Source organism: Agromyces sp. Y575 (genome assembly GCF_059445445.1).
In genome coordinates this window covers 94,838-149,024 of sequence record NZ_JCAIUI010000006.1, presented here as the reverse complement: position 1 = coordinate 149,024, position 54,187 = coordinate 94,838, and the positions used below count along the sequence as shown (strand labels likewise).

Sequence of the window (54,187 nt, the reverse complement as noted above, 5' to 3'; positions counted from 1 at the left end):
CCCGCCCACATGGCTCGACCCCAACGGCCGATGGCGCCACACCACGAAATCCCCAACCAGACTCGCCGACCAACTCGAACGAAGACCACCCGCAATCGCATGACCACACCCTGCGTACGGTGCGCCACACCGGCACCGGCACGCGCCTTCGCGCCGGTCGACGTGATCAACGATCACGCTCGTCATGCCGCACCGATCAGTGCCGCTCGATGAGATCCGTGATCACTCTCGTCATGCCACGAACCGCTCAGCGCGCGAGCGTGACGCCGAGCGTTGCCAGCATGCCGAACACCACGCCCCAGAGCACGATCGAGATGACCTGCCAGAAGATCACCGTGTTGCGGTTCGCGCCGAACGACACCATCGCGGCGGACGTGATCTGGCTCGGCAGCATCGTCTGGCCGACGATGCTCACGCCCGCGACGCCGTACTTGTCGAACGCACGGCGCAGCTTCTCACGGCGCGGGGACTCGACGGGCTCCATGCCGGCGCCGACCCCGCCGGCGCCGGCTTTGCCCGCGACGACCTTCGAGCGCACGCCGTGCGCGGTCAGCACGAAGATCAGCATCGAGATGATATTGCCGATGACTGCGACGCCGATCGCCAGCGCGGTCGGCAACCCGATCAACACCCCGATGACCGAGCCGAAGTACGACTCGACGAACGGGATCGCGGCCACCACCATCACACCGAACCATTGGAGGAAGGTGGGGAGAGAAGCGGCGAAGTCCTGGAGGGTATCGATCATGACGAGTCCTTTCGTAGGGGCGGGAGATTCGGTCGTCGGGGCGGAGGTTCGGTTCAATCCTTCGCGGGCAACCGCGATGGCGGCAGTGTCGAGGTGTCAGGGGATCACGTGGGTTTCCACACCGAAGGCCGTGACAAATGTCACTGGCCTAGGCTCGAATCCATGGCTGCCGAACTGGCCCGCAGTGTGCAGACCACATGGCTGTACACGCTCGGGTCGATCGTGTTCTTCTTCGGATTCCTCGACCTCATCGTCGCGCTGACGATGTTCGAGATGTACGTGCAGTCGAGCGACCCCACGACCGCCGTGCTCATCGTGCTGATGCTCGTCGCGTCGGCGACGCAACTGCGATTCTGCTGGTTCCTCCGCGTCGGGCGCGGCGGTGGCCTGCCGCACCCCGGCTGGACGGCCGCCCTCCTGGCACCCGCTGCCATCGTCTGGGTGCTCGGACTCTTCTCACCGGGCAGCGAACTCGCGGCTGCAGTGCCGCTGTGGGCCGCTGCGTCCCTCATCGCCTGCCTGCTGCCGAGGGCGCAACGCTGGCTCCTGCTGCTCGCCGCGCTCGTCGTGCTGATCGCGCACCCGATGCTCGCGACGATGATCACGGGCGAACCGTTCGCGTTCGTGCGCTCGTCGAGCGTGTGGATGATCGGCATCTTCGCGGTGATGCTGCCCTTCATGCTGCTCACGAGTGTGTGGTGGTGGGAGGTCGTGGCGCAGCTCGACCGGCACCGGCGCACCGCCGCCGAGCTCGCGGTGACGCAGGAGCGGCTGCGGTTCGCGTCCGACCTGCACGACATCCAGGGCCACCATCTGCAGGTCATCTCCCTGAAGTCCGAGCTCGCCGAACGCCTGCTCGAGATCGACCCGGCGGCGGCTCGCGGGCACCTGCACGAGACACGCCTGATCGCGAAGCAGGCCCTCGAAGAGACCCGCTCGCTCGTCGCCGGCTACCGGAAGGTCGCGTTCGACGACGAGCTCGAGAACGCCCGTGAGGTGCTCACGGCCTCGGGCGCCGAGTGCCGGTTGCGCCTCGGCCCGCTCCCGGCCGATGCGGCGGCGCGGAGCGCGCTCGCATCGGTGGTGCGCGAGGCGACGACGAACATCCTGAGACACAGCGAGGCGGCCATGGTGACGATAGAACTGACGACGACGGGCGAGCGCATCGAGCTCGCGATCGAGAACGACGGCGTCACGGTGGCGGATGCCTCCCGGTCGGATGCCTTGGGGGCGGATGCCGCGGGGCCGGATGCCTCGACGCCGGCCGGTGCCCGCCCCGGCGCCGCCCCGCGCGCCCAGGGCTCGGGGCTCGCGGGTCTGCGAGAGCGGCTCACCGCCGTCGGCGGCACGCTCGAGACGGCGACGGATGCCTCGGGCGGCCACTTCGAGCTCCGCGCCGCGGTGCCCGTGGGCGAGCGGGTGGCGGCGTGAGCGGCGTAAACGTGAGCGGCGCAGACGGGCTGGACATGGCAGGCGCAGGCGTGGGTGGCACTGCCGGGCAGGGCAAGGCGGGCGCAGGCGGGCTGAGCGGTGCCGGCGGTGCCGGTGGTGTCGGCGGTGGCGGTGCGGGTGATGCACCGCGCAGTATCCGTCTGCTCATCGCCGACGACGAGCACCTCATTCGCGGCGCACTCGAGGCCCTACTGAATCTCGAGCCTGACATCGAAGTCGTCGCGAGCGCCGACAACGGCGTGACGGCCGTCGAGCAGGCGATCGCGACCGTGCCCGACGTGTGCCTGCTCGACCTCGAGATGCCCCGCGCTGACGGGCTGGAGGCGGCGGCACGCATCCTCGCCGAGGTGCCGACGCACGTCGTGATCGTGACCCGGCACGCCCGTCCCGGCGTGCTGCGGCGCGCCCTCGCGTCGAAGGTCTCGGGATTCGTGCCGAAGTCGACGCCCGCCGAAGACCTCGCGCACGTCATCCGCGACGTCGCCGCCGGTCGACGCTACATCGACCCCGAGATCGCCGCGACCGCGCTCACCGCCGAGCGCTGCCCGCTCACCGATCGCGAGCTCGACGCGCTGCGCTACAGCCGTTCGACGACGAGCGTGCAGCAGATTGCCGAGCGACTGCACCTCGCGCAGGGCACCGTGCGCAACTACCTCTCGTCGGCGATGACCAAGCTCGACGCAGCATCGCGGCACGAGGCCGCCGAGAAGGCGTGGCTGCAAGGCTGGATCTGACACGGCACCGGGCAGCCGAGCTCGTCACCGAGGAGGGGCCGCGCCGAGGCATCCGGAGTACCCTGTGACCCAATACCTGTAAAGCCCGATACCTGCAAAGGGGGAACGAGATGCCGTACTTCATCATCGAGCGCAACTACGCCGAAGACGTTCCGGTGCCGCTCGAGGCCGCTCCCGACATCAACCTCATCAACGATGAGGAAGACGTGCGATGGCTCTACTCCTTCCTCGCCGTCGATCGTCGCAGGAGCTACTGCCTGTACGAAGCGCCGTCGATGGAGGCGATCCGAGCCGCTGCTGTGCGCGCCGGGATGCCCGCCGACGTCATCACCGAGGTCGATGGCCGCATTATGCCGAGCGGCAACCTCGCGGGCGTCGCCGAGTTGGTCTAAGCCCTCAACCGAGTTGGGCACGGCGTCGGCCGGATTGGTCTGAGTCTGAGCCGCAGTCTGGGCCGCACCCGCACCCGCAGCCTGAGCCTCAGCAGTGACGGGCACGCCCTCAGATCGTTTCAGGATTCATATCAGCCCCCGTTCCCGCGCATACATCGCGGCCTGGGTGCGGTTGACCGCACCGATCTTCGTGAGAATGTTCCGCACGTGATTCGCCACAGTGTGCTCGCTGATCACGAGCCGTGCGGCGATGTCGCGATTGCTCCTGCCCTCGGCGATGAGCCCGATGACCTCGCGTTCGCGCGCGGTGAGTCCGCCTGAGACCTCGAGAGCGGATGCCGCGGCACCCGCGTCGAGCGACCGCAGCACTCGCACCATGCCGGCGGGTTCGGCGATCGCCCTCGCGCGTTCGGCGAGCGCGGCTGCCTCAGGTGAACCCGGGTCGGCGCGGCGCAGGTGATCGGCCCACGCGGAGAGCGTTCGCGCGACGTGAAGCGGAGCGCCGCTGCGTTCGGCGAGTTCGAGAGAACTCTCGAACCGCTCGACTGGAGACCCTGTGCCGCAGAGGGACTCGATCTCCCCCAGATAGCAGTCGGCGGCGCCGAACGGAGCGGCGAAGAGGCCCGACATGAGGTTGAGGCCGGAGTACTCCGTGAGCCACGGGTGCAGTCGTTCCGCGGCGGCGACGTCGCCGAGCCGGACTGCCCCCTCGGCCATGAAGGCGAGACGGGCCGGCCAGTCGCTGGAGTCGCTCGCGTTCGACGCGGTGTGCTCGATGAGCCAGTCGAGCATCCGCCGTGTCGGCGCTTCGAGTCCGAGTTCGGTGTAGAGGGCGAGGAGGCCCGGTGCCCAGCGTTCGGCGGGTGATTCCCCTCCGGTGACGTAGCGGCGAACGTCTTCGATCCGTCCCAACTCCCGGCGCAGCATATAGCTCTGCACGGCGTTCGTGCTCGACATCCCGTCGTCCCGGAAGTCGATTTCGTCGTACCGCAGCTGTCGGCATGCGGCCGCAGCCTCCTCGAGGCGCCCGCCGATGAGGGCCCGCCCGAACCGGACGTGTACCACCCAGTAACCCCAATGCCCGCTCGACTGCCGGCTCATGTTCACGAGGTAGCTCTCGGCCTGGTCGAGCCCGGCGCGGTCGCCGAGGAGATAGCTGTTCGCGAACACATTCATTGTTGCGGCGCCCATCCACTCGTTGCGCATCGATCGCGTCAGTCCGAGCAGCTCGATCGCGCGTTCCTGCCGCTTCGCGACCCCCCGCGGGCGGAGCGTCATGGAGACGATCGAACGGAGTACGGATGTCAGCACAACAGGATCTCCCAGCGCCCGGGCGAGACCGACCGCGCGGTCGCCGATCCGCTCCGCTTCATCGACGGCCCCGGTGAACGCCGTCGCCCGGGCGAGCGCCCCGATCGCTTCGACGTACAGGGGGTCGCCGTCGTCCTTCCGAACTTGCGCGAGCCCCGCCGAGAGCAGCTCGAGTGCTCGATGCCCGAGCAGGCCCGGCCGCCAGGAGGCATCCTCGTATCCGATCGCCGCGCGCAGCTGCAGTCGTGGATCTCCTGCGCCCGCAACAAGCTCGTACAGGATTCGCGCCCGAGACGTGTCGATAGCGACATCCCAGCTGCCCGCCGCGCGAAGCAGCAGCTCAGCCTGCTCGTCGCTGTCGGGGGAGATCTCACCCGCTTGCTCGAACAGGCGCCCGGCGTCTTCATACGCGAAGCGGGCCTCCGCGAGCTCGGCAGCGCGGATCAGGTAGGTCACTGCCCGATCGCCGAACCCGAGCGCGCGGGCGGCCGAATAGTGGTGGGCGAGTCGCTGGATGAGCCGCGGCGCCGTGGGGAAGTTCGACTCGAGCACCTGCGCGATGCGCGCGTGGGTTCGCAGCAGGTCAGTGCTCGGGATGTCGTCGATGACCGCCTGCCGCGCGATGGCGTGCGGGAAGCGGTAGCGATCGCCCGCCAGGCGCGGCGGCTCGATGAGGCCGGCGCCTACCGCGGCATCCATCGCAGAAAGCGTGACGTCGACGGATGCCTCGCTGATGCCGATCAGCTCACTGAGATCGACCTCCTGGCCGAGCACCGCGGCGAGCTCGAGCACCGAGCGCTGGGATGGTTCGAGCGTCGCGATGCGGGACCGCACGATATCGCTGACCGAGTCGGGTAGCTCGATCACGCGCTGGTCGCCTTGGTGCTCGGCCCCGACGACCGGATGCCACATGGCTCTGAGGAGGAACGGATTGCCGCCCGTGAGCTCGCCGAGCAATTCGGCCGACGCGCGGATACCGGCACGCGAGACGCCGGCGCGGGCCGCGACGTACTCGGTGATCTCTGCGGGAGTGAAGGGAGCCAGCCCGATGCGCAATACGCCGCTCAGTCGGGCGAGTGACGCGAGCGTGTCCGCGAGTGCGCCCGACCGGTCCGGCGGTGCGTTTCGAAGGGTGCCGAGCAGCAGTACCCTCGCCTCCGCTGTGCCCTCGACCACCCGGCGAAGGAGTTGAATCGCCGCAGGCCCCGCCCAGTGCAGGTCGTCGAGGGCAAGCACCACCGGGCGTATCGAAGACGCGGCGCGCAGCACGTCGATCACCGCGGAGAACACACGCTCCTGGCCCATCGACCGATCGGCGGCATCCTGGCCCGTTCGATCGAGCACGCCCTCGAGGAGCTCGGCCGAGTCGATGTCGGAGATGTCGGTCGCAACCTCCCGGTACGCCGGAATGAGCGCCCGGAGCGGCTCGTCGAAGGGCTCGAACGGAGCGCCGAGCTCTTGGATGCACGATCCGACCAGCACCGCGGCGCCGCTCGCGCGGAGCCGTATGCAGACCTCGCTCACGAGCCGAGACTTTCCCGCGCCCGGCTCGCCGCTCACGAAGACCGCGCGCCCCGCGCCGCCGATCGCGTCGGCCCACGCCGACTCGATCGCTTCGACGTCTTCGTGTCGAGCGATGAACGGCGGCTGCCCGGACGTCGTCCAGCCGGCCGGCAGCGCCGGGGCGGACCATTCCCCCATCTGCCCACGATAGTCCGCGACCGCGCTCGCGGCGATGACCCGAATTGACTACGCCGGCGTGCGCTCGAAGATGGGTCGTCCTCGTCATGTGGCGCGGCGGCATCCTTCCTACCGTGAGGCCAGCGGCGCTCTTCCAGGAGCCTGCATCATGAAAGGACAAGATCATGAACGTTCGCGCGTTCCTCATCGTCCCGGCCGTCCTGGCCGTGGGCGTGCTCGCCGGCTGCGGACTGACCGACGGCGGCGCGGGGGCCGGTGCCGGCAGCGGATCCGTCAAGGTCGAGATGCCGTCGTCGGAGGTGTGTCACATGTCTGCATTCATCCGCGAGCGGGCTCCCGAGGGGCTCTGCACCGAGACCGACGTGGTCGATGACGACCTGTCGCCGGTGACCGGCCGGTGATCGGAGTGCGGTGACCGGCTTGCGGTGACGGGCTTGCGGTGACCGGTGTGCTGCGACCGAATTGCTGTGCCCGAATTGCTGTGCCCGGCACCGGTGACGGGCCCGACGGGAGTAACCTCCGCGTATGGGTCGACCGATGATCTCGGCGCTTCAGCAGGTCACCGTCGACCTGACGAGTGCCGGTGCAGGCAGTGAGTCGCTCGGGGCTTCCGCGGGCGGCAGTCTCGGCACGGCGCTGTTGCCGCTCATCGCGCTCGCCGCGTCGCTGACCGCCGCGATCTGCGTCGGGTCCCTCGTCGTGGCGTGGCTGCGCAAGCCCGAGGCCGGCAGCTCGCTCGCGCTCGTCGACCCCGAGTCGGCGGGACTGCTTCCGGTCGGGTTCGTGTCGGGTGCTGCCGCGGCGCGCTGGCTGCCGGCGACGGTCATGCTGCTCGCCGTCAACGGCGTGATCGCGATCCAGGATCGGCGCGACATACGTGACGCCGGTGACATCCATGACGTGCGTGACGTCCGTGGCACCCGCGGCGGGGAGGCCGGCCGCGCGCGGGACATCCGGCTCGTCTTCGACGGCGCGTACCCGCTCGCCGCCCGCACGGATGTCGATTCGGCGGGCGCCGACGGCACGGTGCTCGCGTTGCTCTCGCCGGGGCTCTCGGGCGGGTCGCGCACGGTCGAGCGTGGGGCGTGCGTCGACGCGGACCGTGTCGTGGTGAACAACGGGCTGCTGCTCGATGTCACCCGCGACGGCTTCCGCGACGCGGCGGACTGGTATCGCGAGCCGCGCCCGGTCCGCCGGTTCGGGGCGGCCACGATCGGCGGCGTGGTCGGGGTAGCCCTGGGATTCGTCACGCTCGGAGGCGCAGACGACTCTGCGAACTCGATCGCCTGGAGCGCGATCGTCATCGGTGCGCTGGCCCTCGGGCTCCGCGCGCTCGTGCCGCGCTGGATCCCACTGAACTCGGCCGGCCTGCAGCTCCGCGAGCGGGCGAACCGGTGGCGCGAGATCGTCGCGAGTACGGATGTCCCGACCCTCGTCGCGGCCGAGCAGTTGCTGCCATGGGCGGTGCTGTTCGACGAGGCATCCGTGGTTCGTCGCCTTGCCGAGGTTGCCGAGAAGGCGGGCACCGTGCCGACCTGGTATCGCTCGGCCGCCCCGTTCTCGGCGGAGCGACTGGCATCGTGCATCACCGTCGTGGCAGCCGAGCTTTCGCAGCCGATCCGCGTCGGCGGCGGGTTGCTGCAGCGGGGCGAGGACTCCCGCTTCGGCGTGCCGATGATCGGCGACACCAAGGGGTGGGGTGGCGGATACCTCGCGGGCGGCGACGGCACGTTCGGTGATGGCGGCGGGGGTGGTTTCGGGGGCGGGGGCGGGGGCGAGGGCGGCTTCGGCGGATTCGGCGACGGGGGTGGCGGCGGCTTCGGCGGCGGCGGGGGCGGTGGTGACGGCGGCGGCACGTGAGCGGCGCCGCTGAAAGCGCAGCGTCGGCGCCCGCGCGAGTTGCGCCCCGTCGTGCGGTTCAGATCAGCGCTGCCGTCACCCGTCGAGCACGTCGAGGTCGACCTCGATCTCGTCGCCCTCGCCGATGCCCTCTGCCGTGAGCACGGCCTTCTTCAACGGCAGCGCGTAGGTGCCCCCGCCGGGGAAGATCGAGGTATTCCACGTGGTGGCGCCGACGGTCGCGACGACGCGCACGGAGTCGAAGCCGCGCGGCATCCGCGGCTGGTCTGAGATGTCGGCGCTCGGCTCGGCCGGAACGTCGACGAAGAACCAGTTTCTGCGCGCCTGCCATTCGTAGATCTCGGCGGTGAAACGAATGCGCATGCCGTGATGCTACCCGGCGATGTTGCGTCACTCGAAGTCCGTCACGGCGCGGGCGCGAGCCCCGGTACGAGCAGTTCGACGCTGCGCTCGGCGAACTCCGCGGCATCCGTCACGTCGCGCTGGCCGTCGTAGGCCGCGAGGAACGCACGGTGGAACGCGACCCCGACGAGCAGTCGCGCGGCGGACTCGAGGTCGGCATCGGGGCGGATGCGTCCGGCCGCCTGCTCCTCGCCGAGCAGACGCGCCACGAGCGTCACGGTGCCCTCGGGGCCGTAGCCGCGTGCTCGCACGCCCGCGCGATGCTCGGCGAGCAGTTCGGGCGCCCCGAAGATCGACGCCGACATCGGAAAGGTGCGCACGAAGAACGAGAGCAGCGCGGTCACGATGCTCGCGAGCGTCTCGGGCAGCGCTGAGCGAGCGGATGCCTCGGGCAGTTCGATGCGCGGCATCCGCTCGACGAGCACCGCGAGGAAGAGCTCCTGCTTGTCGGCGAAGTGCTTGTAGATGAGGGCCTCTGAGCACCCGGCGGCGCGGGCCAGCTCGCGCGTCGTCGCACCGACCACGCCGCGATCGACGAGCACGGTCGCGGCGGCATCGAGGATGCGGTCGCGGGTGGTGGGGAGCTGGGACATCCGGGCCTTCCACTTGACAGGTGAGTGTTCGCTTACCGTATCATCGAGGTAGTGAGTAAATGCTTACTAACCGCTCGAGCTCCTGAAGGACGAACCATGAGAGTCGCAGTACTGGGAGCCTCGGGTCGCACCGGCGGCCTCATCGCCAACGCGGCGCGAGCGCGAGGTCACGAGGTGATCGGGGTCGTGCGGCGCGCGGCATCCGCCCCGACCGGCGCCACAGAACGCATCGCCGAAGGCCGCGACGCCGACGCGCTCGCCGCTGCCCTCGACGGGTGCGACGCCGCGGTGTTCGCGATCGGCCCGACCTCGGCGAGCACCGACCACACCGTGATGCGCGAGAGCATGCCGGCACTCGTGGCCGCAATGCGCATCGCCGCGGTGCGCCGCCTCGTCGTCGTGAGTGCGAGCGGCCCTTTCACCGACGGCGACGACCCGTTCCTGAAGTTCGTGGCGAAACCGATCGTGCAGCGGATCCTGCGCGAGCCGTTCTCCGACTTCGTCGCGACCGAGCCCGTCGTGCGATCGAGTGCCCTCGACTGGACGATCGTGCGACCGCCGCAGCTCAAAGACGGCGACGCTCGTGGCCGCTACCGTCGTGCGAACGGCGGGGGAGTGCCGTTCGGCATCTCGCTCCGCCGGGCCGACCTGGCGGCGGCGGTGCTCGACGTACTCGAAGACGACGCGACGGTCGGGGCGACGATCACGGTGGCGGCGTAACGCCCAGAGGCCGTGAGCTCGCTCCCTCGGCTCCCACAGCCAGCTCCGCCGGCTCAGCCAGCTTTGGCCGCGCCGGACGAATCCGCCCGGCGAGAGACATCGCAGCGCGGCATCCGCTCGGCCATGAAGTCCGATTCCCGCTGCTGGAAGTGGCCATCGGCGCGCGCATCGGGGTGAAGATGGAGTCATGCTCCGACGCCATGCCACGCTGACGACAGCTCTCGGGGACCTCCTGGTCGTCGCCGAGGGCGACGCGCTCTTCGGCATCTATTTTCCGGGGCACTGGCATCCGCCCGGCGGCAACGCGATCGGCGTCGAGGTCGCCGCGCACGACGATGCGCTCATCACGCGGCTCGGCATCGAGCTCGACGAATACCTCGCGGCGGAGCGAACGACGTTCGATCTGCCGATGGCGCCCGTCGGCGATGAGTTCCAGCACGCGGTGTGGGCGATGCTCCGCGACATCCCCCACGGTGCGACGACGAGCTACGGCGAGCTCGCCGTGCGCCTCGGCGATCGCAATCTGGCTCGACGAGTCGGCAACGCCGTAGGGCGCAACCCGCTCAGCATCTTGGTGCCGTGCCACCGGGTGGTCGGCGCCGACGGGTCGCTCACGGGCTACGCCGGCGGCCTCGAGCGCAAGCGATTCCTGCTCGAACTCGAGGGCGCGCCGGTCGTCGCGCAGGGGAGGCTCTTCTAGCGCCCGCGCACCATCCGTGACCTCTCTCGGTTGGCAGCGACGGAGGGGTCGCCGCTCGGAGAGAGCAGGGCCGCGACGCTGCGGGATGGTGGTGTTCAGTTGTGGCCGGGGTGGGAGGGTTCGTTGATCGAGTAGGCGCGCCAGCGCCCTATCGAGATCCGGGCGGGGTCTCCCGCCAGAGCGGGGGCTCGATCAGGCGCACGGCATCGAGCGCGAGCGTGGCAGAGCCCACCCGCAAGCGACCGACGATCGAAGACGTCGAACGCGAATTCGGCGTCTCGCGGGGCACCGTCTCGCGAGTGCTGAACGGCCGTTTGGGTGAGCCCGTGGGGCGCCTGCCGCTGCCGACTGAGTTGGTACTGCGGGAGTCGGCGTAGGGGCGCGACTCGTCCTCCACAGGCCGGTTCGATGGCGAGTTTTCCACAGGATGATCAGGTGTTTTCGCGGCATCGAATGTCAGAGGGTCGCGCAAGAATTGACACATGGACGAAACCCGCGACGCGCTCGAGCAGCTCTGCTCGGCGGTCGTCGATGCGTTCCGATCCGATGACGCAGCGCGGTGCTCCGACGACGAACTGTTGACGACGATGGGCGCCCTCGAGCGCCTCGGCCGGCTCGTCGATTCACGCCGCTCGGTGTACGCGGGCGAACTCGGTGAGCGATCGCGCCCAGAGCTCGGCAGCGAGCGGCTGTCGTGGCGCAAGGGGTGCCGCTCCGCTGCAGAGCTCGTCGAGCGGGTCACCCTGGTGTCGGGTGTCGAGGCGCGGCGGCGCATCGGCCTCGGCGCGGCCACTCGGGCCCGTGTCGGGTTCACTGGCGAGGCGCTCGAGCCGCAGTTCCCACTGGTCTCCGCTGCACTCGCGACCGGCGAGCTCGGGGTCGACGCGGCGTGCGTGATGGTGCGTGAACTCGAGCGCGCTCGCGGCGTCGCCGATCCGGTCGCATTCGAGGCTGCCGAACACGCACTCGTCGCCGAAGCGACAGGCCAGGGCGATGGGGCACCCGTGCGGTGCACGGCCGATGAGCTTCGCGTGCAGGCCCAGGCGTGGTCGACGTTCCTCGATCAAGACGGCTCCGAGCCCGACGATGAGCGGGCGATGCGACGCCGAGGGTTGCGGCTCGGGCGTGCGCGCGACGGGCTGATCCCGATCGCGGGCGAGCTCATGCCCGAGGTCGCGGCCGGGCTCACCCGCCTCTTCGACGCGCACCTGGCGCCGCGTTCGGGCGGCGGGTTCCTCACCGCCGCCGAACGCGCCGACCTCGCCGTGCAGGCCGAGACCCGCACGAGCGACCAGCAACGCCACGACGTGCTCGCCGCCGTCATCGACACGGCTGCCCGCTCAGGGGAGCATCCGAGCATCGGGGGCGCTGCGCCGACGGTGCTCGTGAGCGTGCGGGCGAGCGATCTCGAATCGGGCCGCGGAGCCGCCCACGCCGACGGCATCGAGCTGCCCGTCTCGCTGCGTGCTGCACGGCACATGATGTGTACCGGCGGCATCCAGGCCGTGCTGGTCGACGACGCAGGGCGCATCATGCAACTCGGCTCGCAAGAACGATGCTTCACGCCGCACCAACGGCGGGCGATCACGCTGCGCGACGGCGGCTGTCTCATCCCCGGATGCTCCGTGCCTTCGGCATGGTGCGAGGTCCACCACGTCGTGCCCGACGTCGACGGCGGCCCGACCCATCCAGACAACGGCGTGCTCCTCTGCTGGTTCCACCACCGCACGATCGACACCTCGGGCTGGGGCATCCGCATGGTTCGCGGTGTGCCGCACGTGAGTCCGCCCGCGTGGCTCGATCCCGGTGGCGGATGGCGGATCGCCACGAAGTCGCCGACCAGACTCGCCGATCGGCGTGCGCGAGGTGAGCCCGAAGGGCGACATGAGAACCGTGAGCCCGAAGGGCGACATGAGAGCGGTGAGCCCGGTGGGCTTGTTGAGTCGGATGGGTGAACGGCTGCGCCGTCGGTCGTCGCCGAGGGACGTCTTCAGCCGGGGCGCACCGCGTCGCCGACCGCGATCGACCCCGGCGACTGCGGCGCGAGGAGCACGCCGAACCAGGTCTTGCCCTCCCAACGCCGATGCTTCGCGAGCGTGCGGATCGGCTCCTTGCCGCGGGCGAGGGTCTCGGGGTCGATCGTCGTCATCACGCAGCGGTCGCACACCTTCGTGATGCGGAACCGCACGCTGCCGAGGTCGACGAACGGCCAGTCGTCTTCGGCGAACGGCTCGTCGCCGTCGCCGTCGATCACGACGTTCGGCCGGAACCGCAGCATGTCGAGCAACGGCGTCGACTCGTCGGTCCACGTGTTGAGCTGGGCGAGGGATGCCTCGCTCGTGAGCAGCAACGGGCCGGCGTCGGCCAGCGACATCCGATCGTCTGGCAGGCCGCCGTTCGCCGGGTTGACCGTGCGCTCGCGCGGATCGGGCTGCCACACGAGTCGCGCCTCGACGCCGAGCCGGGCGCTCAGCCAGGCGTCGGCCTCGGCGCCGGCGGGGAGCGCGGTGCCCTGCCGCGAATGACCGACTGGGATGGGCGGGGTGTCGGTCGGCGGGCGAACCAGAAGCGGGGCGTCGGCGTCGGCGCGGGCGTCGGCGCTTCGCCCGCGCTCGCCGAGGAGCAATCCGCCGTCGGCGAGCGGCTCGGCTGTGAACGCGAGCATCTCGTTGTGCTCGCGCGCGGTCACGGGCGCACCGGATGCATCGACGACACCCCAACGGCGATCGCCCGCGAGACCCCACGGCAGCACCACGGCCGAGTCGACGTCGAGTCCGGCGAAGGACTTCACCGGATGGATCCGAAGGCGTGTCACCTGCATTCGAGAACACTAACGAATGCGCGGTCGTGGTGGCCGCCACGGGTGGGCAGGCACGGTCGCGGGCGCCGCTGTCGGTGGGTGATGGGAGCGTGTCGCCATGGCAACGCATGAGCACCGCATCCCACTGAGCATCGACTACGTCGAGATCTCGATCACCGACATGGCCGCCGCGCAGGCGTTCTACGGCGCCGCGTTCGGGTGGCAGTTCACCTCGTACGGCGACGAGTACGCAGGCATCCGCACCGCCGCCGAAGCAGACGGCGACGAGGCCGGTGGGCTCGCCTTGGCCGACGAGGTCGTGCGCGGCGGGCCGCTTGTGCTGCTCTACAGCGACGACCTCGACGCCACGGTCGCTGCCGTCACGGCTGCCGGCGGCGAGGTCGTCAACGGTCCCTACGAGTTCCCCGGCGGTCGCCGCTTCCACTTCACCGACCCGAGCGGCAACGAGCTCGGCGTCTGGGCCGCGCAGTAGCCGCCCTGTAGCGGCGCGGATCAGGCAGCGGATGCACGCGCACGCGCACGGATGCCGCAAGCGGGTGGCACCCGCTTGCGGCATCCGCTCGATTGCTGCCTCCGCTACCCGTTGAAGTGCGCGAGGATGCGCCCGACCATGTCCGCCCGCTCCTCGTCGGTCGCGAGCTGCTCGAGCCCGAAGCCGAATATGAGCGTGTCGGGTGTCGCGACCGAGGCCACGAGCACTGCGAGGCCCTGCGCCCGCTCCCAATCACTGAAGTTGGCCGGGCTGCCTGCGGGAGGCCCGAGCAGCTGCCACGCACCGAGACTCTCCTCGAAGCCCTCGGCCGTGAGTTCGCTCGACGCCGTGACGATCCTGGTGTCATCGAGGATGACACCGAGGCCGCCCGAGCCGGGGTCGGTGACGTAGCTCACCACGAGTTCGATCTGCTGATTCGCGTAAGCGGACAGGTCGAACGACACGGGGATCCACCCGCCTGAAGAGCCGGTCATCGCGTTCCACGAACCTGTGCTGCCGGTCGTGGCGCACGGGTTTCCGAGCGTGAGGTAGTGCAGGAGCTGCGGATGCACCCCCGCGTAGAAGCCGCCCTCGCACTCGGTGGGCGGGTCGGTGGATGTCGCGCCTCCGACCTCGGGAAGCGTGGTCCACGTGTCGGTGCCGGTCGGGCGCACCTCGACGAGAACATTGTCGTAGCCCAGTTCGACGTCGAACGCGATCTGCGCCGTGAACGTCGGCGCGTCCGCGGCGGTCAGCCCGGTCAGGTCCACCTTCTGGCCGAGTCGCTGGTAGCCGTTGTCGATGTGGCCGGCCGCCGCCGCCCACTCGCCCTCGATCGCGCCGAACGGATCGGCGTAGTCGGCGACCCCCGTGCTCTCGAACTGCGGGAACTCGCCGACCGGGAGCACATCGCTCGTGTTCACGAACGCTCCTGCCTCGTCGACGGGGTTGTCGACCGTCGCCGGGCCGCCGAACGCCGCTTCGAAGCCGTCGAGCGGCGGAGCGGTGCCCACGGTGCCGTCGACACCCACGGCGGTGCGTGCGTACGCGCCCATCCAGTACTGCGTGAAGTCGTCGGCGAGCAGCAGGCAGTCGGAGAAGAAGTCCCCCGTCACCGCGCAGTCCTCATCCGGCGCTCCGTCGAGCCCGTAGTAGATGCCGCCGAGCGAGGAGCCGAGCTGCCCGTAGTACCCCGCGGTCTCGCCGGCGAGCGCGAGCTTGCCGCCCTCATTGAGCCAGTCGCGGATCGACATGGTGAGGTACTGCTGGCGCTCAGCGACCGAGAGGTCTTCGAGCGGACCGAACTGGAAGGTGTCGGTCAGGAAGTCCTCGGGATCCTGGGTCAGTCGGTTGTCGCCGAGATACCACAGCGCCGAGTCGTAGTGCGAGAGCACCCCGAGGTCGTGCGGAACACCCTGCGCGTCGACGTCCCAGACATCCGGAGTCACGCTGTTCGCCTCGAGGGCCGCGACGTGCTCGTCAACGTACTTCGGCGCGGTCGTGCCGGCCGGATACGTCGGGTTCACGCCCGTGTAGTCCTCATTCGCGATGACGAGCACGTCATTGCCGGTGTCCTGCGTGAGCTCATAGGTGAAGTGCTCGCTCTCGACCTTCTTGAAGTTCCGGTCCTTCAGGATGTCGCGGAGCGAAGGCAGCGCTGAGAACCAGACCTCCACGGTGTCGCCCGCAGCTGCACCGCGCACCGTGCCCCGGTACTCGGCGTAGTAGTCGTCGTTCTCGTCGCCGTAGCGCTCACCGCCCTGCCACTCCTTGACGGGTGCGATCCTCGTGCGCCCGTCGTTGATGCGGTAGCTCATGAACTTCGCGAGCAGGTCGCGCTTGGCCACAACCGCGACCGGCTGCGGGTCGCCGTACGAGACCGTGAAGCTGTCGACCTTGAAGTCGGGAGCCTCGAGGCCCACGGCCGACACGGGGTCGTTCGGGTCGAGCGCCGATTCGGCGGTCGCGAGGGCGAACGGGATGTTCTTCTCGAACTCGGCCTGAATGAGCGCCTCGTCGTCGGGGAAGTTGAATCCGCTCTGGCAGTCCTCTGCGAGCCACTCGTCGTCGTCGACCGAGTCGGATGCTGCCTCGCACGTCGACATCTCGGGCGTGAACCCGAGCGTGCCGTGCGCCTCCTGCATGTGCGAGTCGATGTCGCCGTTCGTGGTGTACAACTCGGCGGAGATGTCGGGGTCGTACCCCGGAATCGCCGGGTTGGCGTCGTCGCCGACCATCGCCTCGTAGATCACGTCGTCGGGCGACGGCGTCGCGACCTGCCAGCCGATGCCGTGCAGCAGCAGTTCGGCGGCCGAGTGGTAATTCACGAAGAACTCCGGCGTGATGCGGTCGAAGAGCTCGTCGAGCGCCTGCGTCTCGGGTTCGGATGCCGCGGAGGGACCGCGGTACGTCTCGCTCGCCGGGTTCGGCGATGAACCTTCGTTGTCGTAGCCCCAGCGCGTCGCGGAGTTGCGGTTCAGGTCGACGCCGTCGCCGGTGGTGATCACGCCGTCACCGTTGTTGTCGCGCAGGTTCTTGCGCCAGAGCCGGTTGCCCTCTTGGAACGTGAAGTCGTAGCCGTCGGGGTTCGCGACCGGCACGAACCACAGTTCGGTCGAATCCACGAGGTCGGTGATGCGCGGGTCGGTGCCATACGACGTGAGCACGTGGTCGAGCAGTCGACGCACCATCTCGGGCGTGATCCACTCGCGGGCGTGCTGCGCGCCGACGTAGACCGTGGTGGGGCGCTTGCCGTCCTTCGCCCGGTCGACGTTCTTGGTGACGCGCACGGCGGCGATGTCCTGCCCGTTGGTCGTCTGTCCGACCACCTGCACTTCGGCGATCTTCGGATGCGCCGCGGCCTGCGCCATGAGCTCCTCGAGCAGTCCGCCCTCGCCGCTGTAGGGGCGGAACACGCCCTCGGCCTGCAGTGAGCGGCGCTGTGCGCTCGGCGCCTTCTCCTGGAGATCAGCGCCGCTCGCTTCGAGCTGCGCGGCCTGCTCGCCCGAGATGATCACTTCGACGTCGACCTGGCCGGATGCTTCGGCGCTCGGTGACGCGACGATCTCGTGCCGGTCCACGCCGAGATCTACGATCGCGGCGAGCCCTTCGGCGTCGACGGTGCCCGTGTAGACGGCGAGCTGGTCACCTCCGCCGGGTGGTGGTGCGGGTATCGCGACACTCGGCGTGGCGCTGAGTGCGGTGATGACGAGTGCAGCCGCAGTAGCGGCGGCGAGCTGGCGGGCTGGGCTGGTGCGGAACATGGCGTACCCCCTCGTAACGCGATGACGTCCATACCGGGTGGTTCTCGAATGTTCGAACCCGACGATCGGTCGTGACATGAACGTTGCTCATCTTCGTCCCCTCTTCAAGGGCCGTCAACAGTTTCGGCAGATCACACGCATGTCGGATCGCACCGATGCCGCATCACACCCACGCCCGGCGCACGGCCTCGGCACCCAACTGGAGCCGGGTCGTGACGCCGGCGGTCTCCATGAGCTCGGCCACACGCCGCTGCACGGTGCGCACCGAGATGCCGAGCTGCGCGCCCGCCGCGGCATCCGTCAGGCCCAGCAGCAGGAGCTTGAGCAGATCGCGGTCGACCGCATCGTGCGCGCCCGGCAGCTCGCCGGCCGAGACGAACTCGGTCGACGTCGACCAGTACTCCTCGAAGATCGCGATGACAAGGTCGAGTAGGCCGCTCGGATGCACCAGCAGCGCGCCCGACGACCGGTCTTCGCCGTGCGATCGCATCGGGAGCAGCGCCAGGTCGTCGTCGGAGATGATGAGCCGGGTGGGCAGCGTCGGCATCACCCGGATCTCCTCGCCGAAGGGCGCCGACTCGCGTGCCGCGTCGATGAAGCCGGGCCATTCGAGCACCGCCTTCTCGACGATCACTCGGTAAGTCACACCGCGGTGGAGTGCGTCATCCTCGGCCGTGTTCTCCTCGGCGCCGAGAAAGGCCACGTCGCTCAACATGAACACACGCACCTGCTGCGTCGCCGAAGCCTGCAGCTGAGCGAAACGCTGGCGCACGGCATCCGCCCCCAGCACGACATCGACCACATCGGGCGCCGAGCGCTGCGCGGCCCCGCTGCGGTAGATCTCACTCAACTCCACGAGCGCCTCGTGCGCCTGGGTCAGCCGGCGTTCACGGTCGAGGAGCATCGGGCGCAGGGCCAGCGACGGCGGCGAGGCGACGACCCGGTCGGGAGCGGATGCCTGCCGCGCGAGCAACCCGAGACGCTCGAGTTCGGCCACGATCGCGCGCACGTCGCCGGGCGACTTCCCCGCGGATGCGGCGAGCTCGTCGACGCTCGCCGATGGCGACTGCAGGATGAGCCGATAGAGCGAGGTGTGCTCGTCGTCCAGTCCGATCGCCTCGAGCACGAGCGCCTTCCATTCCTCGCCGGCCACGGTCGCGTCGGTCGCCGTTCAGGTGGCGGATCACAGCCATGGCATCTCTCCGCCACCACCCTAGCCAACAGGCCGTGAGAGGTTGCTTGCCAAGCCAGTTCGTACGCGTGAGAGGTATCCCTATGCCACGAAGCATCAGACCATCCGCACCACGGCGCCGATCGATCGCCGCCGCCATCAGCGGCCTCGCGATCGGCGTCGCCGGAGTCGGCGCAGCCGCACTCCCCGCCGGTGCCGATCCGACCGGTGGCGGCACACCGCCACCGGCCGTCGCGGCCGCGGCACCCGCTCCCGCAGGCGGATCGCACACCGTCACCCTCATCACCGGCGACCGGGTCACCGTGACCGACCTCGCCGGCGGCACCCACGCGGTCGAGATCGACCCCGTGGACCCCGGCGAGGGGTTCCAGACCCTCGACGTCGACGGCGAACTGCACGTGCTGCCGCGCGGCGCGCTGCCGTTCATCACGGCCGGCGTCGTCGACCGCGACCTCTTCAACGTCACCCGGCTCATCGAGTACGGCTACGACGACGCCTCGGTCGACGCGACCCCCGTGATCCTCGAGCTCGACGACGACGGCGCGGCGGCGCGCAGCTTCGCCGCCCCCACACCGGGTGTCGAGATCGGCACCCCGCTCGCGAGCATCGGCGGCGCCGCGGCGACGGCCGACCACGCGAGCGCCGAATCGACCTGGGCGGCGCTGACGGATGTCGCGGCATCCGATGCCCGCAGCTTCAGCGCCGAAGGAGCCGACGGGGCCGACGGCGCCGTCAGCCTCGGCGGCGGCATCGAGGCGATCCACCTCGACGGCAAGGTGCAGGCGACGCTCGACTCGAGCGTTCCCTACATCGGAGCGCCCGAGGCGTGGGCGGCCGGCTACACCGGCGACGGTGTGACGGTCGCGGTGCTCGACACGGGCTACGACGACACCCACCCCGACCTCGCGGGCCGGGTGCTCGCCGACTCGACGAGCTTCGTGCCCGGCGAAGCGGTCTCCGACGACGTCAACGGCCACGGCACGCACGTCGCCTCGACGATCGCCGGCACCGGCGCCGCGAGCGGCGGCACCCACCGCGGCGTCGCCGACGGCGCCGACCTCCTCATCGGCAAGGTATTGAGCGGCGCCGCCGGTGAAGGCCAGGACTCGTGGATCATCTCCGCCATGGAGTGGGCCGGCGAGCGCGCCGACATCGTCTCGATGAGCCTCGGCACCCGCTACGGCGACGACGGCACCGACCTCATGTCCCAAGCGCTCAACGAGATCTCGGCCGAGACCGACGCGCTCTTCATCGTCGCCGCGGGCAACTCCACGGCGCCCGAGACGATCGGCTCGCCCGGCTCCGCCGCGAGCGCACTCACGATCGGCTCGGTCGACGACCCGACCGGCGCCCTGTCGTGGTTCTCGAGCCAGGGCCCGCTCGTGGGCTCCGGTGCGCTGAAGCCCGACCTCGCCGGCCCCGGCAACGATGTGACCGCCGCCCGCTCGGCCGACAGCCCCGGTGAAGGCTCCTACATCGGCATGAGCGGCACCTCGATGGCGACCCCGCACGTCGCGGGCGCTGCGGCGATCGTGAAGCAGCAGCATCCCGAGTACACGGCCGCGCAACTGCGGGCCGCGCTCGTCAGCACGGCGACGGATGTCGGGCTCACGCCCTACCAGGTCGGCGCCGGCGTGGTCGACGTGGCGACCGCGATCGAGGCCGACATCGTGGCATCCGGTTCCGGCGACTTCGGCATGCTGTCGTGGGGCGAAGACGCTGCCCCCGTGACTCGCACGATCGAGTACACGAACCGCGGCGACGCCGAGGCGACGATCGGACTGACCGCGACGCTCACCGACACCACACCCGGCGCGGGTGGCGGTGGCCTCGAACCGGGCCGCGCGGCCGCAGCGGCATCCGACGTGCTCACGATGGACGCCGACTCGCTCACGCTCGCCGCGGGTGAGACCAAGGCGGTCACCCTCACGGCCGACCCGGCGAAGGTGCCCGCGGGAGCGCAGCTCTCGGGCGTGCTGACGGCGGCGGTCGACGGCGACGCGGTCACCCGCACGGCGCTCGGCATCATCGCCGAAGCCGAACGCTACGACCTCACCGTCACGGCGACCGACTTCGACGGCGAACCGCTCGAGACCTACGGATGGATCTGGAACGCCGAGACCGGTTGGTACACCTCCTTCGGCGTCGCGGGCGAGACCACGCTGCGACTGCCGGCCGGGCTCTACTCGGTGATGTCGTTCATGGACGTCGCCCGTGAGGCCGACACCCAGACGATCGCGCTCGTCGGCGACCCCGACGTCGTGCTCGATGGCGCAGCGACGGTCGCGTTCGACGCCCGGGCCACGAAGCCCGTGACCGTCGACGTCGGCGAAGACGGGCTCGAGGCCACCGTGCGTCGCATGGACTACAAGGTCGACGGCTTCACCGGCAGCGTGTTGGCACCCGTGTGGGTCGACGAGCTGTACGCCCAACCACTGGAGGCGACCGAGGCGGAGAGCTTCGACTTCACGACCCGGTGGCGGCTGCAGCAGCCGACCCTCTCGCTGAAGGCCGGCAAGGAGCGGCTCGACCTCATCCCGCAGGTCGGATCGACCCTGCTCGACGGCAAGATCCGCGCCGGCGCCGTCGACGTGGGACTCGGTAGTGCCGAGGAGTTCGCCGCGGTCGACGTGGCCGGCAAGGTCGCGGTCGTGACCCGCTCCGACACCGTCTCGGCCCCGGCGCGATCGGCGAACGCGGTCGCAGCGGGCGCTGCGCTGCTGCTGACCGTCAACGACGGTGACGGCGAGCTCAGCGAATGGGTCGGCTCCGAGGACTACGTCAGCGACACCGCCATCCCCGTCGCCGCGATCAGCGGCGTGCAGGGCCGCCGGGTGCTCGAAGCGATCGCACAGAAGAAGGTCACCGTCACGGGCGAAGGCATCGTGGACGCCGACGAGGTCTGGGACATCGCCCGCTACAGCGACGGCAATGTGCCCGAAGACCTCGACTACCGCCCACGCGGGCTGACCCGTATCGACACGACGTACTACGGCGAACCTTCGCTCGTCGCCGAGTTCCGGTGGGACTTCGTGCCCGGCGTGGAGTACGGATCGGGCTACCCGATGCGCACGACGCGCGGTCTCGAGCGCACCGAATGGGTGAACACCGACCAGGTCGAGTGGTATCAGGACGCCACGGTCGTCGACGCCGGATGGCAGGTGCGGGACGTCAAGCGTGCCTACGAGCCCGGCCAGAAGCTCGAGACGAGCTACTTCGGCGCGATCGTGCGGCCCTACGTCGGCCCCGGCTACTGGGCGCCGAACCGCTCGGGCGACAACGTGCAGGTGAACCTGCCGTCGTGGGCCGATGGGGCGAGCGCCGAGCGCACCGGCACGTTCGACGTGTTCTCGGGCGCCGTCGACCGTGCGCAATTCACCGAGGTGTACGTCGACGGCGAGCTTGCGGGCTCGGGGCCGTACCAGGGGGTCAGCGTCTGGGGGCTGCCCGACGGCGAGTCCGAGTGGCGCGTGGTGAACACCGCGACGCACGACGGCACATACCTCGCCTCGTCGACGTCGACCACGACCGAGTGGACCTTCCGGTCCGCCGGAACGGCGGGCGACTACACCACCCAGCTGCTGCCGATGCTGCAGGCGTTCTACGACGTCGAACTCGACGACTCGGGCAAGGCCGGCGCCGGCCGCAAGGCGGGTGCACCGGTGAAGCTCGACCTCGAGCTCGGGCACCTCGCCGGGGCATCCGGCATCGCAGCCATCACCGACGCGACGCTCGAGGCGCGCGTCGACGGGGGCGACTGGCAGGCGGTCGAACTCGACGTCACCTCCGCCGACACCATGGTCGACGAGCCGTCAGGGGAGTTCCTCTCGCTCTTCCCCGAGGGGCGTGACGTCGTCACGGCCTACGCCGCCGAGATCGACGTGCCCGACGCGGGCGCGTGGGTCGACCTGCGAGTGACGGCGACGGATGCCGCAGGCGCGACCTTCAGCCAGGAGATCGTGCGGGCGTTCGAGGCGACGGCCGCGAAGAAGGGCGGTGGACACGGCGGCGGCGGGCACGGTGGTGGCGGCCACGGTGGTGGCGGCCACGGTGGTGGTGGCGGCCACGGCGGTGGCGGGCACGGCGGGGGCGGGTACGACTGGCCCGGCTGGCCGGTCGGTGGCCGCCCCTGATGACGGACGCCGGATGACCCGGTGATCGTGCTGAGGCCCGAGCGACTTCCCCACCTGGGGGCGCTCGGGCCTCGGCTGATCGGGCCTCAGCCGTCGCGGCGATCGCGACGGCGCGTGCGCGGCTCGTCGAGGCCGAGGTGCACGCGGGTGCGCTTGCGCTCGAAGACGATGAAGCCCGCGCCGATCGCCCACAGCGGCAGCTGAGTGAGGAAGGCGAGACGGAACGCCTCGGAGCTGTACGTGTCGGGGGTGCCTGCGCCCTGCGCGTCCATGGCGATGCCGATGAACAGGATCGCGAGAAGGGCGGCGAGGAACCCGCCGACGTTCACGATGCCGGTGGCCGTGCTGAGTCGATGGCGCGGGTTGTAGGTGCGGGCGTGATCGAAGCCGATCATCGAAGCGGGGCCGCCCGTGCTGAGCGCCAAGGCGAGCACGAAGAGCAGCCACAACGGTGCCGAGCCGGGCCAGAGGATGACGGCGAGCCACGCGACCACCTGGACGGCGATGATCGGCAGCACGAGCATCCGCGATCGCCGCATCGGATGCCGACTCGACAGCGCGCCGATCACCGGGCCGACCACCATGCCGGCGACGACGTAGACGCTGAAGATCAGCGAGGCCATCGCCGCAGAAAGGCCCTCGCCGACCGTGAGGAACGGGAAGCCCCACAGCAGGATGAACGCGGTGCCCGAGAACGGCGCCGTGAAGTGCGACCAGAACGCGAGCCGGGTCGCCGGGTGCGCCCACGATTCGCGGAAACCCTGCCGCAGGTCGGCCGACGAGGTCACCGCGTGCATGGCGCCGGTGGCGGTATCGACGCTCACGTCGGAGTCGCGGCCCGGTGGTCGGTTGCGGATGACGGCGAAGGTCAGCACGGTGAAGAGCACGCCGAGTCCGGCGAGGCTGCCGAACGCGATGGTCCAGCTCGTCGCGTGCAGCAGGGCTGCGATCGGCAGGATCGCGAGCAGCTGGCCGCTCTGGCCGACGATGCCGGTGAGCTGCACGAGGAACGGCGCCTGCCGCTCGGGGAACCACACGGCGACGACGCGCAGCACGCTCGGGAAGATCGCCGCGTCGCCGGCGCCCAGCAGCATTCGGGCGAAGATCGCCGTGCCGACGTCGGGTGCGAAGGCCATCACGAGTTGACCGGTGGCCATGACGAACATGCCGATGGTGATGATCGGTCGTGCGCCGAAGCGGTCGAGCAGCAACCCCACCGGGATCTGCATCGCGCCGTAGACGAACAGCTGCACGACGGCGAAGAGGGAGAGCACCGAGGCATCCGCGTCGAATCGGACCGCAGCGTCGACGCCGACCGCTGACAGCGAGGTGCGGTTCGTGATCGAGACCACGTAGGCGGCGACGCCGACACCCCACACGAGCCACAGTCGCCAGGGGCGCACGGGCTGGGGCAGGATCGTCACGCTCCCATCCTCTCGCGGAGCCGGCCCGCCTGCGCCCTTGAATGACGAACGAGCGGATGCCCCGAATCCGGGACATCCGCTCGTTCACCTGCGAGGCAGCGCGACTACAGTTCGAGCTCGGCCTCTGCCGCATCCTCGATGACCTCTTCGAGCGGGCGAGGTGGGGGCTGCGTCGTGTCGCCGGCCTGCAACTCGCCGAGTTCGGCGTCGAGGTCGCTCGCCGCCTGCTCGAACTGCGAGTTGTAGAGGCGGTAGTACGCACCCTTCGCCGCGATGAGCTCGTCGTGCGTGCCCTTCTCGACGATGTCACCGTGCTCCATCACGAGGATGAGGTCGGCGTCGCGGATCGTCGAGAGACGGTGCGCGATCACGAACGAGGTGCGGCCCTGGCGAAGGGCCGCCATCGCGTGCTGCACGAGCAGCTCGGTGCGGGTGTCCACCGACGAGGTTGCCTCGTCGAGGATCAGCACCGACGGCCGCGCCACGAACGCGCGCGCGATCGTGATGAGCTGCTTCTCGCCGGCTGAGACGTTCGACGCCTCCTCATCGAGCACGGTGTCGTAGCCGTCGGGCAGCGAGTGCACGAAGCGGTCGACGTACGTGGCGCGGGCCGCGTCGAGGATCTCCTCGTCGGTCGCCGTCTGGCGTCCGTACTGGATGTTCTCGCGAATGGTGCCCGCGAACAGCCACGGGTCCTGCAACACCATGCCGGTGCGTACACGCACGTCGTGCCGGGTCAGCTTGGCGATGTCTTGACCGTCGAGCAGGATGCGCCCGCTATCGAGCTCGTAGAACCGCATGATGAGGTTGACGAGCGTCGTCTTCCCTGCACCGGTCGGGCCCACGATCGCGACCGTCTGCCCGGGCTCGACCTTGAACGACAGGTCGCGGATGAGCGGCCGCTCCGGCGTGTACGAGAACGAGACGTTCTCGAACTCGATGGTGCCGTCGCCGTCGACCGGAGTCGGCGCATCGGCCGCGTCGGGCCCCTGCTCCTCAGCGTCGAGCAGTTCGAAGACCCGCTCGGCCGACGCGGTGCCGGACTGCACGACCGCCGCCATGCCGCCGAGCTGCGAGAGCGGCTGCGTGAACTGCTGCGAGTACTGGATGAACGCCTGCACATCACCGAGGCGCAGCTGCCCACTCGCGACCATGAGGCCGCCGAGCACTGCGATGCCGACATAGGTCAGGTTTCCGATGAACATCATGCCGGGCATGATGGTGCCCGAGAGGAACTGCGCCTTGAACGCGGCCTCGTAGAGCTCCTCGTTCTCGGCCCGGAACTTCTCGCTCGCGTCGCGTTCGCGGCCGAACACCTTGACGAGCGCGTGCCCCGAGAACGACTCCTCGACGCGAGCGTTCAGACGGCCGACCTTCTTCCACTGCACACCGAACGCGGCCTGCGACTTCGGTCCGATCAAGCCGAAGATGACGGCCATGAGCGGCAGCGAGATGAGCGTCACAAGGGCGAGCTGCCACGAGATCGAGAACATCATGACGAGCACGCCGATCACGGTGAGCACGCTCGTGAGCGCGCTCGAGAGCGACTGCTGCATCGTCTGCGTGATGTTGTCGATATCGTTCGTGACTCTCGAGATGAGCTCGCCGCGCTGCGTCTTGTCGAAGTAGCTTAGCGGCAGGCGGTGCACCTTGGCCTCGACGTCTTCGCGCAGGCGCCACATCGCGCGCACCATGATGATGTTGATGACGTACCCCTGCACCCACGAGAGCACGGAGGCGACGAGATACAGCGCGAGCACGAGAATCACGATCTGGCTGAGCGCGACGAAGTCGATGCCTTCGCCCGGCGTCAGGGTTGCCGCGCCGACGATGTTGGCGAGATCGGTCTGGCCCGAGGACCGAAGCTGCTCGACGACCTGCTCCTGGCTGACGCCCGCCGGCAGCTGCAGCGAGATGAAGCCATCGAAGATGATGTTCGTCGCCTCGGCGAGCAGTTTCGGTGCGATGACCGTGAGCACGACGCCGAGCGCGCCGAGCAGCGAGACGAAGGCGAACGACCACTTCCACGGGGCCAGCAGCCCCAGCAGGCGGCGGAAGCTCGCGCCGAAGTTCGCGGCCTTGCCAGGCGCGAGGCTGTCCCAGTCGCCCGAGTTCAGGCGTCCCTGCTCGGCGAGCTCGAACTCGATGCGCTCCTCTTCGGTCATCTCTTTCGGGTCGGCGGTGCGAGCGGCGCCGTGGGCGCCGCCCTTGCCGGCCCCACGCCCCGCCCCGCGTCCACGGCGGGGCTGCTGGTCATTGGTGTCGGTGCTCATGCCTGTGCCTCCACTCCGAGCTGCGATTCGACGATCTGGCGGTAGGTTCCGCACGTTTCGAGGAGTTCCTCGTGCGTGCCGATGCCGACCATGCTGCCGTCGTCGAGCACGATGATGCGGTCGGCATCGGTGATCGTCGACACGCGCTGCGCGACGACGATCTTCGTGACCTCGGGCAACTCCCGCCAGAGCGCCTGCCGCAATCTCGCATCGGTCGTGAGGTCGAGTGCCGAGAACGAGTCGTCGAAGACGAGGATGTCGGGGATGTGCACGATCGCCCGTGCGATCGCGAGGCGCTGGCGCTGGCCCCCCGAGACGTTCGTGCCGCCCTGAGCGATGCGGGCGTTGAGGCCGCCCTCCATCTCGGCGACGAAGTCGCGACCCTGCGCGATCTCGAGCGCCTTCCAGAGCTCCTCGTCTGTGGCCTCCTCGCGACCGAATCGCAGGTTGGATGCGACGGTGCCGGCGAACAGGAATGGGCGCTGCGGCACGAGACCGATCGTCGCCCACAGCCGGTCGAGGTCGGCCTCGCGCACGTCGACGCCGTTGACGAGCACTGAGCCGCCCGTCGCGTCGAAGAGCCGCGGGATGAGCGAGACGAGCGTCGTCTTGCCTGCACCGGTCGAGCCGACGATCGCCACGGTCTCACCCCGATCGGCGCGGAACGAAATGCCTTCGAGCACGGGGTGCTGAGCACCCGGGTAGGCGAACTCGACGTCGCGGTACTCCACCGAGCCCGTCTCGGGGAACTGCGTCACCGGCACGGCGGGCCGGGTGAGGGTCGATTCGCTCGCGAGCACCTCGCCGATGCGCTCGCCCGACACCGCGGCGCGCGGGATCATGATCGTCGTGAAGGCGGCCATGAGCACGCCGCCGAGGATGATGCCGACGTACTGCATGAACGCGAAGAGCGTGCCGATCTGCACGTTGCCCGCGTCGACCTCGATCGCGCCGAACCAGATCACGCCGATGACGGTGACGTTGAGCACGAGCATGAAGAACGGGAACAGCGTGATGAAGAGCGTGCCGACACGGCGGCCGACGACCATGATCTCGGTGTTCGCTCCACGGAAGCGCTCCTCCTCGATGTCCTCACGCACGAACGCCCGCACGACGCGGATGCCGGTGAGCTGCTCGCGCAGCACTCGGTTCACGGCATCGAGCTTGGTCTGGAAGCTGCGGAACAGCGGCACCATGCGGCTGATCACGAAGACGGCGACGACGAGGATCACGAGCACCGCGCTCCCGATCAGCCAACTGAGGCCGAGGTCCTGCCGCAGCGCCATGATGATGCCGCCGATCGCGAGCAGCGGCGCGCTCACGAGCATCGTCGCGCCGGTCATGGCGAGCATCTGCACCTGCTGCACATCGTTCGTGTTGCGGGTGATGAGGGAGCCGGGGCCGAACTGCGACACTTCGCGCTCCGAGAACGCACTGACCTTGTCGAACACGTCGTTGCGGATGTCGCGACCGAGGCGCATCGCAGCCTTTGCCGCGAAGTAGGTGGCGACGATCGCCGCGATGATCTGTGCGAGCGAGATCGCGAGCATGAACGTGCCGGTCGACCAGATGTACGCGGTATCGCCTGTCGAGACACCCTTATCGATGATGTCGGCGGTCAGGCTCGGCAGGTAGAGGCTCGCCAAGGCGGAGATGAACTGGAACACCAGCACACCGAGGAGCAGCCATTTGTATGGTTTGAGGTAGCGGACGAGGATTTTTCCGAGCATTGCGTCTCCATCGCGAGGAGTCAGTGAACCGAGCGGACACTGCCTGCCGTGGCGCGTTCGTGCGCGCACCGCATCAGCCGGGGCACCCATGCCCCTCGCTCGATCTGCACGATCGCACCCCCGTACGACATTGCAGCGTTTTAGCCTCACATGGCGCGTGACGAGACGCAAGCGCCACCGGCGATCTGTCGCCTGCGTTCACCGAGGGCGAAATCTGCGGCGACCAGCGCTTCGACGCACGCACGTTGGGCCGGCCGATCACGGCGCCCCGATGGAACGGCGGCGCGGCCGCCGACCGGCGAGAATGGGCGGCGGAGGCCGACGATGATCAACACGCACGAGGTCGAGAACCAGGTGCCGCCGCGCGAAGCGGTCGACGAGTACTCGTCGAACGTGCCGCTCGCCGAATCGGTGGCGCGGTGGGGGCGAGGCGGCACGCATGCCCCGGGCGCTCGCGGTTCGTCACCTGACGGGGATGCCGCGGCGTCCGCTCGCACCGCGCTCGCCGAGGCCGGGAGGCTCGTCGCCTCGCCGGCATTCCAGCGAGACGCGGAGCGCGCGAACACCCGCCCTCCGGTACTGCAGACGCACGATCGCTGGGGTCGGCGCATCGACGAGGTCGAGTACGACGACGCATATCACCGAGTGATCGCGGCGGCCGTGGGTGCGGGCGCGCACACGAGTGCCGCGGCGAATCCGGGACCGGGCGCGAACGTCGACCGGGCGGCGGCGTTCTTCCTCTTCGCGCAGGTCGAGCCCGGCCATGCCTGCCCGGTGTCGATGACGCATGCGGCGGTGCCGACCCTCGAGCTCGCGGCATCCGGCCTTCGCGATGAATGGATGCCGCGGCTGCTGAGCCGCTCGTACGACCCCGTGCTCGCGGCGGGCAAGGCTTCGGCGCTCATCGGCATGGCGATGACCGAGAAGCAGGGCGGATCCGATGTGCGCGCGAACACGACGCGCGCCGAGCGGCGCGGTGGCGCGTCGGGCTGGGGCGAGGAGTACGGCCTCACGGGCCACAAGTGGTTCTGCAGCGCACCGATGAGTGACGCGTTCCTCGTGCTCGCGCAGACTCCGCACGGGCTGAGCTGCTTCTTCGTGCCGCGAGTGCTGCCCGACGCATCGCGGAACGTGTTCCGCATCCAGCGGCTGAAGGACAAGCTCGGCAACCGTTCGAATGCGTCGGCCGAGATCGAGCTCGATGCAACGACGGGATGGCTCGTGGGGGAGGAGGGTCGCGGCGTCGCGACGATCGTGCAGATGGTGACGCGCACCCGGCTCGATTGCGTGATCGGGTCTGCGGCGGGCATGCGCCAGTCGGTTGCAGAGGCGGCTTGGCATGTGCGGCATCGCACTGCGTTCGGGTCGTTGCTCGTCGACCAGCCGGCGATGGCGGCGGTCATCGCCGATCTCGCGCTCGAGTCGGAAGCGGCCACGCTCACGTCGATGCGGCTCGCACGAGCATACGACGCCGACGACGACGCGACGGTGCCTGATTCGAGCGGCGGTGCGGAGCAGGCGTTCCGTCGCCTGGCGACCGCGGTCTCGAAGTACTGGATCTGCAAGCGCGGCCCCGGCCATGCCGCCGAAGCGCTCGAGTGCCTCGGCGGGAACGGATACACCGAGGCGTTCCCGCTTGCGCGCCGCTATCGCGAGCAACCGCTGCTCGCGATCTGGGAGGGCTCGGGCAATGTCATCGCGCTCGATGTGCTGCGCGTGCTCGCGCGTGAACCCGAGGCGTTCGAGGCATTCTTCGCCGAGGTCGGGTTGGCGGCGGGCGAGTCGCCGACGTTCGATGCGGCGCTCGCCGGGGTGCACACGCTCGTGCGTGAGCTTGCGATGACGGATGTCGCGGCCGCCGCGGCTCGTGCGCGTGAACTGACCGAGCGGCTCGCGTTGGTGCTGCAGGCGTCGCTCATGCTGCGGTACGCGCCGGGTCCGGTCTCGGACGCGTTCGTCCGCACGCGGCTCGGCGGCGAGGGCGGCGGGCAGTACGGGGTGCTGCCGCGCGGAGCGGACATTGCCGCGCTGCTCGCGCGCGCCTGAGTGCGCCGGGCGCCGGGGGGATGTGCGTGTGGGGGACCGGACGACTCAGGATCCAGCACAGGGGCCCCGCCCATGGGAACCCGCACTGACCCGCTCAGCGCCAGAGGAACGGCGGATGCCCCGCGGGCACCTCGCCTCGAGCCACGAGCCGGGCCAGCCGCACGGCGCCATCGAGCGGTCCACCGGCTGCGGGCACGAGGGAGGCGTCGGGCGCGAGGCGGGCGAATTCCGCCTCGAACGCCGAGACGAACGCCCCGCCCGCGGCGAACACGCCACCGGTACCGGCGGCGAGCCTCGGCTCGGCCAGCGCGGGGTCGAGTGCGGCGGCGAGGGTGCCGGCGACGAGCGCACCGGCATCCGACATGATGCGGGTCGACGCTGCGTCGCCGACCGAGGCGAGGCCCGCGACATCCGTTGCGAAGCCCGCGAGCACCGAGCCGCGGTCGTCGCGCGTATAGAGCTGCGCGGGCCAACCCGGCGCCGGGCCGAAGCGCGACTCGGCCGCTGAGAGGAGTGCCGCGGCATCCGTCGTCACACCGTCATGAGTCAGGATCGCCGCCTTCAGGCCCTCGATGCCGATCCACGCGCCCGAACCGCGGTCGTCGTACAGGTGGCCCCAGCCGCCGACCCGCCGCCAAATCTCGTGCAGGTCGGTGCCGATCGCGATGGCGCCGGTGCCCACGGCGACGACCGCGCCCGGGCGGCCGCCGAGCGCGCCGAGATGAGCGGTCAACGCATCGATGGCGAGCGCGATCTGGGCCCCGCCGGCGGCATCGCGCAACGCTGCGACCGATGTGGCGGGCGAAGCGACGAGGGAGGCGAGACCGGTGGCACCGATTCCGACCGCGGTGATCGAGGCATCCGGCCACCCTTCGCGAGCCCGCTCGATGAGCGAACCGGCGACCGAGAGCGCCGTGCTGCCACTCGGCGTGATCGCGACCGGCGGCCCCTCGAGCAGGCGTCGTGCGGTGCCGGCAGCACTGCCGACTGCACCGCTGGAACCGGCACCGGTGGTGGCCGCCGCCGGCTCGAGCGCAGCCCTGCTCCCGGTGCCGCCGATGTCGACGCCGAGGACCCATTCCGAACGTTCGGAAGTTTCTTGCAAACTGGCCACCATTCCCGAATACTACTTCCAGAGTGAGTTCTGTTTCAGGTTCATCGTCCGTTTCATATTCCCGGTCGGCGCGTGAGTGCCACCAACGTTTCAATGAGGAGACACCCCTATGAACAAGCGCTTCCTCCCGGTCGCGGCACTCGGCATCACCGCCATGTTCGCGCTGGCAGCCTGCTCCAGCGGCGAGACCCCTGCCGCCGACGACGGCCCGATCGACGCGAAGGGCGAGACCCTCACCGTCTGGATCATGGAGGGCACCAACCCCGACTCCGAGCCCTTCTTCGAGAAGGTCGGCGAGGCATTCACCGAAGAGACCGGTGCGACCCTCGAGGTCGAGTACGTGCAGTGGGCCGATGCCCACGACCGCTTCGTCACGTCGATCGCGGGCGGCACCACCCCCGACGTCGCCGAGACCGGCACCACGTGGACCGCCGAGTTCGCCGACGCCGGCGCGCTCGCCCCGCTCACCGAATTCGTCGCCGCCGAAGACGGCCTGCAAGGCGACCTCGTCGATGGCCTCGAGGTCGCCGGCACCTACGACGGCGACCTCTACGGCATGCCGTGGTACGCCGGCGTGCGCTCGATCGTCTATCGCGCCGACGTCTTCGACGAGCTCGGCCTCGAGGCGCCGACCAGCTGGGACGAGATCGTCTCGGCCGGCGAGGCCATCAAGGCGGCTCACCCCGAGATGCTCGCATTCGCGGTTCCCGGCAACGCCGAGTTCGGTGTGTACCCGTGGGTCTGGGGCGCCGGCGGCGAGGTCTCGGAGCTCGACGGCGACGAGTGGACCTCGGGCCTTGCGAGCAAGGAGTCCCAGGAGGGCATCCAGTTCTACACCGACCTCGCACTGAAGCACGGCTTCTCCTCGGCCGGCGCGACCACGTGGAAGGAGACCGACGCGCGCGACGCCTTCACGCAGGGCAGCGTCGCCATGATGCTCTCCGGCTCGTGGACCCCGAAGGCGCTCGTCGAGAAGGCTCCCGACCTCGAAGGCAAGATCGCGGCAGCGGTCATCCCCGGTCAGGAAGACGGCATCTCGCCGTCGGTGCTCGGCGGCTCGCACCTGTCGGTCTTCAACACCTCGAAGAACCAGGAACTCGCGTACGCCTTCGTCGAACTCATGACCACGGGCGAGTTCGCCGCCGAGTGGGCCGACTCGACCGGATACTTCCCGGGCCTCGAGTCGCTCATGGACGACGCGCTCGCCTCGACCGACCCGCTCGTGCAGCCCTTCGCCCAGCAGATGGTCGAGGGCGGCGCATCCGTGCCCGTCACCCCGACCTTCGGTGCGGTGCAGGCCAAGCAGACGACGAACACCATGATGCAGGCCATCCTCAGCGGTCAGAAGACCGTCGAGCAGGCGACCAAGGATGCCGCTGCCGAGATGGACACCATCATGAACGGCAACTGAGGCGACCGGAACAACCGAGGCATCTGATTTGTCGAACCTCGCACCAACGCTGTCGGTCACGGGTGAGGGCGCTCCGGCGTCCGCATCCGTGGCCGGCGGCGTTGGTGGCCGCGACCCCCGCGGCCGCCGTTTCCTGACCTGGGCGAAAGCCCGTCCGTGGGTGCTCCTCGCGCCCGCGCTCCTCATCCTCGGCGGCCTCATGCTGTGGCCGCTCATCCGCGTCGTGCTCTTCTCGCTGCAGGACTACGGCCTGCGCGAGATCGTCAGCGGCAAGTCCAACTTCATCGGCCTCGACAACTACGTCGAGGCGTTCACCAATCCGACCCTCTGGTCGGTCGTGCTACCGAACACGCTGGGCTTCGCCGTGGCATCCGTCGCAGGCACCGTCATCGTCGGCACGCTCGTCGCCCTGCTGCTCGCCTCGCTCGGCACCTTGTGGCGCACCGTCGTTGCGAGCGCCATCATGATCGCCTGGGCGATGCCCGCGGTCACCGGCACCTACGTGTGGGTCTGGATCTTCGACGCCGACAAGGGCATAGTCAACTCGACGCTCATGGCGATGGGCCTCATGGACGAGCCGTACAACTGGTTCACGAACCAGTGGTCGTTCTACGGCATCGTGCTCTTGAACGTCATCCACCACGGCTTCCCGTTCGTGGCGATCACGATTCTCGCGGGCCTGCTCGGCGTGCCGAAAGAGATGCTCGAGGCCGCCGAGATGGACGGCGCCGGCGCGTGGCGACGGTTCTGGAAGATCATCTTCCCGACGCTGAAGCCCGTCTTCTCGGTCGTCATCATCCTGTCGACCATCTGGGACTTCAAGGTGTTCGCGCAGGTCTACCTGATGCCGGGCGGTGCGGGCTCGAACCGATCGGTGCTGAACCTCGGCGTCTGGTCGTACGTCGAGTCGTTCGGGCAGAACCGCTACGGCTTCGGCGCGGCGCTCGCGGTGCTGCTCACGATCGTGCTGCTGGCCATCACGGTCGTCTACATCCGCACGCTCTTCAAGGAGGAACAGCTGTGAGACGGCGTTCCCCCGCACGCAACATCGGCAAGATCATCGCCGTCGTCGCGTTGCTGCTCTTCACCCTCTTCCCGGTGTACTGGATGGTCTCGAGCGCGTTCGACGCGCAGGCGTCGAGCGGCGGCCAGTCGCTCGTGCCCAAGGAGTTCACGTGGGACAACTTCACCTACGTGCTGAGCGAGGGCGGCTTCGACGTCTTCCTCCGCAACTCGGCGCTCGTGGCGGTCGTCACCGTGCTCGCGAGTGCGATCGTGGCACTGCTCGCCTCGGTCGCGGTCGCCCGGTTCAAGTTCAAGTTCCGCACGGCAATGCTGCTCATGATCCTCGTCGTGCAGATGGTGCCCCTCGAAGCACTCGTGATCCCGCTGTTCGTGCAGGTGCGCGACCTCGGCCTGCTGAACACGCTGCTCGGCCTGATGGTCGTCTACGTGGCGCTCTCGCTGCCGTTCGGCATCTGGATGCTGCGCGGCTTCGTCGCCGCCGTACCGGTCGAGCTGGAAGAGGCCGCCTACATCGACGGCGCGAGCTGGTGGCGCATGTTCCGTTCGGTCATGCTGCCGCTCGTGATGCCTGGCCTCGTCGCAACGAGCGTCTTCTCCTTCATCACGGCGTGGAATGAGTTCATCTTCGCGATGACCCTGCTCGGCGGGGCGACGGAGAACTACACGGTCGCGATCGGCCTGAAGTCGTTCTTCGGCCTGCACTCCAACGAATGGGGCTACATCATGGCCGCATCGACGCTCATCACCCTGCCGGTCATGATCTTCTTTATCATCGTTCAGCGTCGCCTCTCGTCGGGCCTCGTCGCCGGCGCCGTCAAAGGCTAGGCGTGGGCACCCCCTCTCAACCCGCCGCGGTGACCAGAACTGGGGTGGCTCCCCGCGCCGCACAGCCGGGTGGCATCCTCGAGGATGGAAGGCAGGCCGCGGACGCGGGCGCACATTCTCAGCAGGAACCGGGGACCCAGTGATGTCGGCGAACGTGCTCACGGCCGTGCGAGCAGCACTGCCGCGCCTCAGCTCGTCGGAGGCGCGTGTCGCCGAGGCGATCATCGCCGACCCGACGCTCGTCGTCGAGCTCACGATCAACGACCTCGCGCGCGTCTGCGGTACCTCGCTGTCGACCGTCGCCCGTTTCTGCCAGACCCTCGGCTACAGCGGGTATCGCGAGTTCCGCATGGAGGTCGCGAGCGCGGTGAGCCGTGAGGCGGCCGGGCGCGACCGGTTCGGTCTCGCCGACTCCGACATCAATCCGGATGACTCGGCCGACGACGTGCTCGCGAAGATCGCGTTCCAGGAGGTGCTCGCCATCGAGGAGACGGTCGCGGGTCTCGACACCGCGGTGCTCGACGGCGTGGTGTCGGCGATCGACGCGGCGGGGCACGTCGACCTCTATGGATTCGGCGCGAGCGGCCTCACCGCTCAGGACCTTCAGCAGAAGCTCACCCGTATCGGCATCTCCGCGTTCTGCTCGGTCGACATCCACCTCGCGCTGGTCTCCGCGGCGCTTCGGAGGCCGACGGATGTCGCGATCGGCATCTCGCACTCCGGACTCACCACCGAAACGAGCCACGCCCTTTCCGCCGCCCGCGACGCCGGTGCGACGACCGTGGCGATCACCAACTCGCCGGAGTCGCCGATCGCCGAGCTCGCCGAATTCGTGCTCATGACCCGCGCACGCGAGTCGACCTACCGCATGGGCGCGATGTCGAGTCGCATCGCCCAGCTCGCGCTCGTCGACTTCCTCTTCGTGCGGGTCGCGCAGCGAAGGCACGATGACGTGGCGACGCCGTTGCGCCGCACGCACGAGGTCACCGAGAGCCACCGTCTCGCCACCAGGCGCAAGCGCACGGCCAACGGCGAGTAGGGCTCAGCTCACCCGGTACCGCCATCGGGAAGCTCCCGCGATCCCTGCTTTCGCGAGGGATGCCGGGGGCTTTCTCCGAATTGGCCAGTTGCCCACAATTTGCCCGCACCCGCAAAGTTGGACGAGCTACTCCGCCCAGGTCTGCGTTTCCGGGTCCCAGCGGGCGGTGTCGGGCATTTCGCCGGAGTAGACCGGGTCGAGGAACGCGACGATGTCAGCCAACTGGTCGTCGAGGTCCGCTTCGGTTCGTTCTTGCAGTGCTTCCTTGCGCCGCCAGGCGTCCCACTTGGTCTGCATCCCTGGAACCGCCCCGTACCCGTCGACGTAGTCGGCGAGCGGTTCGAGGTCGAATCCGCGATGCTGAGCGACCGCTGTCGCGGCGGCGCGGATGTCACCGGCTGTGAACTCCTGGGTGCGTTGGAATCCACGGATGTCCACGTAATCCCGCCACCGGGTGCTTGTGGTGCCACGCTGCAAGATAGTCACGGACTTTTCGGCGATGACCGTAGGGATGGGGTGTCCGAAAACTTCGAGAGTCCCGCCGAGTAGCCGCGGGAGCTCGACGATTTCCGGCTTCGGCCAGATCGGGTCGCCAGTGCTGACGTCGAGCTGGATCGACACCGATGTGCGGTGAAGAGTTGCAGGCACCGTGACTCGAAGGCCCGTGTACGCGTCGGCGTCGCGGATCTGAACCACTCGCGTTGCGTCAGCGTCGATTGCGAGCCCGTCTTCGTCGTCGATCGCGGCGACCGCGACGACGACTGCAAGTAGATGCTCTTCGTCGAGTTGAAAGTTCAACGCCTGCAGGTCAGCATCTCTGGTTGGGCGGCGGAGCCGGTAGGCGGCCAGCAGTAGGCCCCCTTTGAGGACGAAGTCGCCCGCGTACTCGGTGCGGCCGAGTCGGTCAAGGAACCGTTCGAGCGCGTAAAGCACGTGCGTCTCGTGGGAGTTTCGGCGTTGCTGGCGTGCGAGGTTGGTCAGCTTGGCGCTGATGCTGGCTGCGCTCGTCACGTCAAGAACTCCAAGGCGTGGCGAAGCGGGGCTTCGGATCGGGGGATCTGGCGGGCGATGCTGATGAGCTTCGCGGGACGTGATCCACGAAGCCGGAGCCAGTTTCGGAGTGCCTCCGTCGCGATCTCGTAGCCGGCGTAGCCTCGGAGCCGGAACGCGTCGATGATGGACCGTTCGGCGCTGTAGATGCCGATGGTCAATTCGCTGCCGTCAATCGGTTGCTCACGACGTTCGATGTCGAACGTCGGAGCGTCGAACGAGTGCCAGTGGACTGCGGCTGTTGTCTTCGGGTGGCGGCGGTTGCGGGGGAGCGCGATGTCGATCTTGTCGGGGATCGCGTCGATCAGGTCGTAGCGTGCCAGCGCGCTAGTGAGACAGATTGTTGCGCGCTGAGCTCGGGTAGCGATCTCTATGAGATTCAGGTCGGCGAACGGCGCGTCAGTGCGCCGGTAGCGTCCGCGGCTGACCCGTTCGATCCGGTGGTGTTCGAGGAGCTTCTGCAGGTCTCTGACCTGTAGTCCGGCGTCGCGTGCGTCGGTGAAGGTGAAGGTGTCCGCCGCGATCGCGTCGAGCTTCGTGCTCATCGTGAGCTCCTTTCTGCATCATATTGCATACACATAATACTAACTGTATGCGCTTTGACGCGCGAGGGCATCCTGACTATCACATCGAAGTGCATACAGATAGTCGCATCTGTATGCGGTGTGATTCAAGGGTCCTTGGTCCGAGACCTGGATCTGAACGCGCTGGGCCCGACACCGCTGACCAGGTTCTTGCCAACCGGGCTCAGCTCTCACGCGCGAACGTCTCCTCGTACAGCGAGCGCAGGCCCGCGTTGCCGCTCTCCCTGAACGCGGCTCGCTGTCGCGCCGCGCCCGTGCCCTCTCGCATCAGCCTCGCGATGCCTTCCCGCACCAACTCCAGGTCACCGGCCGCTTCGAGCGCCGGTTGCAGCAGTCGGATGCTCCGCTCCAACGTCTCCTCGGTCGGGCGCAGCTCCCCGAGCACCGGGTCGAGCACCTCCGCGCTGATGCCGGTGTGCGCGGAGTGCAGCAGCGCGGCGTTCAGCAGCTCCGGACCGGGCGCCGATTTCGCGGTCGGCTGCACGGCGTGCGCCCACGCCAGCTCGTCGTCGACGACGGACACGACGAGCGCGCGGCAGAGCGAAGCGAGGAGTACCGATGACCACGCCTCGAGCTGTGCGTCGGCGACGCGGATCTCGATCGTCGGCAGTTTCGGGGAGAGTCGGGCGTTCCACATGATGATCGCCCGGTCCTTCATGCCGCCGATGCCGATGAGTCGCTCGAGTCGCCGGTCGTAGTCGGCGCCGTCACGGAAGACCGGCGGGCATCCGGTGGTCGTCCACCGTCGCTGGGCGACATTGCGCCAGCTCTCGTACCCGGTGTCGTGCCCGCGCCAGATCGGCGAGTTGCCGGTCAACGCGGAGAAGAGCGGCAGCCAGGTGCGCGACGCGTTCAGTGCGCGCACGCCCGCTTCGTGGTCGGGGATGCCGACGTGCACGTGCAGGCCCTGGATCTGGTGGTCGGCGATGACGTCGCCCATGTCGTCCGCGATGCGGAGATATCGGGGCAGGTCGGTGACAGTCGGGAACGGCAGCGCATCCGGCGGTGCCCCGACGCTCGCGACGACCGAGCCGAGCCGCACCGCCTCCGTCGTGAGCTCCCGACGGAACCCGACGAGCGCGGCCTGCGCGTCGGCCATCGAGGTGAACACCACCGAGGCGTGCTCGACCTGCGCGGCGAGGAACTCGTGATGGGTCACCGGCTCCCAGTCGGGTTGCGCGGCGAGGCTGCGGAACGCGCCCGCCGCGACATCCGCCGGGCGCAGCGTCTCGGGGTCGAGGAAGACGAATTCCTCCTCGATGCCGAACGTCGTCGGTTTCTCACCCATCGCGGCCTCCCCGGAGCGCTGTTCGAACTCTCGTCACCTCCGACGATGGTGTCAACCCCCGAATCGGGTGATGCTTGCTGCGGTCGAGAATCGCCCCACAGCCTCGACATACTGATGGGAGCGCGGTTCTGACTCCCCAGATCGAAGGAGCGATTCCGATGAAGTACCTGATCCAGATCTACAGCAACCCAGCGTCGCGTGCTGTGTGGAGCAAGTTCACGCCTGAGCAGCAGGCCGAGGGCTACGTCTACTACCAGCGCATCAGCGAGGAGCTCGCGGCGAGCGGGGAGTTCGTGGCGAGCGAGGCGCTCGCTGACATCTCGCTCGCCAAGCGCGTGACGCATGACGACAACGGCACGGTCGCGAGCGACGGTCCGTTCGCCGAGACGAAGGAGCTGCTCGCCGGCTTCTATCTCGTCGACTGCGAGACCGAGGGGCGAGCCGTCGAGATCGCAGCGCGCTTCCCCGAGGCGCAGTTCGGCCTCGTCGAGGTGCGGCCGGTGCTCGAGATGGCCTCGGGCCCCGACGTGTGACTTGGATGCTCGAGAGCGACGCCGTCCGGGCGCTGCGAGCCGCCGCACCGTCGGCGCTCGCGGTGCTCGTGCGGCGCTACGGTGACTTCGCGGCGTGCGAAGACGCCGTGCAGGAGGCGCTCATCGCGGCATCCGATCAATGGCCGCGAGATGGCGTGCCCGATAGCCCCCGTGCGTGGCTCGTGCGGGTCGCCTCGCGGCGCTACATCGACGAGGTGCGAGCGGATGTCGCACGCCGCCGCCGCGAGTCGCGCGCCGCCGAGCTCGAGCCGACGCCGTCGCCGGTGTCCGCGGTCGACGACACGCTCACGTTGTTCCTGCTCTGCTGTCACCCGGCACTCGGTCGCCCGGCGCAGCTCGCACTCACGCTCAGGGCCGTGGGCGGCCTCACGACGGCCGAGATCGGTCGCGCCCTGCTGGTGCCCGAAGCGACGATCGCGCAGCGGATCTCGCGTGCGAAGGCACGGATCAGGGCGAGCGGCGATGGCTTCCGGATGCCGCAGCCGGCCACCCTCGACGGCCGGCTCGCCGCCCTGCGCCAAGTGCTCTACCTGATCTTCACAGAGGGGCACACCGCGAGCTCCGGAGACGAACTCGCCCGTGTGGACCTCTCGGCAGAGGCGATCCGCCTCACGAGGCAGTTGCTTGCGCTCGTGCCCGACGACTCGGGGGAGTCCACCGGGCTCCTCGCCCTCATGCTCCTCACCGACGCGCGTCGTGCCGCGCGCACCGGCGCAGCGGGCGCGCTCGTGCCGCTCGACGAGCAAGACCGCTCGCGCTGGGACCGCCGCATGATCGACGAGGGCGTCGCCCTCATCACCGGGGTGCTCGACCGCGCCCCGATCGGCCCGTACCAACTGCAGGCGGCGATCGCCGCCGTGCACGACGAGGCGGCATCGACCGACGACACCGACTGGATCGAGGTCCTCGGACTCTACGACCTGCTCGAACGCCTCGCGCCTGGCCCCATGGTCACCCTCGGTCGCATCGTGGCGCTCGCCATGGTGGAGGGACCGCAGTCGGGACTCGTCGCGCTCGAGGCATCCGAGGCCTCAGAGGCATCGAGTGGCGGCGCTGCGCTCGCCCAGCATCACCGCACCTGGGCGGTGCGTGCGCACCTGCTCGAGCGGGCAGGGTCGACGGATGCCGCTTCGCTCGCGTTCGCCGAGGCAGCGCGCCGCACGCTGAACGGCCCCGAACAGCGCTACCTCGCGGCGAAGGCCGAACGGTTGCGCGCACCGCGCTGACACTCTGCGGGCTGAGCTTGTCGATGCCGGTCGCTGCCGTCTGTGGGTTGAGCTTGTCGATGCCGGCCGGTGCCGTCTGTGGGCTGAGCTTGTCGAAGCCAGCCGCTGCCGTTTGTGGGCTGAGCTTGTCGAAGCCGGCCGCTGCCGTCTGTGGGCTGAGCTTGTCGAAGCCAGCCGCTGCCTTTTGCGGGACCTCCTCAGCGGGCAAGCAGGCCCGCACCACCAGGCTCAGCCGTGATGCCCTGGTGCTCGTGCCCACTGGCCGGTTCTTCGGCGTGGTCGTCGTGTTGCGGGGAGCCGACGGCCACCTCATCGCCGGGTTCGACGACCACGAACTGACCCATCATCCCCTCGTCTTCATGCAGCAGCATGTGGCAGTGGTACATGTAGGGCATCTCAGGGTCGGTGTAGTCCTCGAACCGCATGAGCAGCCGGTAGGTGTGGTTCGGTTCGAGATAGACCGTGTCCTTCGGCCCCGACAGCACATCGGGCGGCGGTTCGCCGTCGATCGTGAGCACCTGGAACTGCACGTCGTGCACGTGGAAGCTGTGCGGCATCGGGATGGTGTTGCGCACCTCCCACACTTCGGTGCTGCCGACCGTCACGACTTCGTCGATTCGCCCCATATCCATCGTCACCCCGTTGATCTTCCGTTCGTCGAGCTCGAACGCGCGCTCCACGGTCGCGTCCGTCTCGACGAGCGCGTCCTCGACCGCGTGCGACGAGACCGGCCATCGGGGTTCCGGCGACGGTGCGAGTTGCTCGGCCGCCCTCAGTTCGAGTACGTCGAACGCGTCGTTGCCGCCCATGGCGAACGGCACGGCCACGTTGCCCAGATCCGCTTCGAACGATCGAAGCCGGGCCGTCGCCCCGGGCTCGACGGCCACGACGATCTCGGCTCGCTCTCCCGGGGCGAGCCGCACCTGCTCGGCGGCGACCGGTGCGTCGAGCAGCCCGCCGTCGGTTGCGATGAGCTGCATCTCGCGGTCGTCGAACCCGAACGAGTAGGTGCGCGCCGTCGATCCGTTCAGCAGGCGCAACCGCACGCGTTCGGTCGTGACCTCGTGGTACGCGCCGATCGTGCCGTTCGTCACGACGATGTTGCCGAGTGTGCCGGGCTCGCCGCCATCGTCACTCAACTCGAGCTGGCCGCCGTCGGTGATGAGCTTGTCCTGCACGATCACGGGAACGTCGTCGACGCCGTACTTCTGGGGAAGGTCGGCGGCGCGGGTCGCGTCGTCGTCGAGGATGAAGAGTCCGGCGAGACCGCGGTACACGTGTTCCTCGGTGGCTCCATGCGGGTGCGGGTGGTACCAGAGGGTCGCGGCAGGCTGATCGATCTTCCACGTCGGGCGCCAGGTGCCGCCGTCCGCCGCGATCTGCTGGTGGGGTCCGCCGTCCATCGCGGCCGGCAGGTGCATGCCGTGCCAGTGCACGCTCGTCTCCACGTCGAGGTCGTTCGTGACTTCGACGGCCACCTGTTCGCCGCGCTCCGCGCGGAGCGTCGGCCCCAGGAGGGCACCGTTGTAGCCCCATGTCGGCGTCATCGTGTTCGGTACGAATGAGGACGAACCCTGCTGCGCGGTCAGCGAGAAGACCCGAGTTCCATCGACGATGCGCGATTCGGCGACTGGGGGGATCGCCAGCTCGTTCGTGAACTCCTGGTCGCTGATCGGGCTCACGGATCCCGGCACGAGCGTGCAGCCCGACAGCAGCGCCGCCATGGCCAGCGCCGCGGTGGCCAGGGCTGCTCCGCTGAGAGCCAACTGCGTCGGGGTGCGGATCATCGCGCCCGTCGCAGCTTCTGGATCCCGGCGGCGGCGAGGCCGGCGAGGCATCCCCACAGCGCGTCCATCGCGAGGGCCGGCAGGACGATCCATGCCGGTCCTCCGCCGGTGAGCAACCCGCTGCCCGGTGCCACGATGGCGTTGATCAGCAGCGCGATCAGTCCGTACGCGATTCCGGTGAGTGTGAGTGTGAGCACCGGTCGTCCGACACGGCCGAAGCCGACGACGCCGATCCAGATTGCGGCGGAGAGCCCGACGATGACGAGAGCCCGGGGCGCGCCGCCGCCGATGCCGGTGAGTGCTGAGAGCGGCCACAGCAATGCCACCGACGCGAGTCCGAGGATGAGGGGCCACGTTTGGCGGAACCAGCTGCGTCGAACGGAAGCAGGTTCGAGCGCCGGCGCGGGGGCCGAGGGTGAGGCGGGCCGGGCCTGATCGCCGTGGTGCTGGAGCGGGGTGTCGGGGGACTGATCGGAGGTCATGCTTCCACGTTGTCCGGTGCTGAGCATCGGCACATCCGCCGACGGATGTGACATGGGTCGACGGGTGTCGACAGTTCGTGTCGCTCCCGGGCGACAGTTTCGGGGGATGCGTCTCGGTTCCCGCGCGCTCCTGCACCTGCTCCGTAGGCTGGTCCCGTGTCGAGCACCGGAGACCATCACTCCATCGCGCCGCGTCTCATCGACGCGGTGCTGGCGCTCGCGATGGCGCTCGCCGTCGCCGTCGTGATCGCTGCCGACTTCACCGGCGCCGGGCGGTCCGATCCGGGCGCGTACCTGTTCGCCGTCGGGTTCGGCGCCCTCATCGCGATTCGGCGTCTCGCCCCGCGCACGATGCTGGTGGCGACGGTGTTCGGGGTCTTCGCCTACTACGCGCTGGGCTATCCGGTGATCGGCATGGCGCTCCCGGCGGTCGCTGCGCTCTACTCGGCTGCCGAGCTGCGGCGCACCTGGTGGGCCGTCGGCGCCGGCGCGGTGCTCCTCGGGGTGTCGGCTTACTTCCGGCTGGTGGATGGGCAGCCGACGAGCTACCTCTACGGCTACGACCTGCTCACCAACGTCGCGCTCGTCGCGGCGGCGATCGCGCTCGGGGTGGCCGTGCGGCTCGCCCGCGAAGCGCGCGAGCGTACGGAGCAGGTGCGCTCGCTCACGGCGGCGGAACAGGCGTATCTCGCTGACCGGCGCCTGCAGGAGGAGCGCGTGCGCATCGCTCGGGACCTGCACGACGTCGTCGGCCATGATCTGGCCGTCGTGGCCCTGCACGCCGGCGTCGCCGCCGAGGCGATCGGCCGCGACGACGATGCCGCACGCGAAGCCATCGATCATGTGACGGCAGCCGCTTCGAGCAGCCTGCACGAGTTGCGTGCGACGGTGCGGTTGCTGCGCGAACCTGCTGCACCACCACGCGGGTCGATCGGTCTGGCCGGCATCGGCACGCTCATCGAACCGGCTCGCGCCACCGGCCTGACGGTCGATGTAGAGGTGGAGGTGCCGCCGGGAAGCGTCGATGCCGCGATCGACGCCGCGGCGTACCGAATCGTGCAGGAGTCGCTCACGAACGTGCTGCGGCATGCGAACGCGCAGCGTGTGCTTGTGTCGGCCCGGCTGATCGGTGGGCGAATGAACGTGACGGTCGCCGACGACGGCCGAGGTGACACCTCGGCGCTGCAACCGGTTGCGTCGGGCGCCGGCATCAACGGCATGCGGGAGCGGGCGATGCTGCTGGGCGGGCAGGTCGACGTCGGTCGAGGCGAACTCGGCGGCTTCGCCGTCACCGCCGAGCTGCCGGCGAGGCTCGTACCGTGATCCGGGTCGTGGTCGTCGACGACCAGGAACTCGTGCGCGCCGGACTCCGGCCGCTCGCCGAACGCGACGGCGACATTGCGGTGGTCGGCGAAGCCGACAGCGGAGCATCGGGTCTCGAGCAGGTACGGGCGTTGCGGCCAGACGTCGTGCTGATGGACATCCGCATGCCCGAGATGGACGGCCTCGAGGCGACGAGTCTGATCGTCGCCGACCCGGCGCTCGACGGTGTTCGCGTGCTCGTGCTCACCACGTTCGACGAGGACGAGCATGTCGTCGAGGCGATCCGGTCGGGCGCGGCCGGGTACCTGCTGAAGGACGTCTCGCCGAGCGAGCTTCGACGTGCGATCCGCGTGGTGGCTTCGGGGGACGCACTCTTGTCGCCGACGGTCACAGCCTCGGTGATGCGAGTGATCGCGGCAGGTCCGCCGGTCGGCGGCGACGAGCAGCGTCTGAGTGGGCTCACCGAACGGGAACGCGAGGTGCTCGAACGGGTCGGGCGGGGCCTGACCAACGACGAGATCGCCGGTGAGCTCTTCCTGAGCCCCGCGACCGCGCGCACCTACGTCAGTCGGCTGCTCACGAAACTCGGAGCGCGAGACCGTGCCGCCCTCGTGATCCTCGCGTATGAGACGGGCCTCGTCGTGCCCGGCGACCGGTGAACGCGCCTCAGCGCACGAGCAGGCCCACGATGCCCGACACGATGCTCGTCAACAGCGAGAGCGCGACGAGCGCCCCGGTCACGATCCACGCGACCCGCTTCTGCTCCTCGTACCCCTCGAGGGGCCGGCCGTCGCGATCGCGCTGCGCACCGGTGAGCACGAGCAGCAGGTCGACGAGCACCCAGACCCCGAGCCCGCCGAGGGTGAGCAACTTCGCGATCGCCGTTCCGTACTTGCCGAGGTAGAAGCGGTCGGCGCCCCAGAATCCGAGCAGCAGGGCGAACAGCCATGTCGCGACGAACGTGCGGCCGGCTGAGCGGTACAGCTCGTACGAGATCGGGGCTGCGGATGTCGCGGCTTCGGGGTAGCCCGGGGGGAGCGGCGCGGTCGTCTGCTCCTCGATCACGGAACTCGGCGGTGCCGGCAGCGTGTACGAGGGGAACTCGGCTGCAGCGGTCGCTGCCGGCTGGACGGGAGACTGCGGAGGAGGGAACGGCAGCGCAGCGTGGGGGCGGGCCGTCGTCGACTCGTCGATGTCGTCGTACCTCGGAACAGGCGTGGGGTCGAGCGACGGTGCAGCGGGCGGCGCGAACGGCCACGCAGGCGCAGGCGCGACCGCGGGGGCAGCCTGCGCGGGCTGGGGGGTCTGCGCGGGCTGCGGCGGCTGGGGGGCCTGCGCAGGCAACGGGTTCGGAGCGGCATCCGCCGGTCTCGGCGCCGTGTGCGGAGACCAGCCCGCGCCGTCCCAATAGCGCAGCAGCGCGGCATCCGCTTCGTCGTCGTACCAACCGGCGGCACGCCGCGGCTCGGGCTCAAGCGTCACGTTCGCTCCTCTCCTTCTGCTCCTTCTTCTGCAACCGTACGGCCCGCACGGCGAGCTGCACAGCCGCGATGACCACGAGTGCCGCGAACAGCCATGTCGACCACTCTGGCGACAGGAGGTGCGCGAGCGCGACGCCCCCGAACAACGCCACTGTCGCCGCGATACCGGCGATGACGCCGGCGCGAAGATCGACGACCCCGCCGCGAGTGTTGGTGATGGTGCCGCTGATCGCCGTGGGGATCATCACCGCGAGCGAGGTGCCCTTGGCGACGAGGTCGCTCATGCCGAAGAAGAGGATGAACGCCGGCACCATGACGAGCCCGCCGCCGATGCCGAAGAGCCCGGAGGCGACGCCGATGACGAGGCCGAGGCCGACCATGCCGATGATCGTGAGTGCGTCGAGCTCGAGATGTGCGGCGGCACGTGCGGGCACGACGAGCAGCATGCGCACGGCGACGACGACGAGCAGCGCGATGAACATCCAGCGCAGCCAGCCGAGGGGTACGCGGCGCAGCAGCAGTGCGCCCAGCCAGGAGCCGACGATGCCGCCCGCCGCGACGAAGAGCGCCGGAATCACATCGACCTCGCCGGCCAAGAAGTAGGTGATCGACCCGGCGATCGCCGTCGGCACGATCGCCGCGAGTGAGGTGGCCGCGGCTCGGCGCTGGTCCATGCCCGCGAAGGTCACGAGGAGCGGCACCATCAGCAGGCCCCCGCCGACCCCGAACGCACCCGAGAGCAACCCGCCGACGGCGCCGATCAGGGCGAGCCTCAGCCATGACGCGCGTTGGTCTCCAGAAGCCGCCGATGCGGGCGTCACAGGCGAAGTCACCCGCCTACTGTACTGGCGCAGGCGGGGCGGCCCGGCGGCAGACCGTCGGCCGCGCGGAGAGTTACGCCGCGCGGTCGGTCTGCGTCGCGACCAGCGCCGGATCGGGCAGCTGCGCGATCTCGGTCGGGTCGGCGACAGGGTGCTCGGCGACGGGGTGCTCGGCGACGGGGTCGAGTGTGCCGGCGGAATCCATCACCGCGTCGACGTCGACCCTGAGCATGGTGTCGGCGACGATGCCGGCTCGACGCACGCCGCGGGCGACGAGCACGAGCAGCACGCCGAGCATCGCGCCCGCCGTGTTCATCACGAGGTCGCGCGGGTCGGAGATGCGGTCGAGTTCGGGAACCTGCACGAGCTCGATGACGGTCGTGAAGCCGAAGCCCGCGAGCATCGCGAGCAGCCAGCGTCGCCTGTGGATGAGCAGCGCCGCCAGCAGCCCGACCGGAACGAAGAGCGCCACGTTGAAGGCGATCTCCGCGAGGTACCCGGTCGTCCACGTGACGGGCGCCGTCCACGCATCGGGGTTCAGGATGCCGCCGTCGACCTGATTGCCCGCGGTGCGCCACGGTGCCGGGCCGACGGTCACCCAGAGCACGACCGCTGCGTAGGCAGCAGCGACGAGACCGAGGGGGCGGCGGTTCATCCCATGATTCTCCACCTTTTGGGGGCCGCCCCGCTGGAATCTTGCCGAGTGTCTGCCCATTGTGAAGAAAATCGGCAGAGGTCTTCCCAGGTCACGATTCGGTCGCGTAGCGTGTGAAGCTGAACATCGCCCGATAGGGTTTTGTTCACTGATTCCTCCATCAAGCGGGCGCTCGCCCGTGCCTCCATCTGATTGCCCGGAGGCGGACCGATCCGCGTGGCATGACCCGATACGAGACGGCGGATGCCTCCGCGCACACCCGCCCCTCGCCCCCGCTCCGTCGGCAACCCGCCGTGCGGGGCAGCGGTCGACCGTCGACCGCATCGGGTTCGCACTCTGCGGCCCAGACGACAGAAGGACAGCAGTATGGCAACCGGAACCGTCAAGTGGTTCAACGCCGAAAAGGGCTTCGGCTTCATCGCTCCTGACGACGGCAGCGCCGACGTCTTCGCGCACTTCAGCGCCATCACGGGCAACGGCTACCGTTCGCTCGAAGAGGGTCAGAAGGTCGAGTTCGAGGTCGCGCAGGGCCCGAAGGGTCTGCAGGCGGAGAACATCCGCGGGCTCTGAGCCGGCACAGGTACCACGAGAACGCCGCCGCAGCACAAATGTGCTGCGGCGGCGTTCGCTGTTCTCACTCCGAGATCTTCGCTGTCCTCGCTCCGCCCGACCCCCCGGTGACGACGATGCGCATGCATCCGATGTGGCACCGGGCGGCTGGTGAAGATTTCTCAGCGCCTTCCCATGCGCCCGCGGTAGACTCAGGGCATCTGCAGCGGGTGGTTACCCGCGTGACACGGCTGGGAAGTCGATTACCAGTCGGGACGAAGAAACATCTCTCACACCGAAGCTCTCGGTGCGATTCGGGCAACGAAGCCCCGCACCGGTTCCGCGGATGTCACGCGGAGCTACACCGCCCTCTCCCGGGTCGTTCGTGAGTCCGGCCTTCTGAACCGCACTCGCTGGTTCTACCTCGCACTCGTCTCACTGCTCACGCTCGCTCTCGGCGGCGCGATCGCCGGCTTCATCCTGCTGGGCGACTCGTGGTTCCAGCTGCTCATCGCAGGCGCGCTCGGCCTCATCTTCACGCAGTTCGCGTTCCTCGCCCACGAGGCATCCCACCGCCAGGTGCTCGAGTCGGGCCCGAACAACGATCGGGTCGGCCGAATCCTCGCCGCCGGTGTCGTCGGCATCAGCTACTCGTGGTGGATGACGAAGCACACGCGTCACCACGCCAACCCCAACAAGGTGGGCAAAGACCCCGACATCGACTTCGACACGATCTCATTCACCGAGACGGATGCCGCGAAGCAGCGGGGGCTGCTCGCCCTCGTCACGCGCAAGCAGGGGTACCTCTTCTTCCCGCTGCTCATGCTCGAGGGGCTGAACCTGCACTACCGTTCGATCGCCACGCTCTTCGAGCGCGGTCGGGTCAAGGGTCGCTGGATCGAGTTGAGCCTCATCGCGGTGCGCTTCACGGTGTACCTCGGCGCGATCTTCTGGGTGCTGCCGCTCGGCATGGCCTTCGCCTTCCTCGGCGTGCAGCTCGCTGTCTTCGGCGTCTACATGGGCGCCTCGTTCGCGCCGAACCACAAGGGCATGCCGATCATCCCGGCCGATGTGAAGCTCGACTTCTTCTCGAAGCAGGTGCTGACCTCGCGCAACGTCTCGGGCGGTCTCTGGGCGAGCGCCCTCCTCGGCGGGCTCAACTACCAGGTCGAACACCACCTGTTCCCGAATATGCCCCGGCCGCACCTCGCCAGGGCCCGTGAGATAGTGCGCGAACACTGCCGCACGCTCGACGTACCCTATACAGAGACGACACTCGTCAAGTCATACGGTATCGTGATTCAATATCTCAATCGCGTCGGTCTCTCGGCGCGCGACCCCTTCGACTGTCCGATGGTGAACCAATTCCGACGGATCTGATCGAATACATGCTGGTTGAGCTTCGCGAAACCCGCACCACACACTTCCGTCGGCGGACGTCGCCGTCGGAACCCCGCATGGCCTCCGGCCATGCACGTCGCAGCAGCTTCGGCAGCTCGGCTTAATACAGAAGGAAATAACATGGCAACCGGAACCGTCAAGTGGTTCAACGCCGACAAGGGCTTCGGCTTCATCGCTCCTGACGACGGCAGCGCCGACGTCTTCGCGCACTTCAGCGCGATCGCATCGGGCGGCTACCGCTCGCTCGAGGAGAACCAGAAGGTCGAATTCGAGACCGCCCGCGGCCCCAAGGGTCTGCAGGCTGAGAACATCACGGTCATTTCGTAAGTTCTCGCATCCCTTTTGACCGGGGGCCGTCGCACTCATCGAGTGAGTTGAAACCTGGTCGACGAGCGGATGTCGCGGCAGCTGCCTCTTCGTGAGGCGTGCGCCGCGGCATCCGCTCTGTGCGTTTTCAGGGGCCTCTGTGCGTTTTCAGGAGGCTCTGTGCATTTTCGGGGCACGCTGTGCGTCTTCGGGGCTGAGTACTAGTCCGACGACGCGTTGATCGGGGCAGCTCCTCCAGCGGTCTCCTCGAGCGCGCGAATCAGCGACCGGGCGTCGTACGGGCCGAGGTGCCGTCGCCCGTTGACGAAGAGCGTCGGCACGGCGGTGATGCCCATCGCCTCGGCATCCAGCATGTCGTCGCGCACGCGCCCGGTCACCCTGGGTGACGTCAGGTCCGCTTCGAACCGCTCGACGTCGAGTCCGAGCTCGGTCGCCAGCCGCACGATGTCGGACGGCGCCTGGTGTTCCTGATCGGCGAAGAGACCGCGCTCGAACTCGAAGAACTTGCCCTGCAACGACGCAGCCTCTGCGGCCTCGGCGCCGGCCAGGGCGTTCGGGTGGTACTGCGTGAGCGGCGCATGACGCCAGATGTAGCGGAGCCGGTCGCCGAGCTCGGCGTGCACCTCCTGGATCGACCCCGAGGCCTTCAAGCAGAAGCCGCATTGGAAGTCGCCGTATTCGACGATCGTGTACGGCGCGTCGACAGCACCGAAGATGTGGTCGCGATCGGGGTCGACGGGGCGTGCGAGCGTCTGACCCGCGTCCAGGTCCGGCCGAGCGGCATCCGAGATGCGGAAGATCACGGTGCCGATGAGGAACGCGATGACCGACGCCGCGAGCACCCCGACGCGGGCCTCGTTCTGCGCTGCAGGGTCTTCGATGGCCAGGTCGACGATGAAGAGCGAGATCGTGAAGCCGATTCCGCAGAGCGCGGCGCCGCCCGCGATCCGATCGAGGGTGAGGCCGGCGCCGAACTCGCCGAGGCGGAGCAGCCGAAGCACGGCCGTGGAGCCGAAGACGCCGAGGAGCTTGCCCACGACGAGGCCGACGATGATGCCCCACGTGAGCGGTGAGCCGGCCGCACCGGCCAGGATCTCGGGACTGATCTGCACGCCGGCGTTGGCCAGGGCGAAGAGCGGGAGAATCACGTAGGCGACGTACGGCGCGTACGCGGATTGCAACCGTTCGTTGATGGAGATCGATTCACGCAGGCTGTTCGCGGCCGCTCGCGCGTACTCGGTGTTCGGCGACTGCCGGAAGGTGCGGGCGAGGTCGAGCGCGTGCTCGACGTCTCGCCGGTCGGGGCGGTAGACCGGCACCAGCAGCGCGATGGCGACGCCTGCGAGCGTCGGGTGCACGCCCGACGCGAGGAAGGACATCCACACGATGATCGCAAGGGTCGCGTAGACCGGTCCCCGGCCAGAGGGCAGGTATCGCGTGAAGTACACGCCGGCGAGGCCGACGGCCGCGACGATGAGGGGGAGCGGGTTGAAGTTCTCCGTGTAGACGAAGGCGATGATGCTGAGCGCACCGATGTCATCGACGACCGCGAGGGCCAGCAGGAAGACCCTCAGCCGGCCGGGCACCCGCGGCCCGATGAGGGCGAGTGCCCCGATGAGGAACGCGGTGTCCGTCGAGATCACGATTCCCCACGCATGCTCCTGGCCGGATCCTGCGGCGATGAGCACGAACAGCAGTGCCGGAACGACGAGGCCGGCGACCGCGGCCACCACCGGCACCATCGCCCGCGACCAACTCGTGAGCTCGCCGATCGCGAACTCCCGTCGCACTTCGAGCCCCACTGTGAAGAAGAAGATCGCCATCAGCGCGTCGTTGACCAGCGCGTGGAGAGTGAAGTCGAGCTGGATGTCGCCCACGCCAACGGACAGGTGGGTCTCCCAGAAGCTGTCGTACGACCCGGTCGCGACGTTCGCCCAGATGATCGCGGCCACTGTCGCGATGAGGAGCAGCAGGGCACTGATCCGACTCTGCCCCGTCGCACGGATGCGAGCGGCGATCGAGCGACGGGTACGAGACTGGGTGACCACGTCCTCTGGATCGGGTGACCGCTCGATGATGGTCAGGTTGGTCATGGCGAGCATTCTCCTCGGCGTCCGGGTGTGCGACAAGCGCATGGTCGCCGGGGGTCATCGGGCCCGGTGTCCTCAAAGGTTCGTTCTCTAGGCTCGACCACGTCGAATTGACCCGAACAGCCCCGACCTGTCCCGGTCGGCCCCGAAGAAGGAGCCCCCCCCCATGCAGTGCCCCAGTGACGGAACCGTGCTCGTGATGAGTGAGCGCAGCGGCATCGAGATCGACTACTGCCCGACGTGTCGCGGCGTGTGGCTCGACCGGGGCGAGCTCGACAAGATCATCGAACGCGGCGCCCGTGAGTTCTCGGCGCCGGTGCAGGCCGCACCTGCCCCTCCTGCCGCCGCGCCAGCCCCGCACGCCGCGCCAGCCCCGCCCACCGCTCCCGCGCAGCCGCAGGCGCCCGCCTACGGGCAGCAGGCCTACCAGCAGCCCTACGACGACAATCGTCGCAACGACAACCGTGGCTACGACAACCGTGGCTACGGCGACCAGGGCTACCCCCGCAAGAAGAAGAAGGAGAGCTGGCTCTCCGAGCTCTTTGACTGATCAGAGTTTCAGTCTGGCGGGGCGTGGGGGAAGGTCGTTGCGCACTTCGCCGATAGCTCGCGTCGCACCCGTGTCGCTTCTCAGGAACGGAGGCTGCACATGAGGCCCTTCTCAGGAGGTTTCGACCTGTCGCGCGAGCTTTCGGCGAAGAACTCCTGAAGAATCGTCATGCCGAGGTTCCACGGCGTGCCGGCACGGGGCGGGAGGGCTGCCGTCGGATCAGGCCGCGCTGCGGTCGGATCAGGCCGCGCTGCCGGTGATGTTCACGAGCCACGCGATGCCGTATCCGTCGACGCACATGCCGAACGCGTCACCCCACGGCGCGACTTCGAGCGGCACGGTGACCGAGCCGCTGCCCGAGAGCTTCTCCCAGTAGCCGCGCAGCGTCGCGCCATCGTCGACGCCGCCCGACAGTGAGACCGAGACGTTTCCGGCGCCGGCGTACTCCAGGGAGCTCGGGGTGTCGGCGCCCATCAGCACGATGCCGCCGGCCTCGAGCTGGCTGTGCATGATCTTGTCGGCATCGGCCGGATCGTCGGCCTGGCCGAACTCGGCGAAGGTGCTCGACGTGAGTTCGCCGCCGAACACTGACCGGTAGAACTCCATCGCCTCCTTCGCGTTGTCGCGGAAGTTGAGGTACGGGTTGAGCGTGACCATGATGCGACCCTTCTCGATGTGTCTCTCAGCGGCGATGTTGCTCGTTCGCGTGGTGCTCCGCAACCCCACGGTGTGAACACTCGGGGGTCGCGATACGGTGCTGCGCGCCCACTCGACCGGGGTGGTTAGAGGCAGCACACGCCCGGTTCGAGTCCCGCGCGACCGCTCGCGCCAGAGAACGGCTCGTGCCAGAGAACCGCTCGTGCCGGAGAGCGGGGCTTGACACCGTCATCCGATCGTCGTATCGTAATCAAACAAATGGTTGATCAATGAAGTGGTTGAGAAAGGAAGAGTGATGATCGTCGATCCGAGCGCAGACGACCGCCTCGACCGTGCCTTCATGGCGCTGGCCGACCCGGTGCGCCGCGGCATCATCGCCCGTCTGAGTCGCGGGCCGGCCACGGTCAACGAACTCGCCGAACCGTTCGCGATCACCAAGCAGGCCGTCTCGAAGCACATCCAGGTGCTCGAGCATGCGGGGCTCGTCACCAGAACGCGTGACGCACAACGCCGACCCGTGCACCTCGACGCGGCCCAGCTCGAAGCCCTCACCGCGTGGATCGACCGCTACCGGCTGATCCACGAGCAGCAGTTCCGCTCTCTGGACGCGCTGCTCGCCACCGACCGCGGTGCAGACGCCGCGGCATCCGTCGCCCTCGATGTGCTGATCGAGAATCGCGGCGACACCAGTGACACCCCCGCTGCCGGCGCATCCGCCGGCACCGACACGAAAGAGACAGGACAATGACGAACCCCGTCACCATCACCGCCCCCGAGGGGCTGCCCTTCATCGAGATCGAGCGCGAGTTCGATGCACCCGTCGCGGCCGTGTTCAACGCGCACCGCGACCCGGCGCTCGTCAAGCAATGGCTCGGTCCGAACGGCTACGACATGGCGATCGAGCGCTGGGACTTCGTGCCCCAGGGCGGTTACCGCTACGTGCACACCAACCCCGAGGGCGAGTCCTACGGGTTCAACGGCACCTTCCACTCGGTGCGCGAGAACGAGTTCGCGATCCAGACCTTCGAATTCGAGGGCTACCCCGACGTCGTGGCCATCGAGGCGATGACGTTCGAAGACCTCGGTGGCGGCCGCTCGCGCATCCGCATCCACTCCACCTATCCGAGCGTCGAGGCTCGCGACGGCATGGTGGCGTCGAACATGGAGCACGGCTTGCGCGAGGGCTACGAGCGCCTCGACGCCATCGTCGCCGCTTGAACGAGCTCACCACACCCAGTGAGTCGCCATCCAGTGAGTGGGCGGACTTGGCCGGTTCCGTGGTCGCGGACCACCAAGATCGCCCACTCGAGCGATGTGCAGCTCGCCATCGGTGAGTGAACGATAGAGAAGTGAACGACAGCGAACGGAGCACCTCATGGACTGGACACTGGAAGTCGTCATCGTGCCGGTGAGCGACCTCGACCGATCGATCGCGTTCTACCGCGACCAAGTCGGGTTCGACCTCGACCACAACACCAAGAACGAGCACATGCACGTCGCGCAGCTCACCCCGCGCGGCTCGGGCTGCTCGATCGTGATCGGCACGCTGCCGACGCAGCGCGACATGGCACCTGGCTCGCTGCACGGTGTGCAACTCGTCGTCGCCGATGCCGCGGCCGCCCACGCCGAGCTCGTCGACCGCGGCGTCGAGGTGAGCGAGATCAGCGTCATCGACGAACGCGACGGTGGCACCTTCTTCGGCTTCACCGACCCCGACGGCAACACGTGGGCCGTGCAGCAGCTCAAGGCTCGCGGCGTGACGCCGCTCATCCCCGTCGAGGCACGGCAGCGCTTCGGCGCCGAGCAAGAGCTCTGAACCGGCGGATGCCGCGTGGCGGCCCCTTCTCGAAAGGGCTCGCCCGCGGCATCCGTTCGTCGCTTGGGTCAGGCCGGTGCGACCGGTTGTCGCAGGATGGTGCGCAGTTTCCTGCTCGTGTCAGCGCGGTGCGACCGGTTGTCGCAGGATGGTGCGCAGTTTCC

At 68.9% G+C, this 54,187-nt stretch carries 48 protein-coding genes; 27 read left to right on the top strand and 21 right to left on the bottom strand.

Translation table 11 applies throughout. The annotated features are described in order from the left end of the window. Nucleotides 1–247: 247 nt before the first annotated feature. The gene (locus AC1C2U_RS19340; RefSeq protein ID WP_495363403.1) at nt 248–748 is read right to left on the bottom strand and encodes a hypothetical protein; all 501 of its coding nucleotides are present in this window, start codon (nt 746–748) and stop codon (nt 248–250) included. Nucleotides 749–910: 162 nt separating this feature from the next. Between AC1C2U_RS19340 and AC1C2U_RS19335 the strand changes: the two genes are divergently transcribed. The 3 genes from AC1C2U_RS19335 (at nt 911) to AC1C2U_RS19325 (ending at nt 3,326) form a co-directional block, all read left to right on the top strand. Then, nucleotides 911–2,179 carry a sensor histidine kinase gene (locus AC1C2U_RS19335; protein ID WP_495363402.1) on the top strand — a complete coding sequence of 423 codons (1,269 nt, stop codon included), beginning with the start codon at nt 911–913 and terminating at the stop codon, nt 2,177–2,179. A 35-nt stretch (nt 2,180–2,214) separates the two neighbouring features. After that, nucleotides 2,215–2,934, top strand: coding sequence for a response regulator transcription factor (locus AC1C2U_RS19330; RefSeq protein ID WP_495363401.1), 720 nt, complete (start codon nt 2,215–2,217; stop codon nt 2,932–2,934). Between the two features lie 110 nt (nt 2,935–3,044). Then, nucleotides 3,045–3,326: a DUF4242 domain-containing protein gene (locus AC1C2U_RS19325; protein WP_495363400.1), complete on the top strand. Its 282-nt coding sequence runs from the start codon at nt 3,045–3,047 to the stop codon at nt 3,324–3,326. A 126-nt stretch (nt 3,327–3,452) separates the two neighbouring features. On the opposite strand, the gene AC1C2U_RS19320 is transcribed toward AC1C2U_RS19325, so the two are convergent. Further along, nucleotides 3,453–6,338: an ATP-binding protein gene (locus tag AC1C2U_RS19320; RefSeq protein WP_495363399.1), complete on the bottom strand. Its 2,886-nt coding sequence runs from the start codon at nt 6,336–6,338 to the stop codon at nt 3,453–3,455. A 164-nt stretch (nt 6,339–6,502) separates the two neighbouring features. Here AC1C2U_RS19320 and AC1C2U_RS19315 point away from each other — a divergent pair, with 164 nt between their 5' ends. Beyond that, the gene (locus AC1C2U_RS19315) at nt 6,503–6,739 is read left to right on the top strand and encodes a hypothetical protein (protein WP_495363398.1); all 237 of its coding nucleotides are present in this window, start codon (nt 6,503–6,505) and stop codon (nt 6,737–6,739) included. 124 nt (nt 6,740–6,863) lie between these two features. After that, entirely contained in the window at nt 6,864–8,198 is a 1,335-nt protein-coding gene (locus AC1C2U_RS19310) for a hypothetical protein (RefSeq protein ID WP_495363397.1), read from the top strand. A 75-nt stretch (nt 8,199–8,273) separates the two neighbouring features. Here the strand turns inward: AC1C2U_RS19310 and AC1C2U_RS19305 are convergent, their stop codons facing one another. Both AC1C2U_RS19305 and AC1C2U_RS19300 read right to left on the bottom strand, forming a co-directional pair. Then, entirely contained in the window at nt 8,274–8,561 is a 288-nt protein-coding gene (locus AC1C2U_RS19305; protein ID WP_495352654.1) for a DUF1905 domain-containing protein, read from the bottom strand. Nucleotides 8,562–8,602: 41 nt separating this feature from the next. Further along, a complete protein-coding gene (locus AC1C2U_RS19300) occupies nt 8,603–9,193 on the bottom strand; it encodes a TetR/AcrR family transcriptional regulator (protein ID WP_495363396.1) in 591 nt (196 codons plus the stop codon). 96 nt (nt 9,194–9,289) lie between these two features. On the opposite strand from AC1C2U_RS19300, the gene AC1C2U_RS19295 reads away from it, so the two are divergent. The 4 genes from AC1C2U_RS19295 (at nt 9,290) to AC1C2U_RS19280 (ending at nt 12,568) form a co-directional block, all read left to right on the top strand. Further along, nucleotides 9,290–9,913, top strand: coding sequence for an NAD(P)-dependent oxidoreductase (locus AC1C2U_RS19295; protein WP_495363395.1), 624 nt, complete (start codon nt 9,290–9,292; stop codon nt 9,911–9,913). Between the two features lie 187 nt (nt 9,914–10,100). Next, nucleotides 10,101–10,613, top strand: a complete 513-nt coding sequence (locus AC1C2U_RS19290) for a methylated-DNA--[protein]-cysteine S-methyltransferase (protein ID WP_495363394.1) — start codon at nt 10,101–10,103, stop codon at nt 10,611–10,613. Nucleotides 10,614–10,831: 218 nt separating this feature from the next. Continuing rightward, entirely contained in the window at nt 10,832–10,990 is a 159-nt protein-coding gene (locus AC1C2U_RS19285; RefSeq protein WP_495363393.1) for a hypothetical protein, read from the top strand. Nucleotides 10,991–11,095: 105 nt separating this feature from the next. Continuing rightward, nucleotides 11,096–12,568 carry an HNH endonuclease signature motif containing protein gene (locus tag AC1C2U_RS19280; protein ID WP_495363392.1) on the top strand — a complete coding sequence of 491 codons (1,473 nt, stop codon included), beginning with the start codon at nt 11,096–11,098 and terminating at the stop codon, nt 12,566–12,568. Between the two features lie 35 nt (nt 12,569–12,603). Here the strand turns inward: AC1C2U_RS19280 and AC1C2U_RS19275 are convergent, their stop codons facing one another. Next, nucleotides 12,604–13,434 (bottom strand): MOSC domain-containing protein, encoded by an 831-nt coding sequence (locus tag AC1C2U_RS19275; RefSeq protein WP_495363391.1) that lies wholly within the window; start codon nt 13,432–13,434, stop codon nt 12,604–12,606. A gap of 97 nt (nt 13,435–13,531) precedes the next feature. Between AC1C2U_RS19275 and AC1C2U_RS19270 the strand changes: the two genes are divergently transcribed. Then, nucleotides 13,532–13,906: a VOC family protein gene (locus AC1C2U_RS19270; RefSeq protein ID WP_495363390.1), complete on the top strand. Its 375-nt coding sequence runs from the start codon at nt 13,532–13,534 to the stop codon at nt 13,904–13,906. A 104-nt stretch (nt 13,907–14,010) separates the two neighbouring features. Here AC1C2U_RS19270 and AC1C2U_RS19265 read toward each other — a convergent pair whose 3' ends face one another. Both AC1C2U_RS19265 and AC1C2U_RS19260 read right to left on the bottom strand, forming a co-directional pair. Then, nucleotides 14,011–17,169 (bottom strand): M14 family metallopeptidase, encoded by a 3,159-nt coding sequence (locus tag AC1C2U_RS19265; RefSeq protein ID WP_495363389.1) that lies wholly within the window; start codon nt 17,167–17,169, stop codon nt 14,011–14,013. 163 nt (nt 17,170–17,332) lie between these two features. Beyond that, nucleotides 17,333–18,322 (bottom strand): TrmB family transcriptional regulator, encoded by a 990-nt coding sequence (locus AC1C2U_RS19260; RefSeq protein ID WP_495363388.1) that lies wholly within the window; start codon nt 18,320–18,322, stop codon nt 17,333–17,335. A gap of 122 nt (nt 18,323–18,444) precedes the next feature. On the opposite strand from AC1C2U_RS19260, the gene AC1C2U_RS19255 reads away from it, so the two are divergent. Next, a complete protein-coding gene (locus tag AC1C2U_RS19255) occupies nt 18,445–22,494 on the top strand; it encodes a S8 family peptidase (RefSeq protein WP_495363387.1) in 4,050 nt (1,349 codons plus the stop codon). Nucleotides 22,495–22,580: 86 nt separating this feature from the next. On the opposite strand, the gene AC1C2U_RS19250 is transcribed toward AC1C2U_RS19255, so the two are convergent. The 3 genes from AC1C2U_RS19250 to AC1C2U_RS19240 all read right to left on the bottom strand — a co-directional run bounded on the left by AC1C2U_RS19250 (nt 22,581) and on the right by AC1C2U_RS19240 (nt 27,921). Further along, on the bottom strand, nt 22,581–23,918 hold the full coding sequence (locus AC1C2U_RS19250; protein WP_495363386.1) for an MFS transporter: 1,338 nt from the start codon (nt 23,916–23,918) through the stop codon (nt 22,581–22,583). A 104-nt stretch (nt 23,919–24,022) separates the two neighbouring features. Continuing rightward, entirely contained in the window at nt 24,023–26,083 is a 2,061-nt protein-coding gene (locus AC1C2U_RS19245) for an ABC transporter ATP-binding protein (protein WP_495363409.1), read from the bottom strand. Nucleotides 26,084–26,187: 104 nt separating this feature from the next. Further along, entirely contained in the window at nt 26,188–27,921 is a 1,734-nt protein-coding gene (locus AC1C2U_RS19240) for an ABC transporter ATP-binding protein (protein WP_495363385.1), read from the bottom strand. A gap of 324 nt (nt 27,922–28,245) precedes the next feature. On the opposite strand from AC1C2U_RS19240, the gene AC1C2U_RS19235 reads away from it, so the two are divergent. Then, nucleotides 28,246–29,967: an acyl-CoA dehydrogenase family protein gene (locus tag AC1C2U_RS19235; protein WP_495363384.1), complete on the top strand. Its 1,722-nt coding sequence runs from the start codon at nt 28,246–28,248 to the stop codon at nt 29,965–29,967. A 94-nt stretch (nt 29,968–30,061) separates the two neighbouring features. On the opposite strand, the gene AC1C2U_RS19230 is transcribed toward AC1C2U_RS19235, so the two are convergent. After that, nucleotides 30,062–31,084 carry an N-acetylglucosamine kinase gene (locus AC1C2U_RS19230; RefSeq protein WP_495363383.1) on the bottom strand — a complete coding sequence of 341 codons (1,023 nt, stop codon included), beginning with the start codon at nt 31,082–31,084 and terminating at the stop codon, nt 30,062–30,064. Nucleotides 31,085–31,190: 106 nt separating this feature from the next. Here AC1C2U_RS19230 and AC1C2U_RS19225 point away from each other — a divergent pair, with 106 nt between their 5' ends. The 4 genes from AC1C2U_RS19225 to AC1C2U_RS19210 all read left to right on the top strand — a co-directional run bounded on the left by AC1C2U_RS19225 (nt 31,191) and on the right by AC1C2U_RS19210 (nt 35,382). Further along, on the top strand, nt 31,191–32,492 hold the full coding sequence (locus AC1C2U_RS19225; RefSeq protein WP_495363382.1) for a sugar ABC transporter substrate-binding protein: 1,302 nt from the start codon (nt 31,191–31,193) through the stop codon (nt 32,490–32,492). Between the two features lie 28 nt (nt 32,493–32,520). After that, nucleotides 32,521–33,516, top strand: coding sequence for a carbohydrate ABC transporter permease (locus AC1C2U_RS19220; RefSeq protein ID WP_495363381.1), 996 nt, complete (start codon nt 32,521–32,523; stop codon nt 33,514–33,516). After that, a complete protein-coding gene (locus AC1C2U_RS19215) occupies nt 33,513–34,343 on the top strand; it encodes a carbohydrate ABC transporter permease (RefSeq protein WP_495352701.1) in 831 nt (276 codons plus the stop codon). The genes AC1C2U_RS19220 and AC1C2U_RS19215 overlap by 4 nt, the downstream gene beginning before the upstream one ends. A 142-nt stretch (nt 34,344–34,485) precedes the next feature. Continuing rightward, nucleotides 34,486–35,382 (top strand): MurR/RpiR family transcriptional regulator, encoded by an 897-nt coding sequence (locus AC1C2U_RS19210; RefSeq protein ID WP_495363380.1) that lies wholly within the window; start codon nt 34,486–34,488, stop codon nt 35,380–35,382. Nucleotides 35,383–35,508: 126 nt separating this feature from the next. Here AC1C2U_RS19210 and AC1C2U_RS19205 read toward each other — a convergent pair whose 3' ends face one another. From AC1C2U_RS19205 to AC1C2U_RS19195, 3 genes are all read right to left on the bottom strand, one after another. Continuing rightward, entirely contained in the window at nt 35,509–36,393 is an 885-nt protein-coding gene (locus tag AC1C2U_RS19205; protein ID WP_495363379.1) for a nucleotidyl transferase AbiEii/AbiGii toxin family protein, read from the bottom strand. After that, nucleotides 36,390–36,977, bottom strand: a complete 588-nt coding sequence (locus AC1C2U_RS19200; protein WP_495363378.1) for a type IV toxin-antitoxin system AbiEi family antitoxin domain-containing protein — start codon at nt 36,975–36,977, stop codon at nt 36,390–36,392. The genes AC1C2U_RS19205 and AC1C2U_RS19200 overlap by 4 nt, the downstream gene beginning before the upstream one ends. Nucleotides 36,978–37,179: 202 nt before the next feature. Then, on the bottom strand, nt 37,180–38,304 hold the full coding sequence (locus AC1C2U_RS19195) for a carboxylate-amine ligase (protein ID WP_495363377.1): 1,125 nt from the start codon (nt 38,302–38,304) through the stop codon (nt 37,180–37,182). 158 nt (nt 38,305–38,462) lie between these two features. On the opposite strand from AC1C2U_RS19195, the gene AC1C2U_RS19190 reads away from it, so the two are divergent. Both AC1C2U_RS19190 and AC1C2U_RS19185 read left to right on the top strand, forming a co-directional pair. Then, entirely contained in the window at nt 38,463–38,837 is a 375-nt protein-coding gene (locus AC1C2U_RS19190) for a YciI family protein (RefSeq protein WP_495363376.1), read from the top strand. A 5-nt stretch (nt 38,838–38,842) separates the two neighbouring features. After that, the gene (locus AC1C2U_RS19185; protein ID WP_495363375.1) at nt 38,843–40,084 is read left to right on the top strand and encodes an RNA polymerase sigma factor; all 1,242 of its coding nucleotides are present in this window, start codon (nt 38,843–38,845) and stop codon (nt 40,082–40,084) included. A gap of 197 nt (nt 40,085–40,281) precedes the next feature. Here AC1C2U_RS19185 and AC1C2U_RS19180 read toward each other — a convergent pair whose 3' ends face one another. Together AC1C2U_RS19180 and AC1C2U_RS19175 are read right to left on the bottom strand one after the other, a co-directional pair. Continuing rightward, a complete protein-coding gene (locus AC1C2U_RS19180; RefSeq protein WP_495363374.1) occupies nt 40,282–41,871 on the bottom strand; it encodes a multicopper oxidase family protein in 1,590 nt (529 codons plus the stop codon). Continuing rightward, the gene (locus AC1C2U_RS19175; RefSeq protein ID WP_495363373.1) at nt 41,868–42,353 is read right to left on the bottom strand and encodes a hypothetical protein; all 486 of its coding nucleotides are present in this window, start codon (nt 42,351–42,353) and stop codon (nt 41,868–41,870) included. Before AC1C2U_RS19175 ends, AC1C2U_RS19180 begins: the two co-directional genes overlap by 4 nt. A 156-nt stretch (nt 42,354–42,509) precedes the next feature. On the opposite strand from AC1C2U_RS19175, the gene AC1C2U_RS19170 reads away from it, so the two are divergent. Both AC1C2U_RS19170 and AC1C2U_RS19165 read left to right on the top strand, forming a co-directional pair. Continuing rightward, nucleotides 42,510–43,676, top strand: coding sequence for a sensor histidine kinase (locus AC1C2U_RS19170; RefSeq protein ID WP_495363372.1), 1,167 nt, complete (start codon nt 42,510–42,512; stop codon nt 43,674–43,676). After that, entirely contained in the window at nt 43,673–44,335 is a 663-nt protein-coding gene (locus AC1C2U_RS19165; RefSeq protein ID WP_495363371.1) for a response regulator, read from the top strand. Before AC1C2U_RS19170 ends, AC1C2U_RS19165 begins: the two co-directional genes overlap by 4 nt. 7 nt (nt 44,336–44,342) lie before the next feature. On the opposite strand, the gene AC1C2U_RS19160 is transcribed toward AC1C2U_RS19165, so the two are convergent. From AC1C2U_RS19160 to AC1C2U_RS19150, 3 genes are all read right to left on the bottom strand, one after another. Next, on the bottom strand, nt 44,343–45,158 hold the full coding sequence (locus tag AC1C2U_RS19160; RefSeq protein WP_495363370.1) for an NINE protein: 816 nt from the start codon (nt 45,156–45,158) through the stop codon (nt 44,343–44,345). Next, a complete protein-coding gene (locus tag AC1C2U_RS19155; RefSeq protein ID WP_495363369.1) occupies nt 45,148–45,990 on the bottom strand; it encodes a sulfite exporter TauE/SafE family protein in 843 nt (280 codons plus the stop codon). Before AC1C2U_RS19155 ends, AC1C2U_RS19160 begins: the two co-directional genes overlap by 11 nt. 61 nt (nt 45,991–46,051) lie before the next feature. Next, nucleotides 46,052–46,633, bottom strand: coding sequence for a VanZ family protein (locus AC1C2U_RS19150; RefSeq protein WP_495363368.1), 582 nt, complete (start codon nt 46,631–46,633; stop codon nt 46,052–46,054). A gap of 366 nt (nt 46,634–46,999) precedes the next feature. Between AC1C2U_RS19150 and AC1C2U_RS19145 the strand changes: the two genes are divergently transcribed. The 3 genes from AC1C2U_RS19145 to AC1C2U_RS19135 all read left to right on the top strand — a co-directional run bounded on the left by AC1C2U_RS19145 (nt 47,000) and on the right by AC1C2U_RS19135 (nt 48,910). Continuing rightward, complete coding sequence (locus AC1C2U_RS19145; protein WP_129520071.1) at nt 47,000–47,203, top strand: cold-shock protein; 204 nt, start codon at nt 47,000–47,002, stop codon at nt 47,201–47,203. Nucleotides 47,204–47,494: 291 nt separating this feature from the next. After that, nucleotides 47,495–48,562 carry a fatty acid desaturase family protein gene (locus AC1C2U_RS19140; protein ID WP_495363408.1) on the top strand — a complete coding sequence of 356 codons (1,068 nt, stop codon included), beginning with the start codon at nt 47,495–47,497 and terminating at the stop codon, nt 48,560–48,562. Nucleotides 48,563–48,703: 141 nt separating this feature from the next. Next, the gene (locus tag AC1C2U_RS19135) at nt 48,704–48,910 is read left to right on the top strand and encodes a cold-shock protein (RefSeq protein WP_022893778.1); all 207 of its coding nucleotides are present in this window, start codon (nt 48,704–48,706) and stop codon (nt 48,908–48,910) included. A 200-nt stretch (nt 48,911–49,110) separates the two neighbouring features. Here the strand turns inward: AC1C2U_RS19135 and nhaA are convergent, their stop codons facing one another. Beyond that, a complete protein-coding gene (gene nhaA, locus AC1C2U_RS19130; RefSeq protein ID WP_495363367.1) occupies nt 49,111–51,003 on the bottom strand; it encodes a Na+/H+ antiporter NhaA in 1,893 nt (630 codons plus the stop codon). Between the two features lie 163 nt (nt 51,004–51,166). Here nhaA and AC1C2U_RS19125 point away from each other — a divergent pair, with 163 nt between their 5' ends. After that, a complete protein-coding gene (locus AC1C2U_RS19125; RefSeq protein ID WP_495363366.1) occupies nt 51,167–51,550 on the top strand; it encodes a TFIIB-type zinc ribbon-containing protein in 384 nt (127 codons plus the stop codon). A gap of 240 nt (nt 51,551–51,790) precedes the next feature. Here AC1C2U_RS19125 and AC1C2U_RS19120 read toward each other — a convergent pair whose 3' ends face one another. After that, nucleotides 51,791–52,210 carry a VOC family protein gene (locus AC1C2U_RS19120; protein ID WP_495363407.1) on the bottom strand — a complete coding sequence of 140 codons (420 nt, stop codon included), beginning with the start codon at nt 52,208–52,210 and terminating at the stop codon, nt 51,791–51,793. 292 nt (nt 52,211–52,502) lie between these two features. Between AC1C2U_RS19120 and AC1C2U_RS19115 the strand changes: the two genes are divergently transcribed. From AC1C2U_RS19115 to AC1C2U_RS19105, 3 genes are all read left to right on the top strand, one after another. Further along, a complete protein-coding gene (locus tag AC1C2U_RS19115) occupies nt 52,503–52,955 on the top strand; it encodes an ArsR/SmtB family transcription factor (protein ID WP_495363365.1) in 453 nt (150 codons plus the stop codon). Continuing rightward, entirely contained in the window at nt 52,952–53,425 is a 474-nt protein-coding gene (locus AC1C2U_RS19110; protein WP_495363364.1) for an SRPBCC family protein, read from the top strand. The genes AC1C2U_RS19115 and AC1C2U_RS19110 overlap by 4 nt, the downstream gene beginning before the upstream one ends. Nucleotides 53,426–53,582: 157 nt before the next feature. Then, a complete protein-coding gene (locus AC1C2U_RS19105) occupies nt 53,583–54,023 on the top strand; it encodes a VOC family protein (RefSeq protein ID WP_495363363.1) in 441 nt (146 codons plus the stop codon). Nucleotides 54,024–54,187: the final 164 nt, after the last annotated feature.

What these genes read in the sequence shown, in the direction of transcription:
- AC1C2U_RS19340 (WP_495363403.1), bottom strand. Translation starts at nt 748, where the DNA reads ATGATCGATACCCTCCAGGACTTCGCCGCTTCTCTCCCCACCTTCCTC.
- AC1C2U_RS19335 (WP_495363402.1), top strand. Translation starts at nt 911, where the DNA reads ATGGCTGCCGAACTGGCCCGCAGTGTGCAGACCACATGGCTGTACACG.
- AC1C2U_RS19330 (WP_495363401.1), top strand. Translation starts at nt 2,215, where the DNA reads ATGGCAGGCGCAGGCGTGGGTGGCACTGCCGGGCAGGGCAAGGCGGGC.
- AC1C2U_RS19325 (WP_495363400.1), top strand. Translation starts at nt 3,045, where the DNA reads ATGCCGTACTTCATCATCGAGCGCAACTACGCCGAAGACGTTCCGGTG.
- AC1C2U_RS19320 (WP_495363399.1), bottom strand. Translation starts at nt 6,338, where the DNA reads ATGGGGGAATGGTCCGCCCCGGCGCTGCCGGCCGGCTGGACGACGTCC.
- AC1C2U_RS19315 (WP_495363398.1), top strand. Translation starts at nt 6,503, where the DNA reads ATGAACGTTCGCGCGTTCCTCATCGTCCCGGCCGTCCTGGCCGTGGGC.
- AC1C2U_RS19310 (WP_495363397.1), top strand. Translation starts at nt 6,864, where the DNA reads ATGGGTCGACCGATGATCTCGGCGCTTCAGCAGGTCACCGTCGACCTG.
- AC1C2U_RS19305 (WP_495352654.1), bottom strand. Translation starts at nt 8,561, where the DNA reads ATGCGCATTCGTTTCACCGCCGAGATCTACGAATGGCAGGCGCGCAGA.
- AC1C2U_RS19300 (WP_495363396.1), bottom strand. Translation starts at nt 9,193, where the DNA reads ATGTCCCAGCTCCCCACCACCCGCGACCGCATCCTCGATGCCGCCGCG.
- AC1C2U_RS19295 (WP_495363395.1), top strand. Translation starts at nt 9,290, where the DNA reads ATGAGAGTCGCAGTACTGGGAGCCTCGGGTCGCACCGGCGGCCTCATC.
- AC1C2U_RS19290 (WP_495363394.1), top strand. Translation starts at nt 10,101, where the DNA reads ATGCTCCGACGCCATGCCACGCTGACGACAGCTCTCGGGGACCTCCTG.
- AC1C2U_RS19280 (WP_495363392.1), top strand. Translation starts at nt 11,096, where the DNA reads ATGGACGAAACCCGCGACGCGCTCGAGCAGCTCTGCTCGGCGGTCGTC.
- AC1C2U_RS19275 (WP_495363391.1), bottom strand. Translation starts at nt 13,434, where the DNA reads ATGCAGGTGACACGCCTTCGGATCCATCCGGTGAAGTCCTTCGCCGGA.
- AC1C2U_RS19270 (WP_495363390.1), top strand. Translation starts at nt 13,532, where the DNA reads ATGGCAACGCATGAGCACCGCATCCCACTGAGCATCGACTACGTCGAG.
- AC1C2U_RS19265 (WP_495363389.1), bottom strand. Translation starts at nt 17,169, where the DNA reads ATGTTCCGCACCAGCCCAGCCCGCCAGCTCGCCGCCGCTACTGCGGCT.
- AC1C2U_RS19255 (WP_495363387.1), top strand. Translation starts at nt 18,445, where the DNA reads ATGCCACGAAGCATCAGACCATCCGCACCACGGCGCCGATCGATCGCC.
- AC1C2U_RS19245 (WP_495363409.1), bottom strand. Translation starts at nt 26,083, where the DNA reads ATGACCGAAGAGGAGCGCATCGAGTTCGAGCTCGCCGAGCAGGGACGC.
- AC1C2U_RS19240 (WP_495363385.1), bottom strand. Translation starts at nt 27,921, where the DNA reads ATGCTCGGAAAAATCCTCGTCCGCTACCTCAAACCATACAAATGGCTG.
- AC1C2U_RS19235 (WP_495363384.1), top strand. Translation starts at nt 28,246, where the DNA reads ATGATCAACACGCACGAGGTCGAGAACCAGGTGCCGCCGCGCGAAGCG.
- AC1C2U_RS19230 (WP_495363383.1), bottom strand. Translation starts at nt 31,084, where the DNA reads ATGGTGGCCAGTTTGCAAGAAACTTCCGAACGTTCGGAATGGGTCCTC.
- AC1C2U_RS19225 (WP_495363382.1), top strand. Translation starts at nt 31,191, where the DNA reads ATGAACAAGCGCTTCCTCCCGGTCGCGGCACTCGGCATCACCGCCATG.
- AC1C2U_RS19210 (WP_495363380.1), top strand. Translation starts at nt 34,486, where the DNA reads ATGTCGGCGAACGTGCTCACGGCCGTGCGAGCAGCACTGCCGCGCCTC.
- AC1C2U_RS19200 (WP_495363378.1), bottom strand. Translation starts at nt 36,977, where the DNA reads ATGAGCACGAAGCTCGACGCGATCGCGGCGGACACCTTCACCTTCACC.
- AC1C2U_RS19195 (WP_495363377.1), bottom strand. Translation starts at nt 38,304, where the DNA reads ATGGGTGAGAAACCGACGACGTTCGGCATCGAGGAGGAATTCGTCTTC.
- AC1C2U_RS19190 (WP_495363376.1), top strand. Translation starts at nt 38,463, where the DNA reads ATGAAGTACCTGATCCAGATCTACAGCAACCCAGCGTCGCGTGCTGTG.
- AC1C2U_RS19185 (WP_495363375.1), top strand. Translation starts at nt 38,843, where the DNA reads ATGCTCGAGAGCGACGCCGTCCGGGCGCTGCGAGCCGCCGCACCGTCG.
- AC1C2U_RS19180 (WP_495363374.1), bottom strand. Translation starts at nt 41,871, where the DNA reads ATGATCCGCACCCCGACGCAGTTGGCTCTCAGCGGAGCAGCCCTGGCC.
- AC1C2U_RS19175 (WP_495363373.1), bottom strand. Translation starts at nt 42,353, where the DNA reads ATGACCTCCGATCAGTCCCCCGACACCCCGCTCCAGCACCACGGCGAT.
- AC1C2U_RS19150 (WP_495363368.1), bottom strand. Translation starts at nt 46,633, where the DNA reads ATGAACCGCCGCCCCCTCGGTCTCGTCGCTGCTGCCTACGCAGCGGTC.
- AC1C2U_RS19145 (WP_129520071.1), top strand. Translation starts at nt 47,000, where the DNA reads ATGGCAACCGGAACCGTCAAGTGGTTCAACGCCGAAAAGGGCTTCGGC.
- AC1C2U_RS19135 (WP_022893778.1), top strand. Translation starts at nt 48,704, where the DNA reads ATGGCAACCGGAACCGTCAAGTGGTTCAACGCCGACAAGGGCTTCGGC.
- nhaA (WP_495363367.1), bottom strand. Translation starts at nt 51,003, where the DNA reads ATGACCAACCTGACCATCATCGAGCGGTCACCCGATCCAGAGGACGTG.
- AC1C2U_RS19125 (WP_495363366.1), top strand. Translation starts at nt 51,167, where the DNA reads ATGCAGTGCCCCAGTGACGGAACCGTGCTCGTGATGAGTGAGCGCAGC.
- AC1C2U_RS19115 (WP_495363365.1), top strand. Translation starts at nt 52,503, where the DNA reads ATGATCGTCGATCCGAGCGCAGACGACCGCCTCGACCGTGCCTTCATG.
- AC1C2U_RS19110 (WP_495363364.1), top strand. Translation starts at nt 52,952, where the DNA reads ATGACGAACCCCGTCACCATCACCGCCCCCGAGGGGCTGCCCTTCATC.
- AC1C2U_RS19105 (WP_495363363.1), top strand. Translation starts at nt 53,583, where the DNA reads ATGGACTGGACACTGGAAGTCGTCATCGTGCCGGTGAGCGACCTCGAC.